At 66.0% G+C, this 55,468-nt stretch carries 49 protein-coding genes and 4 tRNA genes (1 of these 53 cut by a window edge); 33 read left to right on the top strand and 20 right to left on the bottom strand.

Features of this window, described 5'->3' with window-relative positions; all coding sequences use genetic code 11:
- The 5 genes from ACIIOY_RS22090 to exbB all read right to left on the bottom strand — a co-directional run.
- A protein-coding gene (locus tag ACIIOY_RS22090) for an RcnB family protein (RefSeq protein WP_411036828.1) crosses the window boundary here: on the bottom strand, nucleotides 1–21 show its beginning. Its footprint begins 300 nt before the window's first position; 21 of the gene's 321 nt are visible here — the first part of the coding sequence; it begins with the start codon at nucleotides 19–21; the stop codon falls past the left edge of the window.
- Between the two features lie 168 nt (nucleotides 22–189).
- Nucleotides 190–263: transfer RNA gene (locus ACIIOY_RS22085), tRNA-Cys, on the bottom strand.
- An 89-nt stretch (nucleotides 264–352) separates the two neighbouring features.
- Complete coding sequence (locus ACIIOY_RS22080; RefSeq protein ID WP_411036827.1) at nucleotides 353–2,461, bottom strand: acyltransferase family protein; 2,109 nt, start codon at nucleotides 2,459–2,461, stop codon at nucleotides 353–355.
- Nucleotides 2,462–2,644: 183 nt separating this feature from the next.
- Nucleotides 2,645–3,073, bottom strand: a complete 429-nt coding sequence (gene exbD, locus ACIIOY_RS22075) for a TonB system transport protein ExbD (protein WP_411036826.1) — start codon at nucleotides 3,071–3,073, stop codon at nucleotides 2,645–2,647.
- Nucleotides 3,074–3,077: 4 nt separating this feature from the next.
- A complete protein-coding gene (gene exbB, locus ACIIOY_RS22070) occupies nucleotides 3,078–4,148 on the bottom strand; it encodes a tonB-system energizer ExbB (protein ID WP_411036825.1) in 1,071 nt (356 codons plus the stop codon).
- A gap of 310 nt (nucleotides 4,149–4,458) precedes the next feature.
- Between exbB and ACIIOY_RS22065 the strand changes: the two genes are divergently transcribed.
- The 5 genes from ACIIOY_RS22065 (at nucleotide 4,459) to exoR (ending at nucleotide 11,902) form a co-directional block, all read left to right on the top strand.
- On the top strand, nucleotides 4,459–5,109 hold the full coding sequence (locus ACIIOY_RS22065) for a protein-L-isoaspartate O-methyltransferase family protein (protein WP_411036853.1): 651 nt from the start codon (nucleotides 4,459–4,461) through the stop codon (nucleotides 5,107–5,109).
- Between the two features lie 260 nt (nucleotides 5,110–5,369).
- On the top strand, nucleotides 5,370–6,137 hold the full coding sequence (locus ACIIOY_RS22060) for a PopZ family protein (protein WP_411036824.1): 768 nt from the start codon (nucleotides 5,370–5,372) through the stop codon (nucleotides 6,135–6,137).
- A gap of 139 nt (nucleotides 6,138–6,276) precedes the next feature.
- Entirely contained in the window at nucleotides 6,277–9,120 is a 2,844-nt protein-coding gene (locus ACIIOY_RS22055; RefSeq protein WP_411036823.1) for a valine--tRNA ligase, read from the top strand.
- A 359-nt stretch (nucleotides 9,121–9,479) separates the two neighbouring features.
- A complete protein-coding gene (locus tag ACIIOY_RS22050; protein WP_411036822.1) occupies nucleotides 9,480–10,733 on the top strand; it encodes an OmpP1/FadL family transporter in 1,254 nt (417 codons plus the stop codon).
- A gap of 365 nt (nucleotides 10,734–11,098) precedes the next feature.
- A complete protein-coding gene (gene exoR, locus ACIIOY_RS22045) occupies nucleotides 11,099–11,902 on the top strand; it encodes an exopolysaccharide production regulator ExoR (RefSeq protein WP_411036821.1) in 804 nt (267 codons plus the stop codon).
- 12 nt (nucleotides 11,903–11,914) lie between these two features.
- Here exoR and xth read toward each other — a convergent pair whose 3' ends face one another.
- Nucleotides 11,915–12,706: an exodeoxyribonuclease III gene (gene xth, locus ACIIOY_RS22040; RefSeq protein ID WP_411036852.1), complete on the bottom strand. Its 792-nt coding sequence runs from the start codon at nucleotides 12,704–12,706 to the stop codon at nucleotides 11,915–11,917.
- A gap of 33 nt (nucleotides 12,707–12,739) precedes the next feature.
- The gene (gene erpA, locus ACIIOY_RS22035) at nucleotides 12,740–13,072 is read right to left on the bottom strand and encodes an iron-sulfur cluster insertion protein ErpA (protein WP_411036820.1); all 333 of its coding nucleotides are present in this window, start codon (nucleotides 13,070–13,072) and stop codon (nucleotides 12,740–12,742) included.
- A gap of 219 nt (nucleotides 13,073–13,291) precedes the next feature.
- Here erpA and ACIIOY_RS22030 point away from each other — a divergent pair, with 219 nt between their 5' ends.
- From ACIIOY_RS22030 to ACIIOY_RS21960, 15 genes are all read left to right on the top strand, one after another.
- Nucleotides 13,292–14,512 carry a deoxyguanosinetriphosphate triphosphohydrolase gene (locus ACIIOY_RS22030; RefSeq protein ID WP_411036819.1) on the top strand — a complete coding sequence of 407 codons (1,221 nt, stop codon included), beginning with the start codon at nucleotides 13,292–13,294 and terminating at the stop codon, nucleotides 14,510–14,512.
- Nucleotides 14,513–14,580: 68 nt separating this feature from the next.
- Entirely contained in the window at nucleotides 14,581–16,341 is a 1,761-nt protein-coding gene (gene argS, locus ACIIOY_RS22025; RefSeq protein ID WP_411036818.1) for an arginine--tRNA ligase, read from the top strand.
- A gap of 63 nt (nucleotides 16,342–16,404) precedes the next feature.
- Entirely contained in the window at nucleotides 16,405–19,590 is a 3,186-nt protein-coding gene (locus tag ACIIOY_RS22020) for an SPOR domain-containing protein (protein WP_411036817.1), read from the top strand.
- Between the two features lie 130 nt (nucleotides 19,591–19,720).
- Nucleotides 19,721–20,740, top strand: a complete 1,020-nt coding sequence (gene nagZ / locus ACIIOY_RS22015) for a beta-N-acetylhexosaminidase (RefSeq protein ID WP_411036816.1) — start codon at nucleotides 19,721–19,723, stop codon at nucleotides 20,738–20,740.
- A 116-nt stretch (nucleotides 20,741–20,856) separates the two neighbouring features.
- A complete protein-coding gene (locus ACIIOY_RS22010; RefSeq protein WP_411036815.1) occupies nucleotides 20,857–21,672 on the top strand; it encodes a segregation and condensation protein A in 816 nt (271 codons plus the stop codon).
- A complete protein-coding gene (gene scpB / locus ACIIOY_RS22005; RefSeq protein ID WP_411036814.1) occupies nucleotides 21,665–22,378 on the top strand; it encodes an SMC-Scp complex subunit ScpB in 714 nt (237 codons plus the stop codon). Before ACIIOY_RS22010 ends, scpB begins: the two co-directional genes overlap by 8 nt.
- 63 nt (nucleotides 22,379–22,441) lie before the next feature.
- On the top strand, nucleotides 22,442–23,545 hold the full coding sequence (locus ACIIOY_RS22000; RefSeq protein ID WP_411036813.1) for an ABC transporter ATP-binding protein: 1,104 nt from the start codon (nucleotides 22,442–22,444) through the stop codon (nucleotides 23,543–23,545).
- Between the two features lie 42 nt (nucleotides 23,546–23,587).
- A complete protein-coding gene (locus tag ACIIOY_RS21995) occupies nucleotides 23,588–23,785 on the top strand; it encodes a twin-arginine translocase TatA/TatE family subunit (RefSeq protein ID WP_023511864.1) in 198 nt (65 codons plus the stop codon).
- 51 nt (nucleotides 23,786–23,836) lie between these two features.
- Nucleotides 23,837–24,442, top strand: a complete 606-nt coding sequence (tatB, locus tag ACIIOY_RS21990) for a Sec-independent protein translocase protein TatB (RefSeq protein WP_411036812.1) — start codon at nucleotides 23,837–23,839, stop codon at nucleotides 24,440–24,442.
- Nucleotides 24,439–25,269, top strand: a complete 831-nt coding sequence (gene tatC / locus ACIIOY_RS21985; protein ID WP_411036811.1) for a twin-arginine translocase subunit TatC — start codon at nucleotides 24,439–24,441, stop codon at nucleotides 25,267–25,269. The genes tatB and tatC overlap by 4 nt, the downstream gene beginning before the upstream one ends.
- Nucleotides 25,270–25,344: 75 nt before the next feature.
- The gene (gene serS, locus ACIIOY_RS21980; RefSeq protein ID WP_411036810.1) at nucleotides 25,345–26,628 is read left to right on the top strand and encodes a serine--tRNA ligase; all 1,284 of its coding nucleotides are present in this window, start codon (nucleotides 25,345–25,347) and stop codon (nucleotides 26,626–26,628) included.
- Nucleotides 26,629–26,641: 13 nt separating this feature from the next.
- A complete protein-coding gene (surE, locus tag ACIIOY_RS21975; RefSeq protein ID WP_411036809.1) occupies nucleotides 26,642–27,412 on the top strand; it encodes a 5'/3'-nucleotidase SurE in 771 nt (256 codons plus the stop codon).
- Nucleotides 27,409–28,065, top strand: coding sequence for a protein-L-isoaspartate(D-aspartate) O-methyltransferase (locus ACIIOY_RS21970; RefSeq protein ID WP_411036808.1), 657 nt, complete (start codon nucleotides 27,409–27,411; stop codon nucleotides 28,063–28,065). The genes surE and ACIIOY_RS21970 overlap by 4 nt, the downstream gene beginning before the upstream one ends.
- Before the next feature lie 251 nt (nucleotides 28,066–28,316).
- Nucleotides 28,317–28,943 (top strand): biotin biosynthesis protein BioC, encoded by a 627-nt coding sequence (locus ACIIOY_RS21965; protein WP_411036807.1) that lies wholly within the window; start codon nucleotides 28,317–28,319, stop codon nucleotides 28,941–28,943.
- 153 nt (nucleotides 28,944–29,096) lie between these two features.
- On the top strand, nucleotides 29,097–30,665 hold the full coding sequence (locus ACIIOY_RS21960) for a peptidoglycan DD-metalloendopeptidase family protein (protein ID WP_411036806.1): 1,569 nt from the start codon (nucleotides 29,097–29,099) through the stop codon (nucleotides 30,663–30,665).
- Between the two features lie 48 nt (nucleotides 30,666–30,713).
- Here ACIIOY_RS21960 and ACIIOY_RS21955 read toward each other — a convergent pair whose 3' ends face one another.
- The gene (locus tag ACIIOY_RS21955) at nucleotides 30,714–31,598 is read right to left on the bottom strand and encodes an ATP-binding protein (RefSeq protein ID WP_411036805.1); all 885 of its coding nucleotides are present in this window, start codon (nucleotides 31,596–31,598) and stop codon (nucleotides 30,714–30,716) included.
- Nucleotides 31,599–31,766: 168 nt separating this feature from the next.
- Between ACIIOY_RS21955 and yajC the strand changes: the two genes are divergently transcribed.
- The 5 genes from yajC (at nucleotide 31,767) to ACIIOY_RS21930 (ending at nucleotide 36,550) form a co-directional block, all read left to right on the top strand.
- Nucleotides 31,767–32,105, top strand: a complete 339-nt coding sequence (yajC, locus tag ACIIOY_RS21950; protein WP_411036804.1) for a preprotein translocase subunit YajC — start codon at nucleotides 31,767–31,769, stop codon at nucleotides 32,103–32,105.
- A 90-nt stretch (nucleotides 32,106–32,195) separates the two neighbouring features.
- Nucleotides 32,196–34,703 carry a protein translocase subunit SecD gene (secD, locus tag ACIIOY_RS21945; RefSeq protein ID WP_411036803.1) on the top strand — a complete coding sequence of 836 codons (2,508 nt, stop codon included), beginning with the start codon at nucleotides 32,196–32,198 and terminating at the stop codon, nucleotides 34,701–34,703.
- Nucleotides 34,696–35,082, top strand: coding sequence for an Mth938-like domain-containing protein (locus ACIIOY_RS21940; protein WP_411036802.1), 387 nt, complete (start codon nucleotides 34,696–34,698; stop codon nucleotides 35,080–35,082). Before secD ends, ACIIOY_RS21940 begins: the two co-directional genes overlap by 8 nt.
- 21 nt (nucleotides 35,083–35,103) lie before the next feature.
- On the top strand, nucleotides 35,104–35,958 hold the full coding sequence (locus ACIIOY_RS21935) for a phytoene/squalene synthase family protein (protein WP_411036801.1): 855 nt from the start codon (nucleotides 35,104–35,106) through the stop codon (nucleotides 35,956–35,958).
- 136 nt (nucleotides 35,959–36,094) lie between these two features.
- Entirely contained in the window at nucleotides 36,095–36,550 is a 456-nt protein-coding gene (locus ACIIOY_RS21930; protein WP_411036800.1) for a hypothetical protein, read from the top strand.
- Nucleotides 36,551–36,553: 3 nt separating this feature from the next.
- Here ACIIOY_RS21930 and trmFO read toward each other — a convergent pair whose 3' ends face one another.
- The 4 genes from trmFO to ACIIOY_RS21910 form a co-directional block, all read right to left on the bottom strand.
- Nucleotides 36,554–37,963, bottom strand: a complete 1,410-nt coding sequence (gene trmFO / locus ACIIOY_RS21925) for a methylenetetrahydrofolate--tRNA-(uracil(54)-C(5))-methyltransferase (FADH(2)-oxidizing) TrmFO (protein WP_411036799.1) — start codon at nucleotides 37,961–37,963, stop codon at nucleotides 36,554–36,556.
- Between the two features lie 154 nt (nucleotides 37,964–38,117).
- On the bottom strand, nucleotides 38,118–38,261 hold the full coding sequence (locus ACIIOY_RS21920) for a DUF1127 domain-containing protein (RefSeq protein ID WP_257315754.1): 144 nt from the start codon (nucleotides 38,259–38,261) through the stop codon (nucleotides 38,118–38,120).
- A 346-nt stretch (nucleotides 38,262–38,607) separates the two neighbouring features.
- Nucleotides 38,608–38,751, bottom strand: a complete 144-nt coding sequence (locus ACIIOY_RS21915) for a DUF1127 domain-containing protein (protein WP_411036798.1) — start codon at nucleotides 38,749–38,751, stop codon at nucleotides 38,608–38,610.
- 735 nt (nucleotides 38,752–39,486) lie between these two features.
- Nucleotides 39,487–39,651, bottom strand: a complete 165-nt coding sequence (locus ACIIOY_RS21910; RefSeq protein WP_411036797.1) for a hypothetical protein — start codon at nucleotides 39,649–39,651, stop codon at nucleotides 39,487–39,489.
- 186 nt (nucleotides 39,652–39,837) lie between these two features.
- On the opposite strand from ACIIOY_RS21910, the gene ACIIOY_RS21905 reads away from it, so the two are divergent.
- From ACIIOY_RS21905 to tig, 4 genes are all read left to right on the top strand, one after another.
- Nucleotides 39,838–40,941 (top strand): DUF2157 domain-containing protein, encoded by a 1,104-nt coding sequence (locus ACIIOY_RS21905; protein WP_411036796.1) that lies wholly within the window; start codon nucleotides 39,838–39,840, stop codon nucleotides 40,939–40,941.
- 3 nt (nucleotides 40,942–40,944) lie between these two features.
- Nucleotides 40,945–41,535: a GDYXXLXY domain-containing protein gene (locus tag ACIIOY_RS21900; RefSeq protein ID WP_411036795.1), complete on the top strand. Its 591-nt coding sequence runs from the start codon at nucleotides 40,945–40,947 to the stop codon at nucleotides 41,533–41,535.
- Between the two features lie 127 nt (nucleotides 41,536–41,662).
- A tRNA-Leu gene (locus ACIIOY_RS21895) sits at nucleotides 41,663–41,747 on the top strand.
- 179 nt (nucleotides 41,748–41,926) lie between these two features.
- A complete protein-coding gene (gene tig, locus ACIIOY_RS21890) occupies nucleotides 41,927–43,402 on the top strand; it encodes a trigger factor (protein WP_411036794.1) in 1,476 nt (491 codons plus the stop codon).
- A gap of 136 nt (nucleotides 43,403–43,538) precedes the next feature.
- Here tig and ACIIOY_RS21885 read toward each other — a convergent pair whose 3' ends face one another.
- The 6 genes from ACIIOY_RS21885 to ACIIOY_RS21860 form a co-directional block, all read right to left on the bottom strand.
- Nucleotides 43,539–43,823 (bottom strand): GIY-YIG nuclease family protein, encoded by a 285-nt coding sequence (locus tag ACIIOY_RS21885; RefSeq protein ID WP_411036851.1) that lies wholly within the window; start codon nucleotides 43,821–43,823, stop codon nucleotides 43,539–43,541.
- 214 nt (nucleotides 43,824–44,037) lie between these two features.
- Nucleotides 44,038–45,444: a Si-specific NAD(P)(+) transhydrogenase gene (gene sthA / locus ACIIOY_RS21880; protein WP_411036793.1), complete on the bottom strand. Its 1,407-nt coding sequence runs from the start codon at nucleotides 45,442–45,444 to the stop codon at nucleotides 44,038–44,040.
- Between the two features lie 138 nt (nucleotides 45,445–45,582).
- Nucleotides 45,583–46,413, bottom strand: a complete 831-nt coding sequence (gene radC, locus ACIIOY_RS21875) for a RadC family protein (RefSeq protein ID WP_411036792.1) — start codon at nucleotides 46,411–46,413, stop codon at nucleotides 45,583–45,585.
- Between the two features lie 7 nt (nucleotides 46,414–46,420).
- Nucleotides 46,421–47,248: a type I methionyl aminopeptidase gene (gene map / locus ACIIOY_RS21870; protein ID WP_411036791.1), complete on the bottom strand. Its 828-nt coding sequence runs from the start codon at nucleotides 47,246–47,248 to the stop codon at nucleotides 46,421–46,423.
- 30 nt (nucleotides 47,249–47,278) lie between these two features.
- Nucleotides 47,279–47,998, bottom strand: coding sequence for a DNA/RNA nuclease SfsA (gene sfsA, locus ACIIOY_RS21865; protein WP_411036790.1), 720 nt, complete (start codon nucleotides 47,996–47,998; stop codon nucleotides 47,279–47,281).
- Between the two features lie 6 nt (nucleotides 47,999–48,004).
- The gene (locus tag ACIIOY_RS21860) at nucleotides 48,005–49,861 is read right to left on the bottom strand and encodes a PHA/PHB synthase family protein (RefSeq protein ID WP_411036789.1); all 1,857 of its coding nucleotides are present in this window, start codon (nucleotides 49,859–49,861) and stop codon (nucleotides 48,005–48,007) included.
- A gap of 125 nt (nucleotides 49,862–49,986) precedes the next feature.
- On the opposite strand from ACIIOY_RS21860, the gene ACIIOY_RS21855 reads away from it, so the two are divergent.
- The 4 genes from ACIIOY_RS21855 (at nucleotide 49,987) to recJ (ending at nucleotide 55,148) form a co-directional block, all read left to right on the top strand.
- Nucleotides 49,987–50,325 carry an SHOCT domain-containing protein gene (locus ACIIOY_RS21855; protein ID WP_411036788.1) on the top strand — a complete coding sequence of 113 codons (339 nt, stop codon included), beginning with the start codon at nucleotides 49,987–49,989 and terminating at the stop codon, nucleotides 50,323–50,325.
- Between the two features lie 257 nt (nucleotides 50,326–50,582).
- A complete protein-coding gene (locus ACIIOY_RS21850; RefSeq protein ID WP_411036787.1) occupies nucleotides 50,583–51,800 on the top strand; it encodes an LL-diaminopimelate aminotransferase in 1,218 nt (405 codons plus the stop codon).
- Nucleotides 51,801–51,854: 54 nt separating this feature from the next.
- Entirely contained in the window at nucleotides 51,855–53,177 is a 1,323-nt protein-coding gene (locus ACIIOY_RS21845; protein WP_411036786.1) for a homoserine dehydrogenase, read from the top strand.
- A gap of 162 nt (nucleotides 53,178–53,339) precedes the next feature.
- On the top strand, nucleotides 53,340–55,148 hold the full coding sequence (gene recJ, locus ACIIOY_RS21840; protein ID WP_411036785.1) for a single-stranded-DNA-specific exonuclease RecJ: 1,809 nt from the start codon (nucleotides 53,340–53,342) through the stop codon (nucleotides 55,146–55,148).
- A 37-nt stretch (nucleotides 55,149–55,185) separates the two neighbouring features.
- Here recJ and ACIIOY_RS21835 read toward each other — a convergent pair.
- Both ACIIOY_RS21835 and ACIIOY_RS21830 read right to left on the bottom strand, forming a co-directional pair.
- A tRNA-Glu gene (locus tag ACIIOY_RS21835) sits at nucleotides 55,186–55,260 on the bottom strand.
- Between the two features lie 132 nt (nucleotides 55,261–55,392).
- Nucleotides 55,393–55,467: transfer RNA gene (locus tag ACIIOY_RS21830), tRNA-Glu, on the bottom strand.
- Between the last annotated feature and the right edge of the window lies 1 nt (nucleotide 55,468).

Below are 55,468 nucleotides of genomic sequence, written 5' to 3'. Positions count from 1 at the left end.
GGTGCGGGTGAAGAGTTTCATCGGTGGGTTCCTCGTTGTCGATGAGAGGACCCTATTGCCGGAAGGATGAATGAAAACTGAATGCGACATTACAATATTGTAATGAAAACAGCCGGTTAAATTACATGGCGCGCGGGCGGCCGCGATAGGCGTTCATCGGGCGCGGCAGACCGGAATTCAAGGAAGGGATGGAGGCCTCGCCGAGAATCGAACTCGGGTGCAAGGATTTGCAGTCCTCTGCGTAACCACTCCGCCACGAGGCCGTCCGTTTGCTATAAAGCGAGTGGTGCCGGGCGTTTAGAACGAATTTAGAAAGGGCGCAAGGGGCTTCAATCTGAATGTGATCCTTTTTTCACCGGGCGGATCCTTGCGCAAAACGCCCGGCTTCGCCGGACAGCCGGACCTGTGCGGCAAAATCGCCGAGGAAGGGATGGAGGATCTCCCCGGCAAGCAGCGATGCCCCTTCTTCGGAGAGGTGGTCGTCGTCGGAATAGTAGCGCTTGCCGCCGTGCTGGACGACGCACCGGTCCTTCACGAACGTGTCGCAAAGGGCGCGGTCCGGATAGACATGGAAGATCTTCGGGCCGGTTATCCCGTCGAGCAGGGCGCCCGAGAATGCATTGCGGCTCCGGTATCTTTCATAGGATGTCGTCACCTCGTCCGGCAGCCGGCCTTCTTCGAGATAGCGGATGAAATTGTACCGCTTGATGTCGATGCCCGTCTCCGGGATCGGATGGACGATCGAGACGGGAAGGCCGGTACCCTCCAGCTTCTGGAACAGGCGTTTTACGGCCCGCTCCTTCGCCGGCGCGAGGATGCTTCTTTCGCCGCTTTCGTCGCGCGCTTCATAGATCCGCTCCTTGTCCAGCTCGACCCCGCCTTCGCCATTGTCGAAGGTCAGGCGGTCGATCTCTCCGGGCACGGGATAGAGCCGGTAGTTCCAGCGGATGGCGACGATTATCCCGTCCGCTTCGCGCTTCAGGAAATCGAGGGTCTGGTCGAAGGCCTGGCGGCAGGTCTCGAAGCGGTCTTCCGGAAGGCCCTGCACCATGATGTCGGGAATGGGCTCGCATTGCGTGACGTTCACGCGCAGCCCGCGAATGGCGAGACGCTTGAACTCCCTGTCCAGCATGGCCAAAAGCGCCTGGGCGTGGGAATCGCCGTAGAGCGCGATCGCCTTCTTGCCGCCGGGATCGCCGAAGGCGCATCCCGGGGGAACGGCCGCGCCGCTGGCGTCGAAATATGTGCAGGCCGCGCCGGTCTCCAATTCGGGCGTGTCGAGGAAGGCGATGACCTCTTTGGGAAACCGGCCGGAAAATCCGCCGGCCTGGAGCGCGGCCAGCCCGAGCGCGGCGGTGAGGAGGCAGGACGCGAGCGCCAGGGAGAGGACGCGTCCGGCATCCAGCTTGTGGAGGCTCCTGGCGGGGATCTCGATGAATTTCCAGGTCAGGAAGCCGAGGGCGACGGAAACGGCCGCAAGCCCCAGCTCCTCGAGCGGCGAGAGGGCGTGCGCGCTGCGCAGCCTTGCGAAGGCAAGAACCGGCTGGTGCCAGAGATAGGAGCTGTAGCTGGAAAGGCCGATCAGCTGGAGCGGCCTGGAGGAGAGGAGGCGGTGGCAGAGGCCGCCGCGCCGCACGAACAGCAGGATAAGAGCGGTTCCGAGCACCGGAACGAGTGCATTGTAACCGGGGAACCGGGTGGTGCTGGTGAACAGGAAAACCGAGACGGCGATGGCGCCGAGCCCCGTCGCGGCCAGGAGTTCCGCCGTGCGGTTGCCAATCGAGTCGATGCGGGAGGAGTGGCCGAGACCCTGAAGCGCGGCGATGATGGAGCCGGCGAGGATTTCCCAGGCGCGCGAGGGAAGCAGGAAATAGGCCGCTTCCGGCGCGTAGCGGACCATCTTGCCGGAAAGGTAGAGGCCGGCGACGGCGGCCGCGACCAGGGCCGGCAGCACCAGCCGCGGCGCCAGTCTCCAGATCAGGCCGAGAACCACCGGGAAGATGATGTAATATTGCTCCTCGACCGCGAGGCTCCAGGTATGGAGGAGGGGTTTCAACTCCGCCTGGACATCGAAATAGCCGCTTTCCCGCCAGAACAGGATGTTCGAGGAGAAGGTGGCGACCGCGATGACGCTTTTCGAGAATTTCTGAAGGTCCTGCGGCGCCATCCAAAGCCATGCGGCCGCAAAGCTTGCGGCCGTCACGACGGTCAGCGCCGGCAGGATGCGCACGCACCGGCGCTTGTAGAAGTCGATGATCGAATAGGTGGAGCTTTGGTGGGCGTCGAGCAGGATCCTCGTGATGAGGTAGCCGCTGATGACGAAGAAGACGTCGACCCCGACATAGCCGCCGCTCACCCAGGGAATGCCGGCGTGAAAGAGGATCACCGGCACCACCGCCACCGCGCGAAGGCCGTCGATTTCCGTGCGGTACGCGATCTTGTGGGAAGCAGGGTCTGGCATGTCTATCCCGGAGCAACGTTCCTGCGGCCCGCCGCAACCTGTCGGAGGCGGCCGGCGGTTGCCCATGGATTTCGCAAGGGCAGCGATAGCCCGTACCACCGGCATTGCGATGTCGGCAAGATGCCGTTCCGGGAAGGGGCACGCCGGAGGGACGGCACGCCCGCAAGCGCGCCGGCCGGATGCTTATTGCGCCGGGGCGCCTTCGAGGCCGACGAGGGCGATCTTGGCGTAGCCGGCGCCGCGCAGCAGGTTCATGACGTCCATGACGTTGCCGTAGTCGACCGCCTTGTCGGCGCGCAGCAGGATGCGGGTGTCCTTGTTGCCTTCGGTCACGGCGTCGAGCTCGGGGCCGAAATTGTCGCGTGCGATCTCGCCGTTGCCGATCGAGACCGTCAGGTCCTTCTTCAGCGTCATGAAGACCGGCTTGTCCTCGCGCGGCGTCGGCTGGGCGACGGAGGAGGGCAGGTCGACATTGATGTCGACGGTGGCGAGCGGCGCGGCCACCATGAAGATGATGAGCAGCACCAGCATGACGTCGATGAACGGCGTCACGTTGATCTCGCTGTTCTCCTCCAGGTCGTCGCCGCCGCCTTCCTTGATCTTGCTGGCCATGGCGTCACCCGATCTTCACGACGGAGCCGGCGGCGCGCTCGGCACGCTGGGCGGGCTGGCGCTGGGCGCGGCGGACGTCGAGGTCGCGGCTTGCAAGCCGTTCGATCGCCGCCGACGCATCGGCGAGGTTCTGCCGGTAGCCGGTGATGGCGCGCGCCAGGAAGTTGTAGAACACGACCGCGGGGATGGCGGCGACGAGGCCGATGGCGGTCGCAAGCAGCGCTTCGGCGATACCCGGCGCGACGATGGCGAGGTTCGTGGTCTGCGCCTTCGAGATGCCGATGAACGAGTTCATGATGCCCCAGACGGTGCCGAAGAGGCCGACGAACGGGGCGGTCGAGCCGATCGTGGCGAGCAGGCCCGTGCCCTTGGCGATGCGGCGGCCAGCATGCGCCTCCATGCGGCTGAGGCGCGAGGCGATGCGTTCCTTGACGCCGCCGTCGGACACATGGTCGAGAACGCCTTCGGACATCTCCATTTCCTCACGCGCGGCGCGGGTCATGCGGGCGACCACGCCGCGGTTGCGGCCGAGCGCCTGCTCGCCGTCCTCCAGGCCGCGCGCAGCGGCGAGCTGGCGCACGGCGCGGCTGGCGGAGCGCTGGGCACCGCCGAGTTCGGCGATCTTCACGAGCAGGACCGTCCAGGTGACGACGGAGGCGAAGGCAAGGCCGAGCATGACCGCCTTGACGACGATGTCGGCGGCCATGAACATGCCCCACGGCGAAAGGTCGTGCGGCAGGCCGGCCTGGCGTTCGCCCGCGGCCTCGGCATCGTCGACCGCGTCGAGGTCGGTGGCCTCCTCCTCGCCCGGGGTCGTGCCGGTTTCGGCGCCCGTCGCCGGGTTCGCCGGGGTGTCGGCCGTGCCTTCGCTCGTCGTCGGCCGCGCGGTGGTGTCCGTCGTCGAGGCGCCGCCGGTATCGCTTCCTGCGGGCTGTCCTGCCTCCGGCTGGGTGTCCGTCTGGACCGACGGTGTTTCCTGGGTCTGCGCCGACACGGCGTGCGGGGCGGCGAGCGCCATCAGGATGATCGCGAATAGCAGTCGAGACCGTTTCAGCACGGCGTATTCCTCTTGCATGTCTCAATTCAAACGGAGCCCGTTCGCAAGAACCGGGCACGGTGGGCGCGCAGGACGCCCTGAAGCCTGAGTGCTCAATACGACATTATGCACGGAACAGGCAATAATATGTTGAGTAATTTATTCATGATAACTCGCGGAAAAATACAGGGGCCATCGCTGCATCGTCGGGGGCGCGGTTTTTGCGCGCAATCGCCTGCCGCCTATGGACACCCGGCCCGAAACCGAACTATGAGAATTGCGACGCATCCGGCTCCGGGCCGGGCTCTTGCGCCGGTCTACGCCGTTTTTACTCTAAGGGCCAGAGATGATTGACTATAATGCAGCGCGCACGAAGATGGTGGACAACCAGATCCGTACGACGGACGTGACGTCGCACGAGGTGCTCGACGCTTTCCTCACCGTGCCGCGCGAAGAGTTCGTGCCGGCGGCTCTGAAGCCGCTCGCCTATATCGACAACGACATCCAGCTCGCGCCCGGCCGCTACCTGATGGAGCCGTCGCCGCTCGCCAAGCTGGTCCAGCTCGCCGAGGTCGCCGCCGGCGACGTCGTGCTGGAGGTCGGCTGCGGCACCGGCTACGCCTCCGCGATCCTCTCGCGGCTCGGCAGCTCGGTCGTCGCGCTCGAAAGCGATGCGGAGCTCGCGGCCGCCGCGACGGAAACGCTCGCGCGCCTCGGCTATGACAATGTCGCCGTCGTGACCGGCGACCTCGAGGCCGGCTACGCGCCCGAGGCGCCCTACGACGTGATCTTCGTGCACGGCGCCGTCGAATTCGTGCCGGATGCGCTCTTCGCGCAGTTGCGCGACGGCGGCCGCCTCGTCGTCGTCGAAGGCTACGGCAACGCCTCGCAGGCCCGCCTCTATATCAAGGAAGGCGGCCGCGTCGCCGAGCGCAATGTCTTCAACACCGCCGTCAAGCCGTTGCCCGGCTTCCGCAAGGCGAAGGAATTCGTCTTCTGATCGCCGCTTGGGCGGAATGAAAATCCGGAGGCCCGCTGCGCATCGTGCGGCGGGCCTTTCCTTTTGGGCATGGTCGGGTTCTGCCACGGCCGCCCATGGTCCCCAGGCCTCGCCCTTGGCAGGGCAAACAAATCTGTGCATCACTGATAACACATGATTCGCAGCGATTTAGTTCGCCGCCGAACTCGCCTAGGGTTTTCGGGACGTCCGGCACGCCTCTTGCGGCAGGCCGCGGGACGCCGCAGAGAACGGGGACAGAAATGGCTCAGCCGAATGTAGCGCGTGAACCGTCCATGGATGAAATCCTGGCGTCGATCCGCAAGATCATCGAGAACAACGAAGCCCAGCCGGAGCTTGCCGCCGGCGCTGGCGACGAAGGCTTCGACATCTCGACGGAAAGCGACGCGAACCTGCTCGATCATCCCTCGGTGGTCGAGCGGTTCCATGCGGAAGAGCACCGCTCCGCCGCGGCCGAGCCGATCCAGCGCGCCGAACCGGCGCAGGGCGCCCAGCCCGCCATGTCGCTGGCGGATGTCGCCGCGCGCGTGCGCGCCGCTTCAGAGCGCCACGTCGCCGCGAACCGGGAACCGGTCGAGCGCGAGCCTCTGCTGGCGGAGCCGGTGCAGGTGGCCGCCCGCGAGGAAAGCCCGTTGGTGACGGCGCGCATGGCGGTGACGGCAAGCCACCTGGACGCGCCGGTCGAGAAAGTCGAGCCGGCCGCCGGAGCCGCCGGGAAGGCGGACGCCGCCGAGCCGGTTCGCGCTGCGCCGGTTCAAGCTGTCGAACAGGCGGCGCCGAGCCGCGATATCGCAGCGCTCGTATCGCCGGCCGTCGGCGAGCGGGTGGCGCAGTCCTTCGGCGCGCTGGCCGAGGCGCTCGATGCCGGCCCGCGCCGCTCCTTCGACGAGATCGCCGAGGACATGCTGCGCCCCATGCTGCAGGAATGGCTCGACGACAACCTGCCGACGCTGGTGGAGCGGCTGGTGCGCGAGGAGATCGAGCGGGTGGCGCGCGGTCCGCGCCGCTGACCGGCGCCGGCATTTTCATCGGAACGAAACGGTTTGAGCCGCGCCGGGTCTCCGGGGCGGCTTTCTTCTGATATTGTTGACTCCATCCCGGCCATCCGGTTTAGAACACCCACCGACAAACAGCAGGCCACGCACGAAAATGCTTGAAAAGAACTATGATTCCGCAGCGGTCGAGCCGCGAATTGCCAAGACGTGGGAAGACGCGAACGCTTTTCGCGCGGGCGAGGGGGCAAAGCCCGGCGCCGAGACCTTCACCATCGTCATCCCGCCGCCGAACGTGACGGGCTCGCTGCATATGGGCCACGCGCTCAACAACACGCTGCAGGACATCATGGTCCGCTTCGAGCGCATGCGCGGCAAGGACGTGCTGTGGCAGCCCGGCATGGACCATGCCGGCATCGCGACGCAGATGGTGGTCGAGCGCAAGCTTGCGGCGGAAAAGCAGCCGGGCCGGCGCGAGCTCGGCCGCGAGGCCTTCGTCGAGAAGGTCTGGGAATGGAAGGCGGAATCGGGCGGCCTGATCTTCAACCAGCTGAAGCGCCTCGGCGCCTCCTGCGACTGGTCGCGCGAACGCTTCACCATGGACGAGGGGCTTTCCGACGCCGTCCTCGAAGTCTTCGTCTCGCTCTACAAGGAAGGCCTGATCTACAAGGACAAGCGCCTCGTCAACTGGGACCCGAAGCTGCTGACCGCGATTTCCGACCTCGAGGTCGAGCAGGTCGAGGTGAACGGCAGCCTCTGGCACCTGCGCTACCCGCTGGAGCCGGGCGTCACCTACGAGCATCCCGTCGCCTTCGACGAGGACGGCAAGCCGACGGCATTCGAGACGCGCGACTATCTCGTCGTCGCGACGACCCGTCCGGAAACCATGCTCGGCGACACCGGTGTCGCGGTGAACCCGCAGGACGAGCGCTACAAGTCGATCGTCGGCAAGCATGTCATCCTGCCGATCGTCGGCCGCAGGATTCCCATCGTCGCGGACGAGTATCCGGACCCCACCGCCGGCACCGGCGCGGTCAAGATGACGCCCGCCCACGACTTCAACGACTTCGAGGTCGGCAAGCGCCACGGCCTGCGCCAGGTCAACGTGCTGACGGTCGACGGCAAGGTCACGCTCAAGGAGAACGAGGATTTCCTCGAAGGCCTCGACCATCCCGCCGCGCTGCACGGCGCCTGGGACCAGCTCGAAGGCAAGGACCGCTTCGAGGCGCGCAAGGTCATCGTCGGCATTTTCGAGGAGGCGGGCCTTCTCGACAAGGTCGAGCCGCACAAGCACACCGTGCCGCACGGCGACCGCGGCGGCGTGCCGATCGAGCCGCGCCTGACCGAGCAATGGTATGTCGATGCCAAGACGCTCGCCCAGCCGGCGATCGCCTCGGTTCGCGAAGGCCGCACCAAGTTCGTGCCGAAGAACTGGGAAAAGACCTATTACGAGTGGATGGAGAACATCCAGCCCTGGTGCGTCTCGCGCCAGCTCTGGTGGGGTCATCAGATACCGGCCTGGTACGGTCCGGACGGCCAGGTCTTCGTCGAGAAGACCGAGGAGGAGGCGCTGCACGCGGCGATCCAGCACTACATCTCCCATGAAGGCCCGTGGAAGGCCTGGGTCGAGGAGAAGCTGGAGAATTTCGCGCCGGGCGAGATCCTGACGCGCGACGAGGACGTGCTCGACACCTGGTTCTCCTCCGCGCTCTGGCCGTTCTCCACGCTCGGCTGGCCGGAAGAGACGCCGGAGCTGAAAAAATACTACCAGACCGACGTGCTCGTCACCGGCTTCGACATCATCTTCTTCTGGGTCGCCCGCATGATGATGATGGGCCTGCACTTCATGAAGGACGAGGCCGGCAACCCGGTCGAGCCGTTCCACACCGTCTATGTCCACGCCCTGGTGCGCGACAAGAACGGGCAGAAGATGTCGAAGTCGAAGGGCAACGTCATCGACCCGCTCGAACTGATTGACGAATACGGTGCCGACGCGCTGCGCTTCACGCTGGCCATCATGGCCGCGCAGGGACGCGACGTGAAGCTCGATCCGGCCCGCATCGCCGGCTACCGCAATTTCGGCACCAAGCTCTGGAACGCCACGCGCTTTGCCGAGATGAACGGGGTCGCGAGCGATCCGAAGTTCGTGCCGGAAACGGCCTCGCTGACGATCAACCGCTGGATCCTGACGGAACTCGCCCGCACGGCCCGCGACGTCACCGAGGCGATCGAAACCTACCGCTTCAACGACGCGGCGGGCACCCTCTACCGCTTCATCTGGAACCAGTTCTGCGATTGGTACCTGGAGCTCCTCAAGCCGGTCTTCAACGGCGAGGACGAGGCGGCGAAGGCGGAATCGCAGGCCTGCGCCGCCTATGTCCTGGAGGAGACCTACAAGCTCCTGCACCCGTTCATGCCCTTCATGACGGAAGAGCTTTGGGCGCACACGGCCGGCGAAGGCAAGACGCGCGATACCCTGCTCTGCCACGCCGAATGGCCGTCGCCCGCCTATGCGGACGACGCGGCCGCCGACGAGATCAACTGGCTGGTCGAGCTCGTCTCGGGCATCCGCTCGGTGCGCGCCGAGATGAACGTGCCGCCGGGCGCCACGGCCCCGCTCGTCGTCGTTGGCGCCAACGCGCTGACGCAGAAGCGGCTGACGACGCACGATCCGGCCATCCGCCGTCTCGCGCGCGTCGAGGATGTCCGCCTCGAAGGTTCCGCTCCCAAGGGGGCCGCGCAGATCGTCGTCGGCGAGGCGACGGTCTGCCTGCCGCTCGGCAGCCTGATCGATCTTGCGGCCGAGAAGGCCCGCCTCGAAAAGGCGATCGAGAAGGCCAGGGCGGAGGCCGCGCGCATCCAGGGCAAGCTGTCGAACGAGAAGTTCGTCGCCAATGCCAAGCCGGAGGTCGTCGAGGCCGAGCGCGAGCGCTTTGCCGAATTGGAACAGCAGCTTGCAAGCCTCTCGGTGGCGCTTGCCCGCGTCAGCGAAGCGGGCTGATTCTTCGGCCTGAGCCTGGCAGGGACCCCAAAACCGCGCCGGAACCCCCGGCGCGGTTTTCTATTCGCGCGCCGGTCCGCAAAATTCCGGTTGTGTCCAAAATGTGACATGACGGCCGGATAACAAAAAAATCATCTCGGAAAGGACGTATTCTTGGAGTTTTGGGGAATATTTTTCCGATCAATCGAATTGCTGAGGGGCTTCAGAAAAATCTTACGTAATTTAATGACGGGTCCGTGGAAATCACCGGCAAAAAGTGGGGTTTGCCAAGCCGGCGCTCCTCTTCGATAGTCAGTGTCGGAGAGGCGCGGGACGGAGGCAGCCGTCGGCCGCGCGAGATGCTCGCAGGGGAGGACTGTATGCGTAAGAAGAATGTCGGCGTAGGTGCAATGGCGGCGGTCGCGCTGCTGACGTCCACGTCTGCTCAAGCCGGCGGCCTGGAGCGCGCCGGCTACAACATCGACCTTTTGTTCGAGCCGTCGGGCTATGCCATCGAAACGGGCGCGACCTATGTCAACCCGCAGCGCAAGCTCAACAATGTCCGCGATACGAATCCGGCCGACGGCACGAATGCCGGCCGGCCGAGCAACGGCGTCGATGCGACGGAAGGGTATTGGGTGCCGCGCATCGGTTTCAAGGCTGGCTTTGGCGACGCGGTCGACTGCATGTTCGATTATTCGCAGCCGTGGGGCGCGCACCTTAATCAGGGCAGGAACTGGGTCGGTGCGAACGAGAATATCGAGACCAAGATCAAAAGCGACAACTACGCGGCGACCTGCTCGTATTCCTTCGATGTCGGTCCCGGCCAGTTGCGCGTTATCGGCGGCGGCTTCTACCAGGAACTTTCAGGATTTCAGGAGCGCTTGGCGGCAGAATTGCCGGCCGCCTTCGGCACCGGCGTCGGCCGCCTGGACTTGAAGGGTGACGGCTGGGGCTGGCGCGCCGGCGTAGCCTACGAAATCGAGGAATATGCCCTGCGCACGAGCCTCGTTTACAACAGCGCCGTTGATCTCGACAACATTACGGGCACCCTGAACCTGACGGGTGTCCCTTCCGCCGTGAACCCGTTGAACCCGCTGCTCGGCCGTACGACGTCCGTTTTCGGCTCGACCAGCATGCCCGACTCGCTCGAGTTCAAGTTCCAGACCGGCGTTGCCCCCGGCTGGCTGGTCTTCGGCGGCGTGAAGTGGACCGACTGGAGCCAGTTGCAGAGCCTGCCGTTCTGCCCGGAATCGACGAGGGCCGTGGCCTGCACCACGCGTGGTGCAACGGAAGCGACGTCGCTTGACCTTTTCTATCGTGACGGCTGGACGATCACCGGCGGTGTCGGCCATAAGTTCAACGAGCAGTGGAGCGGCGCCCTCAGCCTGACCTGGGACCGCGGCGTCTCCACGGGCCTTGGAACCCACTCCGATACCTGGACGGTTGGCGGTGGCGTTGCATATTCGCCGAACGAGAACATCGAGTTCCGCGTTGCCGGCGCCATCGGCGTGCTCACCAGCGGCTCGTCCGGCCCGGTCGTGCGCAACGGCCAGACTTTCGGCCGCGCTTCCTACGACTTCGACAACGACCTCATCACGGCAATCTCGACCTCGCTGAAAGTGAAGTTCTGATCGGCGGACCATAAACGACCGAAAAAAAGGGCCCGGCGTCATCGCCGGGCCCTTTTTCTTGGTTAACGTTTCCTTGCCGTTTGTTCCCTTCAAAAGGGAAGTCACAGCGGTGTCTGAAAATATGTGACGGAATCGCAACACATTTTTTTCCAGAGTTTGCTACACCCATCGGGAAGCGACGAAATGTCCATTTCCCGCCACAAACGGGGCGCAGCGATAAGGACATGTAGACGCGTGGAACCTGCGCCAAGGAAACGATGAGCCAGCCGATGTCATTGTCGCCGGAACTGCCGGAAGCCCGCACGAGCCTCGTGCGTTTCCGGTTCGGCCCGGCAAGGAAAACCCGGCGCGGAATTGTAGAAGTGATGCCCAAGTCCGAGTTGATGCCGATGAAAGTACTGGTAATGGGCCTTTGCCTTTCGCTGTCCTCGTGGATGGCGCCCCAGGCCCTCGCATTCGACCCTCAGTCCGGCGTCAGCAAGGAAAGCGGTCCTTTCGACCTCTTCAAGTTCGGTTTCTTCTCCTACAAGGAAGGACGCAAGAGCGACGCCGTCGAGGCTTATCGCTACGCGGCGGAAAAGGGCCATACCGGCTCGCGCTGGGCGCTCGCCAACATGTATGCGGATGGCGACGGCGTTCCGGAGAACGACCTCGAAGCCTTCAAAATCTACAGCGAAATCGCCCAGGCCGGCGTCGAGCCGGGGTCCGAGGACACCGGCTACTTCGCCAACGCGCTGATCGCGCTCGCCAGCTACTATCGCCGCGGCATTCCGGACAGCCCCGTCAAGATCGACCTCGCGCAGGCGCGCCAGCTCTATTTCCAGGCGGCCTCCGCCTTCGGCATTCCGGAAGCCCAGTTCCAGCTCGGCCGCATGATGCTGACGGGCGAGGGCGGCTCCGTCAGCGTGCACCAGGCCAAGAAATGGCTGAACCGGGCCCGCAACAACGGCCATGCCGGCGCCATGGGGCTGTTCGGCAACATCATCTTCCAGGAAGGCGATACGGCCCGGGGCCTCGCCTTCATGACGGCCGCCCTCGATCATTGCCCGCCGAAGGACTGTGCCTGGCTTCAGGCCAACCAGGAAGAGGCCTTCTCCGTCGCCAGCGAGGAAGACCGCCGCAGGGGTATCGCGCTCGCGCAGAACATCCGGTTCAATCCCGGCGAATAGGATCCCGGTCCTTTAAGCGGCGTAATCGAGCACCGCCACCACCGGCACGTGGTCCGATGGCTTTTCCCAGGCGCGCACGTGCTTTTCGACCGCCGTCGAGACGAGGCGGTCGGAGGCTTCGGCCGACAGCATGAGATGGTCGATGCGGATGCCGAAATTCTTTGGCCAGCACCCCCCCTGGTAATCCCAGAACGTATAGAGCGGCACCGCGTCCGTCGAGGCGCGCACGGCATCGGTGAGGCCGAGGTTCTCGAGGCGGCGGAAAGCCTGGCGGGTCGGCGGCAGATAGAGCGCGTCCCTTTCCCAGACCTTCACGTCCCAGCAGTCGTGCGGTTCGGGAATGACATTGTAGTCGCCGGCGAGGACCAGCGGCTCCTCCAGCGCCAGCCGGTCCTCGGCAAAGGCGATGAGCCGGTCCATCCAGGAGAGCTTGTAGGGATATTTCACCGGATCGTCCGGCGGGTTGCCGTTCGGCAGGTAGAGGGAGCAGACGCGGATCGCCCCGCCCTCGACGGAGAACACGCCCTCGATGAAGCGCGCGTGGTCGTCGCCGTCGCCGCCCGGCAGCCCGCGGTTCACTTCGTCGGGACGGATCTTCGAGAGCAGGGCGACGCCGTTGAAGCCCTTCTGGCCATGCGTTTCGACATGATAGCCGAGCGCTTCGATCTCGCTGCGCGGGAAACCCTCGTCGATCGTCTTGATTTCCTGCAGGCCGACGATGTCGGGATCGGAGTCCTTGAGCCAGGCGACGAGATTGTCGATGCGCGCCCGCACGCCGTTGATGTTCCAGGTGGCAATCTTGATCGGCATGCGGGTTCCGTTCCGGTTGGGTGAAGATCAGATCGAGAAGCTGGTGCCGCAGCCGCAGCTTGCGACGGCGTTGGGGTTCTTGATCTGGAAGGATTGGCCGAGCAGGTTGTCGACGAAGTCGATCTCCGAGCCGTCCATGTAGATGAGGGAAAGCTGGTCGATCAGCACCCTGGCATTGTCCTTCTCGAGCACGAGGTCGTCGTCCTGCTGGTCCTCGACGAGGTCGAACTTGTAGGAGAAACCCGAACAGCCGCCGCCTTCCACGGAGACGCGCAAGGCCTGCTTTTCGGGCGAGGAGCCGAGGATGGACGCAATGCGCCTTGCGGCGGCGTCGGAGATGGTTACGGACTTGTCGGTCATGTCTGCCTCCTGCCGGGGTCAAGATCCGGAGAGAATCGCTTGCAATGCGCGGCCGGCGAACCTGCCGCCGAAAACCCGGCCTCCTGCGAGCCGCCTGAAACAAATATCTGAAAAGACTTGTCTTTCAAGCACAGCTTGCGGCCGGACTTGCCGCTATGCACACTATAGGTATGAAGGCATTGAGGCCGCGTCAATGGGCGGCGTGAATGCAGGTGACGAATGAGCTTTGACAGACATGCGCTGGGTTTCGGCGCGGGACAGCGCGCCATCTACGCTTCCGACCCCTGGGCGACCCGCGGCCGGCTCTTCCCGGAGCCGGAGAGCCCGACGCGTTCGGACTTCCAGCGCGACCGCGACCGTATCGTGCATACGACCGCCTTCCGCCGCCTCAAGCACAAGACGCAGGTCTTCATCGCCGCCGATGGCGACCATTACCGCACGCGGCTCACCCACACGATCGAGGTGGCGCAGATCGCCCGCGCGCTCGCCCGCGCCCTGAAGCTCGACGAGGACCTCGCCGAGGGTGTCGCGCTGGTCCACGATTTCGGCCACACGCCCTTCGGTCACACCGGCGAGGACGCGCTGCACGAGATGCTGGAGCCGTTCGGCGGCTTCGACCACAATGCCCAGTCGCTGCGCATCGTCACCAAGCTGGAGCGCCGCTATGCCGAGTTCGACGGGCTGAACCTGACATGGGAGAGCCTGGAAGGCCTCGTCAAGCACAACGGCCCGCTGATCGGCCCGACCGGCGAGTGCACGCACGGAGACGACGTCCCGCGGCCGATCCTCGAATATTGCACGGTGCACGACCTGGAGCTCGGCAGCTTTGCGAGCCTGGAGGCGCAGGTGGCGGCGATCGCCGACGACATCGCCTACAACACCCATGACATCGACGACGGCCTGCGCTCGGGCTATCTCACCTTCGAGATGCTGGAAGAGGTGCCGTTCCTCGCAAAACTGATGAAGCAGGTCCACGACCGCTATCCGGGGCTGGAGGAATCGCGCTTCACGCATGAGATCATGCGCCGGCAGATCACCGCCATGGTGGAGGACGTGATCGGCTACGCGCAGCAGGCGATCCGCGAGGAGCGCCCGGAAAGCGCCGACGACGTGCGCAAGGCGCGCCGCTGCCTTGCGACCTTCTCCGAAGAAATGTCCGTCACGGACAGGCAGATCAAGAAGCTGCTGTTCTCGCGCATCTACCGGCATCCGGAGGTCATGCGGGTGAGGGCGAACGCCGCCTCCATCCTGACGGACCTCTACCACGCCTATATGGACGACCCGCAGCTCATGCAGGGGCACTATTGGGTGGACCGCATCGCGAGCATGCCGGAATCGGCGCGCGCCCGCCATGTCGGCGACTACCTGGCGGGAATGACCGACAACTATGCGATCAACACGCACCGCCGGCTGTTTGACCATACCCCGGAATTGCGATAGTCAGCCGCCGACCCGAACTTCTTCGCAGGAATGGGCCCGTGACGGGCTGCTGCGCGCGGATGGATGAGATGAACCTTTTTACAGACTTCGACAAAAGAATCAAAAACGTACTCGAAGGACTTGAGATAGTCCGTGAAAAGCGCGCCGAACTCGATTTCGCCCGCGTCAGCGTCGAGCCGCCGCGCGATGCGAGCCATGGCGACGTCGCGACCAACGCGGCGATGGTTCTTGCCAAGCCGCTCGGCCTCAACCCGCGGGCGCTCGCCGACCTCATCGTCGCCGAGCTGAGGAACGATCCGGAGGTCGCCGATGTCGGCGTCGCAGGCCCCGGCTTCATCAACGTGCGCCTCTCCGTCGCCTACTGGCAGAAGCTGCTCGCCGCCATCTTGGAGGCCGGCACGGATTACGGGCGCGGCTCGCTCGGCGCCGGCCGCAAGGTCAATGTGGAATATGTCTCCGCCAATCCGACCGGCCCGATGCATGTCGGCCATTGCCGCGGCGCCGTGGTGGGCGATGCCCTCGCCAACCTGCTCGCCTTCGCGGGCTACGAGGTGATCAAGGAATACTACATCAACGATGCCGGCTCGCAGATCGACGTGCTGGCGCGCTCGGCCTTCCTGCGCTACCGCGAGGCGCTCGGCGAGGCGATCGGCGAAATCCCGTCGGGCCTCTATCCGGGCGACTACTTGGTCCCCGTCGGCGAGGCGCTGGCGGAGGAATTCGGCACCACGCTGCGCGCCATGCCGGAGCACCAGTGGATGCCGGTCGTCAAGGAAAGGACGATCGGAGCGATGATGGCGATGATCCGCGAGGACCTTGCCGCGCTCAACGTCAAGCACGACGTGTTCTTCTCGGAACGCTCGCTGCATGCCGGCAACGGCGCGCCGATCCGCACCGCGATCAACGACCTCACCTTCAAGGGCCACGTCTACAAGGGCGTGCTGCCGCCGCCGAAGGGCCAGCTGCCGGAAGACTGGGAAGACCGGGAGCAGACGCTCTTCCGCTCGACGGAGGTCGGCGACGACATCGACCGCCCGCTGATCAAGTCGGACGGCTCCTATACCTATTTCGCGGCCGACGTCGCCTACTTCAAGGACAAGTTCGACCGCGGCTTCGACGAGATGATCTATGTGCTTGGCGCCGACCACGGCGGTTACGTCAAGCGGCTGGAGGCTGTCGCGCGCGCCATCTCCGGAGGCAAGGCGAAGCTGACGGTTCTCCTTTGCCAGCTGGTGAAGCTCTACCGCAACGGCGAGCCCGTGAAGATGTCGAAGCGCTCCGGCGACTTCGTCACGCTGCGCGATGTCGTCGACGAGGTCGGCCGGGATCCGGTGCGCTTCATGATGCTCTATCGCAAGAACAGCGAGCCGCTCGACTTCGACTTCGCCAAGGTGACGGAGCAGTCCAAGGACAATCCGGTCTTTTACGTGCAGTATGCCCATGCCCGCTGCATGTCGGTGTTCCGGCAGGCGGCCGAGGCCTTCCCGGACCTCGATGTCGCCGCGCTCGACCTTGCCGGCGCGGTTGCCGGCAACATCGCGGATCCGAGCGAGTTGCAGCTTCTGGCAAAGCTGGCAGAATATCCCCGTGTCGTCGAAGGTGCTGCACTGGCGCACGAGCCTCATCGCATCGCATTTTATCTCTATGATCTTGCCAGCGCATTCCACGGTCACTGGAATAAAGGTAAGGAACAGTCGGAATTACGGTTTGTTAACGATAAAAATAGAGAATTGAGTATCGCCAGACTTGGGCTGGTGCACGCTGTCGCATCTGTTCTTAAGTCGGGCCTGGCCATTACAGGCACGGCTGCGCCGGACGAAATGCGGTAACGTCACCATTTGCCCACAATAAGCTGGCAAACGCGTCTTTGTAGCTTGTGAGTGGGAAGCAGTATGGCAGACAAGAACTTCGCGCGAAGCGGAACCGCTGACACGGGCCTCTTGGCAGACGATGATCCGTTGAGCGAGCTTGCCCGTCTCGTCAACTTCGATCCGCGTCCGGTCCAGGAAGTCGGCAAGTCTTACCCCGATGCCGTGCAGGCGACGCCGCGGCATGAGAATCCTGTCCTTGCCCTTGAGGACGAGCTTCTTCGCGCTTTCGAGCAGTACGACGCTCCGAGCCCCGTCGCCGTCGATCCGGTCGATGCCGAAGAGCCGGCACCCCGCCACGTCGAGCCCGTTTTCGAGGAGCCCGCACCGGTCTTGGAAGACCGGGCGGCGATTATCGACGAGGTGCCGACGCGCGATACCGTGGCCGGCGAGCCGCACCACCGCGAGCCATCCTTCGAGGCTGTCGAGCCGTCCTTTGCCGAGGAGCCGTTCACGGACCGGCAGGCTGGCGAACCTGAGCCAGAGCTGGATGCCGATCCGGCCCTGCTTCTTGCCGACGAGCTGGAAACCGCCATTGCCGAGGTGCCTTCGGTCGAGGTCGAGCAGCCGGTCCATGCCGGCCATGCATTCGCCGACCGGCTGGAGCCGCGCTTCGAGGAGCCGGTGCGCCACGAGCCCGCCGCCGAGCCGCCTGTCGCCGAAACCTCCCATGACGCGGAGCCGCAACCGGCTTTCCTCGGCCTCCAGCCGCTCACGGCGGATGAGGGTTCCGTCGATGACATCGGTCTCGATCTGGAGCGCGAGCTGGAGCTTTCGATCGGCGACGGCCTCGTTGCCGATCCGGTGGATGTCCATCCGGGCGAGGAGGTCGCCGACGCCTCCTTCGTCGAGCCGCTGCCGGTAGCCGTAGAGACGGTCGAGGCCAATATCGAGCCGAACTTCGACGGCTGGATGCCTGCCGATGGCGGCGTCGAGCATGCCGAACCGTTCCGGGCGGAGCCCCTCTATGCCGGCGACGAGCCGCATTTCGTGGCGGAAATGCCGTTCGAGACGCGCGAGGACCGCGCCCTCGCCGCGGTGCAAGCCGAGATGCTGTGGCAGGCCGAGGCCGTCAAGCCCGTGCTCGAGGCGGAGCCCGCCTACCAGGTCGAGTCCGTCGAGAAGGGCCGGGACTACGATCACGACGCGCTGCTCGCCGAAGTGGAGCGTTTCCCCGTGCCGGAAAGCCGCTCGCCGCTTTATGCCGCGGCCGCCGCCGTGTCGCGCAGCACGCCCGCCAATATTTCGGCCATCTTCGGCCGCGCGACGCCTACCGTCCATCGCGAGCCCGTCATGGAGAAGGCCGCGTCGCCTTCCGTGGAGCCCGTGAAGGAAGAGGCCGCCGAGGCGGTGCAGGAGCCGGTAGTCGAGGCTCGCCATGAGGAGGCCGCAAGGCCGTCGCCGGCCGCCTCCGAGCCGGACCTCGATTTCGAGAACATGGAATTCGACCTGTCCGACATCGATCTCGATCTTTCCGATTTCTCGCTGGACGAGGAGCCGGTGGAAGAGGTGAAGGCGGAGGCCGCAAGGCCGGCCGAGGTCGAGACGCCCGTCCGGCGCGAGCCGGCGGTTGCCGTTCCGGTCTCCACCTATACCAAGCCGCAGGCGGTTGCCGCCGAGGCCAATGACGGCGCTCTGCCCTTCGATCCGGCGATGATCGCCGAAACCGACGAGGGCGTCTCGCCGGTCACCGAACTCGACGTGCCGCAGCTTCCTGCCGTCGAGAAGGAAAAGCCACCGGTCTACCAGCCCGATTACGATTTCGACATCGATGCGGAAATGGCGCAGCTCTTCAACGAGCCGGCCGCCAAGCAGCGCACCGAGGATCTGCAGGCGGGCGTGGCCGTCGGTGCGGTCGCCGCCGCGTCCGCGGCCCAGCCGGTGGCGCAGATCAACGATGTGGACGATTTCGAGCGCGCGCTGGAAGAGGATTTCCGCCGTTCGCTGAACCAGCCGGAGCGCATGGCCATCCCGGTCGATCCCGGCCAGGCGAGCGTGCTCTATTCCGGCGACGGCTACGATGAAGAGCCGGCGCGCCCGCGCCGGGGCATGCTGATCGCCGCCTCGATCGCCGGCCTCCTGCTGGTCGGGGGCGGTGGCGTCTACGCCTGGTCCACCTTCACCGGCGGCTCGGCGGCCTCGGGCGAGCCCCGCGTCATTCTCGCCGACAAGGAGCCGGTCAAGATCGTGCCCGAGGAGCGGGGCGGCAAGACCGTGCCGAACCAGGACAAGGCCGTCTACGACCGCGTCGCCGGCGACACCGCCAGCACGCCGCAGCAGGAACAGCTCGTCACCTCGACGGAGGAGCCGGTCGACGTCGTGCAGCGCACGCTGACGCCGGAAACCCTGCCGTTCGACGGTCCGGAGGACGGCGCCGGTACAGCGGATGCCGCGGATGACGAGAACCGCCTGCTGCCGGGCGTCGACGAGCCGGAAACGGCGGTTGCCGAGACCGGCAACAGGCCGCTCGTCTCGCCGCGCAAGGTCAAGACGATGATCGTCAAGCCGGACGGCACGCTCGTCGCCCGCGAGGAGACGGTGAGCGGGCCCGCGACGGAAACCGCCGGCCTCGACGCCAAGGCGACGGCGACGACGGGCCGCGCATCCGGCGAGGTCGCCGCGACCGCCAATGCGACGATCGACGGCGAGGCGTCGCTGCGCACCGAGCAGGCTGCGGCGGAAGGCCAGCCGCGTTCGGCGCTTGCCGAAGTGGCCGACGCCGAAGTCGACGACACCGCGCCGGTGCGCACCGTGAAGACGACGACGATCGGCGCCGCGGACACGGCAGCGGCCGGTGGCAACAATATGCCGGTCCCGGAAACCCGCCCGATCGACCAGCCGGTGACCGTGGTCGGTACCGTCACGGAAAACGGCAATGTCAGGGGCGGCGAAACGGCCGACGCCGGCCAGGCCGGCCAAGGCGGGCAGCAGACGGCCGAACAGACGCAGGTCGCCGCCGTCACGCCCGGCAGCTACGTCATCCAGATCGCCTCCCTGCCTTCCGAGGCGGAGGCACAGAAGAGCTACAACTCGCTCTCCGCAAAGTTCGCCAGCGTCATCGGCGGCCGCGGCGTCGACATCAAGAAGGCGGAAATCCCGAACAAGGGCACCTACTTCCGCGTCCGCATCCCGGCCGGCTCGCGTGAAGAGGCGAACGCGCTGTGCAACCGCTACAAGAGCGCGGGCGGCAGCTGCCTCGTCACCCGCTGAGACGAGCATCACGCTTTGAGGAGGCGCGGACGCGGGTCCGCGCCTCTTCGATTCCCGAAGGCCGCGCGCCACGGAATTGCTGGCAGCCGCTCCCTTCGCCTTTCCCCTCCGAACCTCTAAGATTGCGGACATGAGCGAATCGAAATCCTTCATTTCGGGCTGCAAGGGCCTGAGCCTCACCGAAGACGAAAAGGCCTTCTTCCGCAACGAGCGGCCCTGGGGCTTCATCCTCTTCGGCCGCAATATCGCAGAGCCCGCCCAGGTCGCGGACCTGACGGCCGAGTTGCGCGGCTGCGTCGGCGGCAGCGCCGACGTTCCGGTGCTCATCGACCAGGAGGGCGGCCGCGTCCAGCGCATAAAGCCGCCGCATGTCCGGCAATATCCGAACGCCGCCGCGCTCGGCGCCATCTACCGCGCCGACGAGGAGAAGGGGCTGCGCGCCGCCTGGCTGATGTCGCGGCTGCACGCCTTCGACCTGCTGCGCCTCGGCGTCAACGTCGATTGCCTTCCGGTGCTCGACGTCGCCGTGCCGGGCGTGCACGACGTCATCGGCAATCGCGCCTACGGGCAGGAGCCGGAGATCGTCTCCGTGATGGGCAAGGCGGCCGCCGAAGGCCTCAAGGCCGGCGGGCTGCTGCCGGTCATGAAGCACATGCCGGGCCACGGCCGCACCATGGTCGACTCGCACCACGACCTGCCGGTCGTTCATGCGAGCCGGCAGGAGCTGGAAGCCTGCGATTTCGAGCCTTTCCGGCGCATGAGGGACGAACTGATGGCGATGTCCGCCCATATCGTCTTCACGGCCATCGATGCCGACAATCCGGCGACGACATCGGCAAAAGTGGTGCGCGAGATCATCCGCGGCCATATCGGTTTCGACGGCCTCCTGATGTCCGACGACGTGTCCATGAATGCCCTCAGGGGCGATATTGCCGCAAGAACCAGGGGAATCATGGCGGCCGGGCTCGACATGGTGTTGCATTGCCATGGCATCATGGAGGAAATGGTTGCGGTGACCGAGAACGTTCCCGCGCTTGCCGGCGAGAGCCTGCGGCGGGCGAACGCGGTGCGCGCGGCTTTTCCGGCGCCGGACGGGGCGGACGAACAGGCGCTGCGCGAGGAATTCGACGCCATGATCGCGGTGGCCTGACCGCCGCTGCACAGGAGCAATCGCGGCAAGGCGTGCAAGGCAAAGAGACCTGGAGGAGCGATGTGCAGGTAACGGAGCCCAAGCCACAGAAGAAGGGTCGCGGCGCGGATGCGCCGATGGAAGACCTGTGGCAGGACGGCGCCGGGGAGCGGGGGCTGCACGAGGAAAGCCTCGTCGTCGACCTTGCCGGCTTCGAAGGGCCGCTCGACCTTCTGCTCCACCTCGCGCGCACCCAGAAGGTGGACCTCACCCGCATCTCCGTGCTGGCGCTCGCCGAGCAGTACCTCGCCTTCATCGACCGGGCGCGGAAGATCCGCATCGAGCTTGCCGCCGACTATCTCGTCATGGCGGCATGGCTCGCCTATCTCAAGTCCCGCCTGCTGATTCCCAAGCAGGCCAAGGACGACGGCCCTTCGGGCGAGGAGATGGCGGCGAGCCTTGCCTTCCGCCTGAAGCGCCTGGAGGCGATGCGCGATGCGGCGACCAAGCTCGTCAACCGCAACCGGCTTGGCCGCGACGTCTTCGCCCGCGGCATGCCGGAGCATATCCCGACCGAGCGGCGCTCCGCCTTCGAGGCTTCGCTCTACGATCTCCTGAGCGCATACGCCTCGCTGCGCCAGCGCCACGCGATCACGCAGGTGACGATCGAGAAGCGCAATGTCTGGTCGCTCGCCGACGCGCGCGAGATCCTGCAACTGCTCATCGGCGACGTCGGCGACGATTGGACGGCCCTCGACCATTTCATGCTGCGCTACCTCAGCGACCCGACGGAACGCACGACGGCGATCGCCAGCGCCTTTGCGGCGACGCTGGAACTCGTCCGGGAAGGGCGTCTGGAGCTTCGGCAGGACGGCGTCTTCCAGCCGATCTACCTTCGCCGCGGCCCGAAGGCCGACGAAGGCGACGAGGAGGGGAGCGCCGGGCTTGGCTGAGAACGAGGACGATGCACCGCGCGAGGCGGACGGCGGCACGATCGTCGACCCGCGCCGGCTGCACGAGGCGGCGCGGATCGCCGAGGCGCTGGTCTTCGCCTCGGCCGGCCCCGTGTCGCAGGCCTATATCGCCGAGCGCCTGCCGCACGGCGTGGACGTGCTGCATGTCATGCGCGAGCTGAAAGGCCTTTATGCCGGACGCGGCGTCAACCTGGTGCAGGTCGATGACGCCTGGGCCTTCCGCACCGCGCCGGACCTGTCCTTCGTCATTCGCACCGACGAGACCGAGGTGCGCAAATTGTCGCGCGCCGCGCTCGAAGTGCTGTCGATCATCGCCTACCACCAGCCGGTCACCCGCGCCGAGATCGAGGATATCCGCGGGGTGCAGACCTCCAAGGGCACGCTGGATGTCCTGATGGAGGCCGGCTGGGTGCGTTTCCGCGGCCGCCGTCGTTCGCCCGGCCGTCCGGTAACCTTCGGCACCACAAGGGATTTCCTCGATCACTTCGGCCTCGAGGAACTGCGCGACCTGCCGGGGCTCGACGAACTGAAGGGCGCCGGCCTGCTCTCCGGCCGAATCCCCTCCAATTTCCAGGTGCCGCTGCCGCTCGGCGAGGAGGAATTGGCCGAGGACGAGGACCCGATCACCCCGCTCGACCTCGAGGAGCTCGGACTCTTGACACCGGGCGGAAAAGAAGACGAATAGACGAAGCTTATGACAGGACCGTACCGCCGGTACGGAGCCGGCGGCAGGGAAAGACTTCGGGACATGGCTTCGGACCCGTCAGGCTCCAATGGCATCGAGACGAGACGGGCATCGGCGGTAACCTTCGCGGCACGCCTCGTCTTCGAGGATATACACCACAGCTACCATAACAAGGAGACGATCCGCGGCATCTCGCTGACGGCGGAACCGGGCGAGGTTCTGTGCCTGCTCGGCCCTTCCGGGTCCGGCAAGACGACGCTTCTGCGCATCGCCGCCGGCATCGAGGCGCAGACCGCCGGGCGCGTGCTGCTCAACGACCGTGAAATCGCGGGCCCGAGCGTCTTCCTGCCGCCGGAACGGCGCGGCGTCGGCCTGATGTTCCAGGATTTTGCGCTTTTCCCGCATATGTCCGTGCTCGACAACGTGCGCTTCGGCCTGACGGCCCTGCCGCGCGCCGAGGCCGAAACGGAGGCGCAGGCGGCGCTCGAGCGCGTCGGCCTGTCGCATTACGCCCGGAAGTTTCCGCACATGCTTTCGGGCGGCGAGCAGCAGCGCGTCGCGCTCGCCCGCGCGCTGGCGCCGCGGCCCGCGGTCCTCCTGATGGACGAGCCGTTCTCCGGCCTCGACTCGCGCCTCAAGGATTCCATCCGCGCCGATACGCTGGCGATCCTGCGGCAGTCTCGCGCCAGCGCCATCGTCGTCACGCACGATGCCGAGGAGGCGATGCGCATGGGCGACCGCATCGCGCTCCTTAAGGACGGCCGCCTCGTGCAGGTCGGCACGGCGCAGGAGCTCTACCTGAAGCCGCGGACCATCTTCGCCGCGGCCTTCTTTTCCGAGATCAACGAGTTTTCCGGCCATGTGCGCGGCGGCGTCGTGGAAACGCCGCTCGGCAACGTGGATGGCAGGCGCTTCACCGATGGCCAGAAGGTGCGCGTTGCCGTGCGCCTGTCGGGGCTGCGGGTGAGCGAGACGGGCGGCGAGACGCCCGCGCGCATATTGTCGCGGCGCTTCCTCGGCGTGGTCGAGCTTTTGGAGCTTGCGGTCCCCGGCACGGACCGGCCGATAAGGGCGCGGGTGCGGGCCGACCAATTGGCGGCCGGATTGCGCGACGTCACGCTTTCGGCTAACCAGCGCGACATACTGGTATTTGAAAAAGACGGCTGAACGTCTTAAATCGGGATATGGGTTTCAAAGGGAGTCAAGCGAATGGGTTCTTTCAGCATCTGGCATTGGCTGATCGTTCTGGTGGTGGTGCTGCTGCTGTTTGGCCGCGGCAAGATTCCGGAACTGATGGGCGATGTCGCCAAGGGCATCAAGAATTTCAAGAAGGGCATGTCCGACGAGGAAGCCGCCGCCGCCGACAAGGCGAAGACCGTCGACCACAAGGCTGACGAGGTCAAGTGACCGGCATCCCGGCCGCGGGCGGTGGTTCGCGGCCCATGAGGACGATACCCTATGCTTGATGTCGGCTGGACCGAAATACTCGTCATCGCCATCGTGTTGATCATCGTGGTCGGTCCCAAGGACCTGCCGCAGATGCTGCGCACGTTCGGCCGCATGATGGCCAAGATGCGCAGCATGGCGGGCGATTTCCGCCAGCAGTTCGACGAGGCGCTGCGCGAGGCCGATCTGGAAGACGTCAAGAAGACGATCGGCGAAGCCCAGAAGCTCAACCCGCTGAACACGGTCCGCGAGGCGGTCAATCCGCTGCGGCAGATGGGCGACGAGATCAAGGCCGACCTGCAGAAGACGACCAGCTCCGTATCGACCCCGACGCCCGCCGCCGATCCGGCCGGGAGCCTTGCGGGCGCGCCGGTCGCCGTGCCGTCCGACGCCGGCAAGCCCGCCGCTGCCGAACCCATCGCCGCCGCCCCGCTCAAGACGGGCGCGACCGGGAAGACGGCGGCGAAGAAGGCCGCCGGCGGCGCCGCGAAGACGGTGAAGCCGCGCAAGGCGCCGGCGAAGGCCGAGGCCGGGACCAAGGCCGCCGCCAAGCCGGCCGCCGGCCGGAAGGCCTCCGCCAGGTCCAGGACCGCGAAGACCAGGAAGGACGAGGCATGAGCGGCGACATCGAAGACAAGCCCCAGCCGCTCATCGAGCACCTGATCGAGCTGCGCCAGCGCCTGCTCTGGGCCGTCGGCGCGTTCTTCGTCGCCTTCCTCGTCTGCTTCTATTTCGCCAAGGAGCTGTTCAACCTGCTCGTCCTGCCCTTCAAGTGGGCGGTGAGCTGGGCGGGGCTTTCCCACCGCAATGTCGAGCTCATCTACACGGCGCCGCAGGAATTCTTCTTCACGCAGATCAAGGTCGCCATGTTCGGCGCGCTGGTCATCGCCTTTCCGGTGATCGCCCAGCAGGTCTACAAGTTCGTCGCCCCCGGCCTCTACAAGAACGAGCGCGCCGCCTTCCTGCCGTTCCTCATCGCGTCGCCGATCCTGTTCCTGATCGGCGCGGCGCTCGTCTATTTCTTCTTCACGCCCATGGTCATGTGGTTCTTCCTCGCCATGGAGCAGGGCGGCGGCGAGGGACAGGTCTCGATCCAGCTCCTGCCGAAGGTGTCGGAATATCTCGGCCTGATCATGTCGCTGATCTTCGCCTTCGGCCTCGTCTTCCAGCTTCCGGTCGTCTCCTCGCTCCTGGTGCGCGCCGGCTTCATCGATTCCCAGGCCCTCGTCGACAAGCGCAAATATGCGATCGTCATCGCTTTCGTGGTGGCCGCGGTGCTGACGCCGCCCGATCCGGTCTCCCAGATCGGCCTTGCGCTGCCCGCCATCCTTCTCTACGAGATTTCCATCTATACGGCCCGATTCATCGAACGGCAGCGGGCGAGCGCCTCGAACGCGCAGGATGCGGAAAACGAGGTCGTTGCAACGCCGGGTGAGGCCGACTGAGGCCTCATCGGCGGCGTTGCCGCAGGGCGCTGCCGGGCGCGATCGGGTCCAACCCTTAAGACGCCTGGAACGACGATGCTTGATATCAAATGGATCCGCGACAACGCCGAAGCCCTCGACGCGGCCCTCGCCAAGCGCGGCGCAAGCCCGCTGGCGCGGACGCTGATCGAACTCGACGAGAAGCGCCGCAGCGCGGTCCAGAAGGCGCAGGACATGCAGTCGCGCCGCAACGCCGCCTCCAAGGAGATCGGCGCGGCGATGGCGGGCAAGAACACCGAGCTTGCCGAGAAGCTGAAGGCGGAAGTCTCGGCCATCAAGGACCAGCTTCCCGCCGCCGAGGAGGAAGAGCGCCAGCTCACCGCCGAGCTTGCCGACGCGCTGTCGCGCATCCCGAACATTCCGCTCGACGACGTGCCGGTCGGCAGCGACGAGGCCGGCAACGTCGAAAAGCGCGTGTGGGGCCAGAAGCCCGGCTGGAACCACAAGGCGCTGGAGCACTACGAGATCGGCGAGGCGCTCGGCTGGATGGATTTCGAGGCCGCCGCCAAGATCGCCGGCGCGCGCTTCACCGTGCTCAAGGGCCAGCTCGCGCGCCTCGAACGCGCCCTCGGCCAGTTCATGATCGACGTGCACACGCAGGAGCACGGCTACACCGAAGTCCATGCGCCGCTGCTCGTTCGCGACGAGGCCATGTACGGCACCGGCCAGCTGCCGAAATTCGCCGAGGACCTGTTCCGCACCACGGACGGCCGCTGGCTCATCCCGACGGCGGAGGTCTCGCTGACCAACCTCGTGCGCGAGGAAATCCTCGACCAGGAGAAGCTGCCGCTGCGCTTCACGGCGCTGACGCCCTGCTTCCGCTCGGAGGCGGGCTCGGCCGGGCGCGACACGCGCGGCATGCTGCGCCAGCACCAGTTCATGAAGTGCGAACTGGTCTCGATCACCGACGCGGAAAGCGCGATCGAGGAGCACGAGCGCATGACGGCCTGCGCGGAGGAGATCCTCAGGCGCCTCGGCCTGCATTACCGCGTCATGACGCTGTGCACCGGCGACATGGGCTTCGGCGCCCGCAAGACCTACGACCTCGAGGTCTGGCTGCCGGGGCAGGACACGTTCCGCGAAATCTCGTCCTGCTCGGTCTGCGGCGATTTCCAGGCACGCCGCATGAACGCGCGCTACCGCGGCAAGGACGACAAGGCGACGAAGTTCGTGCACACGCTGAACGGCTCGGGCACGGCCGTCGGCCGCGCGCTGATCGCCGTCATGGAAAACTACCTCAACGCCGACGGCTCCATCACCGTGCCGGAGGTCCTGCTGCCCTACATGGGCGGCCTCAAGAAGATCGAGAAGGCCGCCTGAGGGCGGGGACGAGATGCGCATCCTCCTGACCAACGACGACGGCATCCACGCCGAGGGCCTTGCAGCCCTCGAGCGCATCGCCCGGGAACTGACGGACGATGTCTGGGTCGTCGCGCCGGAGACGGACCAGAGCGGCCTTGCGCATTCGCTGACGCTGTCCGAGCCGCTGCGCCTGCGCAAGGTCGACGACAAGCGTTTCGCCCTGCGCGGCACGCCGACCGACTGCGTGATCATGGGCGTGCGCGAGGTGCTCGACGAGAAGCCGGACCTCGTGCTTTCCGGCGTCAATGCCGGCGCCAACATGGCCGACGACGTGACCTATTCCGGCACGATCGCCGGGGCCATCGAAGGCACGCTCCAGGGTATCAAGTCCATCGCGCTCAGCCAGGCCTACAACCACGCCGGCGGCCGCGTCGTGCCGTGGGAGGTGGCGGAAAGCTTCGCGCCGAAACTCATCCGCCAGCTCGTGGACGTCGAGCTGCCGGACTGGACCTTCTTCAACATCAACTTCCCGAACTGCGCGCCCAAGGAACTCCAGGGCGTCGAGGTGACGAGCCAGGGCAAGCTCGATTTCGGCCTGACGATCGACGAGCGCACGGACGGCAGGGGCTTTCCTTACTATTGGCTGCGCTTCGGCGAGCGGAAGGGCGATTTCCGTTCCGGTACCGACATTCACGCGGTGAAGAACCACAAGATTTCGGTAACGCCGCTGAAGCTCGACCTCACGGACTATACCGTGCTGGACCGCGTGCAGCGCGTACTCAGCGGAGAGGACGAGGATTGAACACGGGGCGGGTGATCGAGAAGGAGGGGTTTGCCGCGCTGGCCTTGCGCCTGCGTGGCGAGGGCATCAACAACCTCGACCTCCTGACGGCCGTGGAGCAGACGCCGCGTACGCTCTTCGTGCCGCCGCAGTTCGCCGGTGAGGCCTATTCCAGCCGCCTGCTGCCGCTCGACTGCGGTTCCTTCGTCGAGGGCATCGACCTTGCCGTGCGGCTTCTCCACCTCCTGAACCTCAAGGCCGGCCAGCGCGTGCTTGAAGTCGGCACCGGCAGCGGCTTCACCGCCGCCGTCATGGGGCGGCTCACGGAGCGCGTGCTGACGATCGACCGCTACCGGACGCTCGCAAGCAACGCGCAGCAGTCGATCGAGAAGGCGGGCATCCGCAATGTCGTCGTGCGCCAGGCCGATGGCAGCAACGGCATGCCGGGCGAGGGCACGTTCGACCGCATCCTCGTCACCGCCGCGTTTCCGGCCCTGCCGCGCTTCTTCGCCGAACAGCTCGTTTCCGGCGGCATGCTGATCGCGCCCGTCATGGTCGGCGAAACCGAGTGCCGCATGCTCAAGCTGGTGAAGACCGGCAGCCGCTTCGACCGCGAGGACCTTTTCCCGGTGCCTTACCTGCCGATCGTCCCGCAGATGGCGCAGGCCCTTTAACCCTATCCATCGGCCGTTCTTTGAGGCTCGGCAGGCACTTGCCCGCTGAGTCTCTTGTTATTTGTGCCGAAAAGTGCGGCGCAGCCGCCCGCGCGCGCCGCGTGATTCTTCCCGCAAAGACAGGGTGTTAACCATTTGTTAACCGGCGCAAGCCTCGCGCAAGCTTGGCGGCGTAGGCCGGGAACGAAGCAGAAGGTTCCACGCAGAACGCCGCTTTCCCGGAGGATGCGGCCGTTCCGACGGAGAAGGAAATGTACGTCTCGAACAGGATCGCAAGCGGCTCGACCAGCGACAACCTCGCCTATCTCGCGACGAGGGCTGCGGGCAATGCCGCCGAGGAGAAGGCCGAGGCCGGCTCGGGCGCGCATCTTGCGGGCGGCAGCTACGACCCCTCGGCCCATGTCGGCCTGTCGGTCGATGCGCTTCTGGTTCTGAGCGTCGCCAGGGAGGAGACGGGTTACAGTCAGCCCGCGCTTACCGAGGCCGAACGCGACAATCTCGATACGCGGGAGCTCGAAAGGCGCGAATACGCCGCCTACGGCCACTTCCTCGAAGAGGGTGACCGCAAGGCCTATTATCGCGCCTATATCGAATATTTCGACAGCATGCCGCCGCAGGACCAGCGCAGCGCGCGTTATGCCGGCACGCGCGAGGCGGCCGTCGCGGCCCTTCGTGCCATCGCCTACAACGAAAGCGCCCTCGACATGTCCGCGCCCGACGCCGCCCTCGAGAATCCGGCCGCGGCCGGCGAGCGCAGCGCCCGCCGCGCAACGCCCATCTCGGCGATCTTCCAGCCGAGCCAGGGCGACCTGGAGAACGTCGCCCGCGTCAGCGGCCGCATCTCGCGCGCCGACAGCATGTATGCCGCGGGGTTCTGAGGCATCCCGATCCGGCGTGCCGCCATGGTGCGGAACGCGCCATGGTTATCAATTCACCAAAAAACTGTTGCCGATAGCGGGGCTTTAACCGGGCGGTAACTCTAACGCGCTTTAATCGGCCTACATCAAGTAGCGTACCGATTGGGTAGTCTCATGCGTAAGAGTGTTTCGCCGAGTTTTGGTAGGACCGCGACCCGCCTTATGGCGGCGGCCCTGCTGGCAAGTGTCGCGACTGGGTGCAGCTCGGACGCATCCCGTTTTGGCGGCCTCTTCTCAAGTTCCGGTCAGGACAACATCACGACGAGCTCGGTCCCGCGCCGCACGCTCTTCGGCGGCAATCTCGTTCCGCGCGGCGACATCGGAAATGGCCAGCAGTTCGCTTCCGCCAACCAGATGGGAACGCGTGACGAGGCGCTCAACCAGCCGCTCCCGGATCAGGGCACCGTTTCCTACGATCCGATCAATACCTCGACGACGAACGGTTCGGGCACGCGGTTCGCCACGACCCCGATGACCGTCCAGCGCGGCGAACTTGCCGATCCCACGGCAGGCGCAGGCCAGTCCGCCGAGCGGCAGGCCTCGCTCGGCCAGGACCTGCCGCAGCGCAAGGCGAAGGCCATCGTCGAGGGCGCGGACGATCTCACGACCGCCACCGTCAAGAGCAAGCCGGGCTGGTCGACGAAGAATGCGCCGGTCGTCATGCTGCGCCAGGGCGAAAGCGTGAAGACGCTCGCCAACCGCTACGGCGTGCCGGAAAGGGAAATCCTTGCCGCCAACGGCCTGAAGCGCGCATCGGACGCCGAGCCGGGCCAGAGGATCGTCATCCCGACCTTCAGCACCACCTCCAGCGCCGCGAAGGCGTCGACCGACAGCACGCTCAAGGTCGACAACAAGCTGCCGACGCCGGAGCGCAAGGGCGAGCAGAACGTCGCCATCCTGCCCGGCACCTCCACGCGCGACAAGCTGAAGCCGGAAGGCGGGCAGACGAATTCCGGCGTCGCCGATGCCGGCGAAGGCAAGGGCCGCTACGAAGTGCAGCCGGGCGACTCGCTTGCCAAGATCGCGCGCAGCAACGGCGTTTCCGTCGATGCCCTCAAGAAGGCGAACGGCCTGGAGACCGCCTCGATCCGCATCGGCCAGAAGCTGGTCATTCCGGCCGGCGGCGGTGCCGCGGCGGAAACGGCGACCGACAAGACCCTGACCGCCTCGGTTCCGGTCAACAAGGAAAAGAAGATCGAGACGAGCGAGAAGAAGCCGGAAAGCTACAAGGCGCCGGTGAAGACCGTTTCGGTGACGGAAGCGACGGAAAAGTCGGACGTGACCGACGAGGCGCCCGAATCGACCGGCATCGGCAAGTATCGCTGGCCGGTGCGCGGTGCGGTCATCGCCGGCTACGGCGCGAATGTCGACGGCAACCGCAACGACGGCATCGACATCTCGGTTCCCGAAGGCACGCCCATCAAGGCCGCCGAGAACGGCGTCGTCATCTATGCCGGTAGCAGCCTGAAGGAGCTCGGCAACGCGGTTCTCGTTCGCCATGACGACGGCACCGTCACGGTCTACGGCCATGCCGGCAATCTCAATGTCCAGCGCGGCCAGAAAATCCAGCGCGGCCAGACTGTCGCCACCTCCGGCATGAGCGGCAACGCCACCCGGCCGAAGGTCCACTTCGAGGTGCGCAAGAACGCCACCCCGGTCAATCCGATGACCTATCTGGAATAGGGCGCTCAAGCTATTTCGGACAGGAAGGCCCGGCTCGCCGGGCCTTCCTCATTTGTCGAGCGGCTTGCCGAGGCGGCCGGCGAGGTCCTGCACATATTGCCAGGCGACGCGGCCCGAGCGGGAGCCGCGGGTGGTGGCCCATTCGAGGGCCTCGGCATGGAGCTGCTCCTGCGGCAGGTCGAGGCCGAAATGGCCGGCATAGCCGTCGATCATCTCGAGGTACTCCGCCTGGCTGCAGCGGTAGAAGCCGAGCCAGAGGCCGAAGCGGTCGGAGAGCGAAACCTTCTCCTCCACGGCTTCGGAGGGGTTGATGGCCGTCGACTGCTCGTTCTCGATCATGTTGCGCGGCAGGAGGTGCCGGCGGTTGGAGGTGGCGTAGAGCAGCACGTTGTCCGGCCGGCCCTCCACGCCCCCGTCGAGCGCCGCCTTCAGCGACTTGTAGGATGTGTCGTCGTGGTCGAACGAAAGGTCGTCGCAGAAGAGGATGACGGGGAAGGGCACGTCCTTCAGCAGCTCCAGGAGCGTCGGCAGCGTCGCGATGTCCTCGCGGTGCACCTCGACGAGCTTCAATCCGCTTCCCGTTTCCCTGGCGGCGAGCGCGTGCACGGATTTGACCAGCGACGACTTGCCCATGCCGCGCGCGCCCCAGAGCAGCACGTTGTTCGCCGGCAGGCCGCGGGAAAAGCGCACCGTGTTGTCGACGAGGATGTCGCGCACATGGTTGACGCCGCGGATGAGGCCGATGTCGATGCGGTTCGGGCGCTTCACGGGCTGGACGTGGAGGCGTGCCGGCGCCCAGACGAAGACGTCGGCCGCGTTCCAGTCGTTGACGGCGGGGGCGGGGCCGGCGAGGCGTTCGAGCGCGGCGTTGATGCGGCCGATTTCGGCCAGCAGAAGCTTGACGTGATCTTCCTGCAATGTCTCTCTCCTCATGCGTTCCTGCCGGGTAGCATGCGGCGGCAGGTCGCGAAAAGGGGGAAAGCGCTTGAAAACCGAGAGCTTCTCAGTCTCGTGTGTTGCATTCAATGCCTGCTTGCCTATATTCCGGCAACCGAAATGGCCCCTCCGGCCGCGCAAATTCAAGATTTCAAGGAGTAGCTGATGTTCATTACCGAGGCCTTCGCCCAGACGGCGGCACCCGGCGGGGGAGCGGGCGGAGCAGACATCCTCATGTCGATCCTGCCGTTCCTGCTGATCTTCGTGGTGATGTACTTCCTCATCATCCGCCCGCAGCGCGCTGCCATGAAGCGTCGCGAGGAGCTTCTGAAGAACATCCGCCGCGGCGACCAGGTCGTCACCGGCGGCGGCATCGTCGGCAAGGTCACCAAGGTCGTCGACGACGGCGAGCTCGAAGTCGAAATCGCCGAAGGCGTCAAGGTGCGCGTCGCGCGCAGCGGTGTCAGCGAGGTCCGCGTCAAGGGCGAACCCGTCAAGGAATAAGCTTGGCCTGCCGCTCGGCCGGGGATAACCTCGGCCCGGCGGCCCGACTGGTTTTCAGCCGGCGCCGGCGCCGGATTAGTCGAGACCGCGATGCAGCAATCCGCCCGCTGGAAGACATTCTCCCTCTGGCTCGTCCTCGCGGCGAGCCTTCTTGTCATCCTGCCGAGCCTCCTGCCGGTTCGCATGGCCGCCGGCCTTCCGAGCTGGATCACGGCGCCTCGCCTCGTGCCGGGCCTCGACCTCACCGGCGGTTCGCGTCTCGTGCTCGACGTCTCCCGCGCGGACATCACCGCCGAACGGCTGCGCGCCGGCGTGGAAACGATCGGCAATGCGCTGCGCGCGGCCCGTGTTCCCTACAGCGATCTCAACGGCGTGGAAGACACGATCGACGTCACCGTGACGGCGCCCGACCGCATCGAAGCGGCCCGCGCGACGCTGACGGGGCTCGGCCTCGGCACGCTGAGCGAGGCGGAGAACGGTCGGTTCCGCATCGTCCTGCCGGCTGCGGCCATCGACGAGGCCATCGGCGCGGCCTCGCTTGGCGCGGTCGATGCGGTGCGCCGCCGTGTCGAGAGCCTCGGCATCCCGTCCCTCCTTGTCGAGCGCGGCGAGCGCGACCGCATCGTCGTCTCCATGCCGGGCCTGACCGACCCCCAGCGCGTCAAGGACATGCTCGCGCAGGTCGGCCGGCTTTCCGCCCGGCTCGTCGACGACAGCATGCCGGTCAACACGGCGATCGAGGAAGGGGCGCCGGCAGGCTCCGAAGTGCTCTATTCCGTCGGCGAGCCGCCGGTCGGCTACCTGGTCAGGCAGGAGGACCTCTTCACCGCGCTGGACGTCGCCTCGGCGCAGCCGGCCGCCAACGGCGAGCCCTTCATCGAATTCGTCCTGAGGGCCGAAGCCGCCGAGCGGCTGGCGCGGTTCAGCCAGGAGAACAGCGGCCGCACGATCGCCGTCCTGCTCGACGGCCAGGTCATCTCGACATCGCGGATCCAGGGCGCCATCACCGACGGCGTCGGCCGGCTCTCCGGCGATTTCGACGCGCAAGGGGCCGCGAACATCGCGCGCATCGTCGCCAGCGGCCCGCTGCCGGCGCCGCTCACCATCATCGAGGAACGCTCGATCGAGCCGGTGCTCGGCACGACCTCGGTCGGGACCGTCGGCCTCGCGCTCGCCGCCGCCGTCGCCGCGGTGGTCGCCTTCATGACCTTCTTCTACGGCATTCTCGGCGTCATCGCCTCGCTGGCGCTGTTCTTCAACGTGCTTCTGACCTTCGCGATCCTCGCGCTGGTCGGTTTGCCGATCTCGCTGTCCATGATCGCCGGCGTGGTGCTCACGGTGGGCCTGGCGGTGGATGCCAGCGTGCTGATTTTCGAGCGCATCCGCGAGGAGACCAAGAACGGCCGCTCGCTGCGCGACGCCGTGGACATCGGCTTCGGCCGGGCCCGGGCGACGGTGCTCGACGCGTCGGCGACGATGCTGATCGCCGTCGCCATGCTTTTCCTGCTTTCCGCCGCGCCCGTGCGTGCCTTCGCGCTCGCCGTCGGCATCGGGCTCCTGGCGACGCTCTTCACCACCTTCACGCTCACGCAGCGCCTCGTGCGGGCCTGGCTCGGCCGCAGCCACGCCACGCACCTGCCGAAGGGCGTGCGCACCGGCCTGTTCGACCGGCTCAACCTGCGCTTCATGGCGGTGCGCAACATGGTCTTCCTGGCGACGGCGGCGCTCTCGCTCGTCATCGCCGGCCTCTTGATGCTCGGCGAACTGCGGCTCGGCATCGATTTCACCGGGGGTGCGGCGCTGGAGGTCCAGGCCAAATCCGGCAACGCCGATCTCTTCGATATTTCCGCGCGCCTTGCCGACGCGGGCATCGACGTCCTGAACGTCGACACCCACGGCGACGCCCGCAGGGCGCTCGTGCGGCTGACCTCGCAAGGCGAGGGGGAAAATGCCGAGCAGACATCCGTGCTCGTCGCGCGGGGCGAGCTGGAGGATGCCTACGACTTCCGTCGCGTCGAGGTTGTCGGCCCGTCGATTTCCGGCGAACTGATCGATACGGCGACGCTCGGCTTCGTCGCCGGCCTTCTCGCGCTGGTCGCCTATATCTGGATCCGCTTCGAGTGGCATTTCGCCGTCGGCGCGGTGATCGCGCTCGCGCACGACGTCTTCTTCACGCTCGGCTTCCTGGCGGTCTCCGACATAGAGTTCAACGTCAGCGCGGTCGCCGCGCTGCTCACGGTCGCGGGCTATTCGCTGAACGACACGATGGTCGTCTACGACCGAATCCGCGAGAACCTCCGGCATTTCAAGCATATGCCGCTGCCGATCCTCATCGACGATGCGATCAACCGCACCCTGTCGCGTACCGTGCTGACCTCGGCGACGACGCTCATCGCCCTTGCCGCGCTCGCGCTCTTCGGTGGCGAGGCGATCCGCACCTTCGCGCTGACTCTTCTCTTCGGGGTGGCGATCGGCACGATTTCCTCTATCTACATTGCCGGACCGATCCTCATCCTGTTCCGCCTCCGGCCGGAACGCTACCGCCCGGGCAAGGGCGGCAAGGGGACGGTCACGGAGGCGACGGGAGCCAATGGCTAAGGGCATCGAAATCCGGGAGGCGCATTTCCCCGGGCGTGCGCCGATCGACGCATACGGCAATGGCGGCTTCCGCTTCGCCGACATGTCGCACCGCGGCTCCATCCTCTGCCTGCCGTCCGGCATCCACGGCTGGGACAAGACGGAAGGCACGCCGCTGGCGCTCGCCGATCTCCAGCGCGTCCTGGACGAGGCGGGCGAGATCGAGGTGCTGCTCGTCGGCACCGGCAAGGAAATCCGCCCGCTTTCGCCGGAGATCAAGGCGGCGCTGAAGGAGCGGAAGATCAGCTCCGACCCGATGAGTACGGGCGCGGCCGTGCGCACGTTCAACGTCATGCTGGCCGAGAGCCGGGCGGTTGCCGCCGCGCTCATCGCCGTCTGACCGGAAGGCGGTTCTCCGGACGTGACCGACAAGAGGCAAGACAACTACGCGCACTGCCTGGCGGTGCTCCGCGACACCGATCGCGACCGCTACCTCGCCTGCCTGCTGGCCCCGGCGGAAAAGCGCGGCGCGCTTGCCGCGCTCTATGCCTTCAACGCCGAGATCGCGCGTGTGCGCGACGTGGCGCGCGAGGCGCTTGCCGGCGAGATCCGCCTGCAATGGTGGCGCGATCTCCTGGAAGGCGAGGCCGATGGCGATGCCGTGGCCAATCCGCTTGCCGCCGGCCTGATGGCCTGCATCGCCGAGCACCGGCTTCCCGTCGCCGTGCTGACCGACATGATCGAGGCGCGGATCTTCGACGTCTACAACGACCCGATGGAAAGCCGTTCGGCGCTGGAAGGCTATGCCGGCGAAACCGCCTCGGCCCTGATCCAGCTCGCAAGCCTCGTCCTCGACCCTGAGAGCGCGCAGAAATCGGCGGATGCGGCCGGCCATGCCGGCGTCGCGCAGACCGTGGCCGGAAGCCTGCTGATGCTGCCGATCCACCGCAGGCGCGGGCAGGTCTATCTGCCGGCAGACCTCCTTGCCGCCACGGGGCTCACGCCGGAGGCGCTGCTCGACGGCAGCGACAAGGCGGCGGCCACCCGTGCGATAGAGGCCTTCGCCGGCCTCGGGCGGGAGCATTTTGCCAAGGCGCGCGCCGCGAACGGCGTCTCGCAGGCAAACCGCCCGGCCTTCCTGCCCGCCGCTCTCGTTCCGCACATCCTTGAGGCTGCGGAAAGGGCCGGCGCGGCCGCGCTCGAGCGGCCGGTCCAGCCCGCCCAGTGGCGCCGGCAATGGTGGATGTGGCGGGCCATGCGCCGAGGCCCATTCTGAAAAGCGGCCGTTTGCGGAGGCCGCGTCAGTCAGCAACCGTTATGCACGTTTCCCGCCTGTGCTTGACGAGACGCAAAACTGGCGCAAGCCTTGTCCGCTACAGCGACGGGACGTCTTTCGTGGAGGAGTGGAGTCGATGCTCTGGACCATCACCATCGCCTGCCTGCTGCTGGCCGGCCTTGTCTTCCGTCAGAATTTCCGCCGCCGGAACGAGGAGCCGGAAATGGCCGGTGGGGACGCCGGTCTTGCGATCCTGGAATTCGGCCGGGCCTTTCCGGGCGAGGCGATCCGCGAAGTGATCGCCACGGCGAACGGCCGCACGGTCTTCCTGCGCCTGCACGACGGCAAGGCCGGCTGCATGCACGCCCACGGCCATCACTTTGCCTGCCACCTGATCGAGCCCGGCACCGTGCGCGTCGCCGGCGCCGGCCCGAAGCGCCTTTCCGTGCAGTTCGCCAATGCCGCCTTCGAGGGCGGCACCTTCGAGTTCCGCGACGAGCGGCAGGCCGCGGAAGTTTCGCTCTGGCTGCTCGGCAGCTTCATGCCGGGCATTGCCGGCCAGCCCTCTCAGGTCGTCGGCCAGCCGAGCTGAATCTCAGCGCCCCAGCCAGCGGGCGCAATCCTTGAGGGCACGGGCGGCGGTCGCCTGCTTCTTGGCGAGCGCCTTGTCCTTGCCGCGAAAGCGCTTCATGCCTTCCGGCTTCGTCAGCGTGCCCGGCTCCAGCGGCGGGAACAGGCCGAAATTGATGTTCATCGGCTGGAAGGAGCGCTTGCCCGGCTCGTCGTCGGAGACGATGTGCCCGCCCGTGATGTGGTTCAGCAACGCGCCGAAGGCCGTCGTCTCCGGCGGCAGCGACGGCGTCTCCCCGCGGCGCTCGGCGGCCGCGAAACGGCCGGCAAGCAGGCCGATGCTGGCGCTTTCCACATAGCCCTCGCAGCCGGTGATCTGGCCGGCGAACCTGAGGCCCGGCCGGCCCTTCAGCGTCAGCGAACGGTCGAGCAATATCGGCGAGTTTATGTAGGTGTTGCGGTGGAGGCCGCCGAGGCGGGCGAATTCCGCGTTTTCCAGGCCCGGGATGAGACGGAAGATTTCCGCCTGTGCGCCGTATTTCAGCTTCGTCTGGAAGCCGACCATGTTGTAGAGCGTGCCGAGCGCGTTGTCCTGGCGAAGCTGCACGACCGCATAGGGCTTGACCGCGGGGTTGTGCGCGTTCGTGAGGCCCATCGGCTTCATCGGGCCGTGGCGCAGCGTCTCGCGGCCGCGTTCCGCCATCACCTCGATCGGCAGGCAGCCGTCGAAATAGGGCGTGCCTTCCCATTCCTTGAAGCCGGTCGTATCGCCGGCGATCAGCGCATCGACGAAGGCGTTGTACTGCCCTTCGTCCATCGGGCAGTTGATGTAGTCCTTGCCCGTTCCGCCGGGGCCGACCTTGTCGTAGCGCGACTGGTACCAGCAGATGTCCATGTCGATGCTGTGCGTGTGGACGATCGGCGCGATGGCATCGAAGAAGGCGAGCGAATCGGCGCCCGTGCGCGCCCGGATGGCTTCGGCAAGCGAGGGCGCCGTCAGCGGTCCGGTGGCGATGATCGCCTGGTCCCAGTCCTCCGGCGGCAGGCCCGTCACCTCCTCGCGAAGGATGGTGATCAGCGGGTGGTTTTCCAGCGCGGCGGTGACGGCGGCGGAAAAGCCCTCGCGGTCGACGGCGAGCGCGCCGCCGGCGGGCACCTGGTTCGCATCGGCCGCGCGCATGATCAGCGATCCCGCAAGCCGCATCTCCGCGTGCAGCACGCCGACGGCATTGCTGGTGGCGTCGTCAGAGCGGAAGGAGTTGGAGCAGACGAGCTCGGCAAGGCCGTCCGTCTTGTGGGCATCCGTGCCGCGCACGCCGCGCATTTCATGCAGGATGACGGGCACGCCGCTCGTCGCGATCTGCCAGGCGGCTTCGGAGCCGGCAAGGCCGCCGCCGATGACGTGGATGGGGGGTGGAAAGGAAGTCATGGTCATGGGCGGTTCGTTACCATGAGCATCGGAGCATTCCAAGGAAAAGCGCGCTCCGCCTTCCCCGACCCCGGAATCAAAAACGGCACCGGATGGTGCCGTTTGAGGCGTTCCTCGCGCGTCGCCGTTTCCGGCCGCAGCGGTGGAAACCGGCTATGTCTTAGCGGAAGGAACGGGCAGCGATGTCGCGGATGTCGTAGCGGGTCAGGCCGATGTCCGAGAGCGTGTGGTTCGACAGGTTGCCGAGTTCGTTCAGGGTGCGGCGGTAGGAAATCCAGTTCTTTGCGATGCGGATCGGGTTCATTTTCTGCTCCTCGAAGTGTTGTCCGGGAGGTCTGTCTCACCGGCTTGTGATGCTTATATACGTGACGCCCTTGTTAACGTGCAGTGCAAAGAAAATGCAGCTGCTATGCATTTGTGCAATAAGACGGCTACGGAAGAGGCAGATGGGCGATCTGCACGCAGAAGAGGCGGAAAGTGCCGCCATTCCAGGCAGATAGTAAGTTCGGGGAAAGGGGGCGGCGTGAAGGCCTTTTGTCGCAGATGAGGAATTGCGACATTGTGCGCCGCAAAAGGACGCGCAAACGGAAACGCCCTCCGGCGGGCAGCCGAAGGGCGTTCGAAAAACGGATCCGGATGGATCGGTTCGCTTACCGGGCGGCCTTGCGGGCGATGTACGGGATATCGCTGCGGCCGATGCCGAGGTCGCGAAGTTCACGGTCCGTCATGCGGCCGAGTTCGTTGACGGTCTGACGGTACTTGCGCCAGTTGTTGAAAGAGCGTGCCAGGTTCATGTCTCTACCCCTTTCTTGGGCTTCCTGCCGGGCGGCCGCTCGTCCTTGGCGCCGCCCCGATCTGATGCTTCGGAATATACGCTGCGGCGCAGAAAAGAACAGCGCTGGAATAGCACGGCACCTATGCATTTCATGCATGTCAAGCGGAAATTTCGGCAAAATTCTGGCTAAAATCCGGGCTTTCGGCCACAATGGTAAAGACCGTTATGCAATTCTGGCTGAATGCGGCGCAAAAAAACAACGCCCGCCGGGGGAGGAGGTCCGGCAGGCGTTGCTGGTCTTGATTGGCAGCTTGGGAGGAGGAGGTGCCGCCAATCCTGTCGGGGACGAAGGGAGGAGGAGAACGTCGCCCGACCGATGGGTTTCATATAGCCTGCCAGGCCTGGCGGGGGTAGCGCCCGATCGGAATGGCACCCATGCGTCTTCTGCATGCGTTGCGCGCCGAATGCACTGAAATGCACAAAAATCAGGCTGCGGGGAGTGTTGTCAGAATCGGGAGAGGCGTGTCATGCGCACGGCAGAAATAATAACGCCCGCTGGGGGAGGAGATCCAGCGGGCGTCATAATAATGATTGGCAACTGGGAGGAGGAGAGCTGCCAATCGTATCGGAGGGACGCTGGGAGGAGGAGTGCGTCGCTCCGAATTCCTGTCGATCTCCGTTGCCGGAGTTTCGGGTCTTAAGCATCATGCCGGGCGTTCGACCAGTCCGCCCCCGGATCCTCTGTCGCCTTACGCTACGCGGCGCCTCGATCTCCGGCCTGGATCATCTCTGATCCGATGTCTGAACTATAGCTGCGCTTCCGGATTTTGTGCAGTGCAATATGAGCATGGATGATATGCACCTGCTGCATGCCCGAAATCACGAAGCCGATCAGCTTCTTCATGGTCAGATTTGCCATGGATTTCTTTATTTCCCGTTAATCTTGGTGGTCGTTCGCGTCGTTTCAAGGCGGGTGCGCGCGAATAATTGCTCATTTTTCGGTTTTTTGCTCCGATTGCGAATTTCGCGCGCGCCTGTATCGTCCCTGTTGACAAGGCCGGAATTGGCTGAGTCGAGACGCATTTTTCGAACGGAGCGTGAACGGATGTACAGGGGCAGGCTGGAGCGCGATCTCAAGCTCTGGACGTCGCAGGGCCTGATCGACGCACGGACGGCGGGGCGGCTGCTCGAGGAATACGACGCCCGCGAAAGCTCCTTCAGCCTCGGCCGCGTGCTGATCGTCATCGCGGCGCTTCTCGTCTCCGCTGCCGTCCTGCTGCTCGTCGCCGCAAACTGGGACGTCATCCCGCGCCTCGCCCGGCTCCTCGGCATCGTCGGGCTGATCTGGGGCGCCTACCTTGCCGGCGGCGTCCTCATGATGCGCGGGGCCGGACGGCTCGCCGCCGCCTTCCTCGTGCTCGGCACATTGGCCTTCGGCGGGGCGATCGCCCTGGTCGGGCAGATGTACCATCTGTCCGGCGATGCGTTTCAGGCCATGCTCGTCTGGTTCGCCGGCGCCGTCGCGGCGGCAGCGCTTTTCCGTTCCGGCGCGGTTGCGGCGATTGCCGGTTTCCTCGCCTTCGCCGTTGCGGGAACGGACTGGACGCAATCCTACAATGCCGACGAGACGGTGCTGCTCTGGCTGATGCCGCTGATGGCCGCTATCGTCGTCCTGCTCGTGCGCTACACCGGCGCGGACCGGGTCCGGCACCTTGCCTATCTGCTGCTGGTCGCCTGGCTCGCCTTCATCTACGGCGAGCACGAGACGCCGGCGACCGCCATTGCGATCGCCGCGTTCGGAGCGGTCGCCTATCTTGCGGCCGCCGTGCCGCAATCGCCGCTGCATGCGCTTGCCCGCGGTGCGGGCGCCGCGCCGGCCTTCTATTCCTATCTCGTGCTGCTGCTCGGCCTCCTCGTGCTGCATGCCGAATTCGACGGGGCGGCGGACCGGCTGCTCCTGGGCATCGTCACGCTCGGCGCCGCCATCGCCGGCATCGCGCTGTCCGGCAAGCAGAACGGCGCGGTGCGTTATCTGGGATATGCCGCCTTCGCCGCCGAGACCCTCTATCTTGCGTCGGAAACGATCGGCTCGATCATCGGCACCTCCGGCTTCTTCCTCGTTTCCGGCCTCGTCGTGGCGCTGATCGCCTGGGCGGTGATCGCGCTGGAGCGGCGCTTTTCCAGGGCCGGACGGAAGGCGGAGGCTTGAACCATGGCTGCAACCCGTCTCTTCCGCCTCCCGCCGCTCGTCGCCGCCATCGTCGCCGCCGCATTGCAGACGGCCGTCATCGGCTACATGGTCGAAAGCCGCGCCTCGATCCTGCGCAGCGGCGCCGACATCAGGCTGAAGACGCTGCCGGTCGATCCGCGCGACCTCCTGCGCGGCGACTACGTGACCCTGTCCTACCCGATCTCGACGATCCCGAGGTCGATCATCACCGGGGACGTGCCGCAGGGCGGAACGCGTTCGCGCCTCGCGGTGCGCCTGAAGCCGGGACCGGACGGCCTCTGGACCGCGGCGGAGGCGAGCTTCAGCACCCTTGCGCCGCAGGAAGGCAGCGTCCTTGTGCGCACGCTGCCGCTCGATTTCTACACGTCGGTCGCAGGCGGCATTCCCGAAACGCTCTTCGTCCGGTACGGGATCGAGCGCTACTACGTGCCGGAAGGCGAGGGCAGGGTGCTGGAGGACGCCCGCAACCAGGAGGAACTGGTGGTGGAGGCGCGCGTCTCGCCGGACGGCACGCCGCAGATCGCCCGGCTGATCCTGCGCGGCGAGCCGGTCTACGACGAGCCGCTCTATTGAGCGTGGGCGGCCGGTTCGCCCGCATTTTTCCTTTGATCCGCCGGAAACGGGTGATATAGAGACGCCGCGCTCGGAAGGCGCCATGGGAGCGGCATGTGCCCGCCCGTGGCAAAGCGGTTTCTGAGACGCGGGTATGGTGAAATTGGTAGACACGCCAGATTTAGGTTCTGGTGCCGCAAGGCGTGGGAGTTCAAGTCTCTCTACCCGCACCAGAGCCACCAGACGCGGGAGCAGGAGGTTTCCGCGGTGAGTGGGCATTGCAGAGCGCCATTTTGCTTGCCAAAAGGCCACCGAATTCAGTAAAGCCACTGCCGGCAAATGGACCGGCGGGGTGCTCGCCATAACCGGAAGGCCGGTTTGAGCACCGCCAACTCGAAATGAAGGTTTGAACATGCAGGTTATCGAAACGCTCGCTGAAGGGCTGAAGCGCGAAATCAAGGTCGTCATCCCGGCCAAGGACATGGAAGCTCAGATGAACGAGCGTCTTGAGGACGTGAAGGGCCGTGTCCGCATCAACGGCTTCCGTCCGGGCAAGGTGCCGTTCGCGCATCTGAAGAAGATGTACGGCAAGTCCGTCATGGCCGAGCTCGTCAACGAGATCGTCCGCGACCGTCCGTCCGCGATTCTCTCCGAGCGCGGCGAAAAGTCCGCCACGCAGCCGGAAGTCGCGATGACCGAGGACCAGGCTGAAGCGGAAAAGATCCTCGCCGGCCAGGCCGATTTCGAGTTCACGCTGTCCTACGAGGTCATCCCGACGATCGAGCTGAAGGACAATTCCGGCATCGCCGTCACCCGCGAAGTCGTCGAGGTCGACGACAAGGAAGTCGACGAGCAGATCCTCAAGATCGCCGAAAGCGCCCGTTCCTACGAGACGAAGAAGGGCAAGGCCGCCGACGGCGACCGCGTCACCATCGACTATCTCGGCAAGGTCGATGGCGAGCCCTTCGACGGCGGCAAGGACGAGGACGCCGAGCTCGTTCTCGGCTCCAACCGCTTCATCCCGGGCTTCGAGGAGCAGCTCGTCGGCCTGAAGGCCGGCGACGAGAAGGTCATCACCGTCACCTTCCCGGCCGACTATCCGGCTGCGAACCTCGCCGGCAAGGAAGCCACCTTCGACATCAAGGTCAAAGACGTCGCCGCTCCCGCGGACGTCGAGATCAATGACGACCTCGCCCAGAAGCTCGGCCTGGAATCGGCCGACAAGCTGCGCGAGATCGTCCGCGGCCAGATCGAAAGCCAGTACGGCTCGCTCACCCGCCAGAAGGTCAAGCGCCAGATCCTCGACCAGCTCGACGAGATGTACAAGTTCGACACGCCCGAGCGCCTGGTCGACGCCGAGTTCGAGAACATCTGGCGCCAGATCAACACGGACCTCGCCCAGTCCGGCAAGACCTTCGCCGACGAGGACACGACCGAAGAGGCCGCGCGCGAGGAATACCGCAAGCTCGCCGAACGCCGCGTCCGCCTCGGCCTCGTTCTCTCGGAAATCGGCGAAAAGGCCGGCGTTCAGGTAACGGACGAGGAGATGCAGCAGTCGCTCTACCAGCAGCTCCGCCAGTTCCCGGGCCAGGAGAAGCAGATCCTCGAATACTTCCAGAAGACCCCGGGCGCCGCCGCATCGCTGCGCGCGCCGATCTTCGAAGAGAAGGTCGTCGATTACCTGCTCGGCGAGATCAAGGTGACGGACAAGACCGTTTCCAAGGACGAACTGATGGCCGACGACGAAGAGGGCTCCGAAAAGGAAACCAAGAAGGCCGCGCCGAAGAAGAAGGCCGCCGCCAAGGCCGAGGCCGCCGAAGGCGAGGAGGCTGCTCCGAAGAAGAAGGCCCCGGCCAAGAAGAAGGCCACCGAGGCCGACGCCGAATAATCGGTTCGATATCCTATCTGTCCGCATATGAAGAGGCCGCCTTCGGGCGGCCTCGGCTTGTTGGCGAACCTTGCCCCAAGCACGCCGCCGTCCTCGGGCTTGACCCGAGGGTCCACCTGCCCGGCACGTCGCAGCCTCACCAAAACTCCGGATACAAGTCCCGCCACTGCGGGTTCATCGCCTCGATCAATTCGACCTTCCACTGCCGATACCATCGCTTCAGCGACTTTTCCCGCTGAATGGCCGTGCCGATGCTGTCGTGCTCCTCGTACCAGACCAGGCGTGTGCAGTTATAGTGCGCGGTAAAGCCCGGCGCCCGCTTTTCCCGATGCTCGTGGACACGACGCTCCAGATCGGACGTGACGCCGATGTAGAGCGTGCCGTTTTTCTGATTGGTGAGGATGTAGACATATCCCGCCATACGGGAAATGTGCGCGGTTGTGGATCCTCGGGTCAAGCCCGAGGATGACGGAGGGGAGGCGATGCGGGGGGAGCCCATTGAACGGTGCGACATGAGGAGCCGTTTCAGTGGACTGCCATCTTTCTCTTCTTTCGTCATCCTCGGGCTTGACCCGAGGATCCACAACCGCGGCACGCCCCCGCTCGTGACGAACGGCGTGCGAGGCCCGTGCGGCTCAGCCCTTCTGCGACAGGTCGCCCATGCGGTTCCAGGCGTCGAGGCCGGCGATCTTGTAGGCTTCGGCGAGCGTCGGGTAGTTGAAGGTGTTCTCCACGAAATATTCGACGGTGCCCTTCAGGTTGAGGACGGCCTGGCCGATATGGACCAGCTCGGTCGCGCCTTCCCCCACGATGTGCACGCCGAGCAGGCGGCGGGTCTTCAGCGAGAAGATCATCTTCAGGAGGCCGGAATCAAGGCCCATGATGTGGCCGCGCGAGGTTTCGCGGAAGCGCGCCATGCCGCATTCGTAGGGAATGCCGCGCTCCTTGACCTCTTCCTCGGTGAGGCCGCAGGTGGAGATCTCCGGCACGGCATAGATGCCGTAGGGGAAATATTTCGGCGGTTCCTTGGCAATCGCCCCGACCGCGACGCGGGCGGCGATGCGGCCCTGTTCCATCGAGGTGGAGGCGAGGCTCGGGAAGCCGACGACGTCGCCGGCGGCATAGATGTGCGGCACGTCGGTCTGGAACGTCTCCGGGTTGACGCTGAGGCGGCCGCGCGAATCGGCGGTGAGGCCGGCGGCGGCGAGGTTCAGGCTGTCCGTCGCGCCGACGCGGCCGGCGGCGTAGAGCACCATGTCGCAGATGACATGCCGGCCGTTGTCCAGCAGGATCTCGCACTTGCCGTTTTCCAGCTTCTCCACCTTGTCGGCCTTCTGGCCGAGGATCAGCTTCATGTTGCGGTCGCGCAGCTGGTAGATGAAGTCCTCGACGATCTCCCGGTCGATGAAGTCGAGGATGGTCGGCTTCGGGTCGATGACCGTGACCTGCGTGTCGAGCGCGCTGAAGATGGTGGCATATTCGATGCCGATGACGCCCGCGCCGATGACAGCCATGGAACGCGGCAGCTCCTTGATGTCGAGCAACTCGTCGCTGTCGAGCACGCTGACGCCGTCGAAGGGGATGCTCTCCGGGCGGTAGGGCTTGGTGCCGACGGCGAGCATGATGCTCTTGCCGTTGACATGGATGGTCTCGCCGTCGTCCTTCACGACCTCGAGCGTTTCGGGCGTCAGGAACTTCGCCTTGCCGCGCATGTGCTGCACGCGGTTGCGGGCGAACTGGTGCTCCAGCACCTCCACCTCGTGGTCGAGCGTGATCAGCAGGCGGCGGCGCAGGTCGTCGGCGCTGATCTCCTGCTTGACGCGGTAGGCCCGGCCGTAGAAGCCGCGCTCGCGCCAGCCGGAAAGGTTGAGCGCCGTCTCGCGCAGCGTCTTGGAAGGGATGGTGCCGGTATGCACCGACACGCCGCCGACGCGCTTGCCCTGTTCGATGACGAGGACCTTGCGCCCGAGCTTGGCTGCCTGGATGGCGCCGCGGCGGCCTGCGGGGCCGCTGCCCACGACGACGAGATCGAATTCCTGCATGTGAGAATGTCCAGTCTTCTGCGGGAAGAATCATATTGCGTCGCAGCAATTGTCTTCGCCGGGCGATTTTCCGTCAACCGAATGTGGCATCGAACCGTTTCAATCGGATGAAGGAGCGCCCATCCGATTTCGGGATTCCTACATGAGTCTCAGCCCCTTGAGGCTGGCATGCCCGTCCTTGCCGATGATGATGTGGTCATGCACCGTGATACCAAGCGGGCGGGCGGTTTCCACGATCGTCTTCGTCATGTCGATGTCCGCCCGCGACGGCGTCGGGTCGCCGGAGGGATGGTTGTGAACGAGGATGATCGCCGTCGCCGAGAGCTCCAGCGCGCGGCGCACCACCTCGCGCGGATAGACCGGCGTGTGGTCGACCGTGCCCTGACCCTGCACCTCGTCGGCGATGAGCGCGTTGCGCTTGTCGAGAAAGAGGATGCGGAACTGCTCGCGCGGCTCGTGCGCCATGGCGGCATGGCAATACTGGATGACCGAGGACCAGGAGGCGAGGACGGTCTTGTTGCGGATCTCGCTCTTCAGCGTTCGCCGGGCGACGGCGGAGATGAGCTTCAGGTCGAGCGCGACCGATTCGCCGATGCCCTTGACCTCCTGCAGGAGGGCGGGCGTGGCGCCGAAAACGCCGGCGAGCGTGCCGAAGCGGTCGAGCAGGGCCTTGGCCACCGGCTTGGTATCGCGGCGGGGGATCAGGCGGAAGAGCAGCAGCTCGAGGATCTCGTAGTCGGCAAGGGCGTTATCACCGTTGTCGCGGAAGCGCGTGCGCAGCCGCTCGCGGTGGCCGTGGTAATGCTTCTCGTCCCCCGCCGGCGCAGCGGGCTTGACGGGCGCGGCGCGGGCCGGGTGCTCGAAGAAGTGGCCGCGCTCGTCGGCATCGTCGAAGAGATCGGTGGATGCCGGTTCGTCCGCCGTTCCGGCGGAAGAGGCCGTGTCCGTTGGTCCGCGCGATCCCGTCATCGGCGGCCTATGCGGGAAGGCCGGGACGGTCGAGGCCGCCGGGCGAAAGGGTGAAGATCTCGCAGCCGTCCGCCGTCACGCCGACCGTGTGCTCGTACTGCGCGGAGAGGGAGCGGTCGCGCGTCACCGCCGTCCAGCCGTCGGACAGCACCTTCACGTGCGGTCGGCCGAGGTTGATCATCGGCTCGATGGTGAAGATCATGCCCTCCTTCATCTCCGGGCCTTCGTTGGCGCGGCCGTAATGCAGGATGTTCGGCGCGTCGTGGAAAAGGCGGCCGACGCCGTGGCCGCAGAAATCGCGCACGACCGAGCAGCGCTCGGCCTCCGCATAGGCCTGGATCGCCTCGCCGATCGCGCCGGTGCGCGCGCCGGGCCTGACCGCGGCGATGCCGCGCATCAGGCATTCGTGCGTCACCTCCAGGAGGCGCTCGGCGGCGCGCTTGATCTCGCCGACCGGGTACATGCGGCTCGAATCGCCGTGCCAGCCGTCGAGGATGTAGGTGACGTCGATGTTGACGATGTCGCCCTCGCGCAGCGGCTTCTCGTTCGGGATGCCGTGGCAGACGACGTGGTTGATCGAGGTGCAGCTCGACTTGGTGTAGCCGCGGTAGTTGAGCGTCGCGGGCAGGGCGCCGTGGTCCATGCCGAATTCGAAGACGAAGCGGTCGATGACGTCGGTGGCAACGCCGGGCTTGACCAGCGGATAGAGCTCGTCGAGGCAGCGGGCCGTCAGCTGGCACGCCTTGCGCATGCCGGCGAAGGCCTCGGCGTCGTAGAGGCGGATCACGCCCGTGTTCTTCAGCGGCGCGGCGGTCGCGTCGATATAGGTCACCATGGTCGAACTTTCACTGGTCTTTCCGAACGTTCATAGAGCAGCGGAGCCCGGTTCGTCCATGGCGATCGACGCGACGGGCCGGATTTGCCTGGATGTAACGGCGCATTTGACCGCGTAGGCCTCGACGCCGCGGGAAAGCGCCCGCCGGAAGCCGGCCGCGTAGGCCGGGTCGAGATCGGCGCAGATGCGGAACGTCTCGCAATCCTCGCGCTGCACGAGATAGAGCATGACGGCGCGGAAGCCGGCCTCCGCCATGTCGCCGAGTTCTTCCAGGTGCTTCGCGCCGCGCGCCGTCACCGTGTCGGGAAACTCGGCAAGGCCGGGCACGCGGCGGAAATGCACGTTCTTGACCTCGACATAGGCCGGCGGACGGCCTTCTGCGGACAGCAATATGTCGATGCGCGAGTTGCGGCCGTATTTCCTCTCGCGCTCGAGGACCGGATAGGTGCCGAGGTCGGCGACGAGGCCGGCGCGGATCGCCTCCTCCGCCAGCCGGTTCGGCAGGCCGGTATTGATGCCGACGACGGTGTCGTCCGCCTCGACCAGCTCCAGCCGGTGGCGGTGCTTGCGCATGGGCCCGTCGTGCTCCGACATCCAGATGCGCGAGCCGGGCGCCGTAAGTCCCCGCATGGACCCGGTATTGGGGCAGGAGCCGGTGATCGCCGAACCGTCGTCGAGGACGGCGTCGAAGAGGAAGCGCTTGTAGCGCTGCACGAGCGTGCCGGAAACGAGCGGCGGGTCGAAGATCATGGGGCGTCAGGCACGCACGCGCACGTAGGAGCCGGGGGCCTCCTCGATGGAGTTCATCGTGCCGCCGGTCTTGCGGGCGGGCACCATGCGGCTGTCCTGCGCCTTGATCCAGTCGTGCCAGTGCGGCCACCAGGAGCCGGGCGTCTCCTTCGCCTTCTTCACCCAGTCCTCGAATTCGCCCCTCACCGGGCCGCCGGTCCAGTACTGGTATTTCATCTTGTCCGGCGGGTTGACGACGCCGGCGATATGGCCGGAGCCCGCCATCACGTACGTCACCTTGCCGCCGAAGAACTTCGAGCCGACGAAGACGGATTTCGCCGGTGCGATATGGTCCTCCCGGGTGGCGAGGTTGTAGACCGGGATCTTCACGTCCTTCAGCGAGAGCTTCTTGCCGGCGAGCACCATCTCGCCCTTGGTGAGGTTGTTGTTGAGATAACAATTCCTCAGGTAAAACGAATGGTTGGCGGCAGGCATTCGCGTGGAATCTGAATTCCAGTAGAGGAGGTCGAAGGGCATCGGCTCCTGGCCCTTCAGGTAGTTGTTGACGAAATAGGGCCAGATCAGCTCCGAGGCGCGCAGCATGTTGAAGGCGGTCGCCATCTTGGAGCCGTCGAGATAGCCGGTCGCCTTCATGCCGCGCTCGATGAGGTCGATCTGCTCCTCGTCGGCGAAGACCTTCAGGTCGCCGGCATGGGTGAAGTCGACCTGGGTGGTGAAGAGCGTCGCCGTGCGGATGCGCCTGTCGCCCTCCTGCGCGTGCAGGGCGAGGGTGGCGGCGAGCAGCGTGCCGCCGACGCAATAGCCGATGGCGTTGACCTCTTCCTCGCCGGTCGCCTGCCTGATCGTGTCGAGCGCAAAGCCGATGCCCTCGCGGGCATAGGCCTCCCAGTCCTTGTCCGCATGGCGCTCGTCCGGGTTGACCCAGGAGATGACGAAGACCGTGTGACCCTGGTCGACCGCCCATTTGATGAAGGATTTCTGGGGGTTGAGGTCGAGGATGTAGAACTTGTTGATCCACGGCGGGCAGATGAGGAGAGGGCGCTTCAGGACCTTCTGCGTCGTCGCGTCGTACTGGATCACCTGGCAGACGTCGCTTTGCGCCAGCACCTTGCCGGGCGTCAGCGCCATGTTCTCGCCGATGGCGAACTTGCTGGTGTCGGTCTGGCGCAGCTTGAGGTCGCCGCGCCCGGCCGCGATATCCTCGGCCAGCATCTTCATGCCGCGCACGAGGTTCGCGCCGTTCGAGGCGACCGTCTCGCGGTAGAGCTGCGGGTTGGTGGTGATGAAGTTGGAGGGCGAGACGGCGCTCGCGATCTGCCTGACGTAGAAGGCGGCCTTGTGGCGGGTGTGCTCGTCGAGGCCCTCGGCGTCCGCGACGAGCTTTTCCGCCCAGTCGGACGTGACGAAATAGGCCTGCCGCAGGAAATCGAAGAACGGGTTCTTCACCCAGTCCTCGTCGGAAAAGCGCTTGTCCTTGCTGTGCGGGTCCGGCGCCTCCTCGACCTCCTGTCCGCCGAGCCGGCTCAGCGTGCGCGACCAGATGTTGAAATAGCTGCCGAGCAGCATGGTCTGCGCCTCCAGCGTGCGGCGCGGGTCCGCGAGCCAGTATTCCGAGACCTTGGAGAGGGTCTTGACCATGTCGACCATCGGCTCGGCGACGGTGTCGACCTTCTCGCCGCTCTCGCGCGGGGCGAGCCAGGCGGAGGCGGCCTTGCCGAGCTGCTCGACTGTGCGGGCGAGGTTGACCGTCAGCGCCTCGGGGTCCTTGACGATGTAGGGCTCGACCGCGGCGGGGTCGAAGGGCTGAAAACCGGGCTTGTCTGCGGCCGCATCGCGCTCTTTCGCTTTGCTGTCCTCGGCCATCGCTCCCTCCCGATTTTATTGTTACTTTTGCATTTTTACATTCTCTGTGAAACAGATTACAAGGGCCACGAAGCCTTTCGCCGCACGATCGCGAATTGATCGTTTCGACAGGAGCATACAGCCACATGGCGTTCGAAATCAGGCGCTTGAGCGCCGTCCTTCTCATGGCCGCCGCGCCGGTGGTCCTCGCTTCCTGCGCCGCGTCCTCGACCCCCTCGACGGTGAATGCCGGCGCGAACCGGGCGGAAGTCTATCCGGACATCACCGCGATCGTCAGCGCGGAGACGCAGCAGATGAGCGACGAGGAGGCGGCATCCTACAGCGCGAGCCTGACGGCGCTCGCCAGGCGCCGCAGCTCCGGCACGATCTCTGAAGCGGAATACCGCCGCCAGCTTGCCGAGCTGCAGGCATTGCGCGACAGCCACGGCAAGGCGACGCTCTCGCAGATCCAGGGCGCGAATTAGCGCTTGCCTTTCTCGCCGTTTGGCAGCAAAGCGATAGATGGCCGAATGGCTGCCGGCGCGGGCGGACCGCCTTCATTTCGCGCGTTCTCGTCACGGCGCAGCTCCTTCAATCGGAATCGATTTTAGGACAAGATTATGCGGCAGTTAGAATGCCACGGCGTCCATAGGATGCTGTAGTGTCGGTCACTTGATTCGCGCGGGGTTTTGCGTCGTCCGGCAGGGCCGCCGGAGGGGCTCCGCGCCCAACGGGGTAAAAGATGGAAGAGTTTCACAAGGTCCGGCGTCTGCCGCCGTATGTTTTCGAACAGGTCAACCGTTTGAAAGCAAGCGCGCGAGCGGGCGGCGCCGACATCATCGACCTTGGCATGGGCAACCCCGACCTGCCGACCCCCAAGGCGATCGTCGACAAGCTCTGCGAGGTGGTCCAGGACCCGCGCACGCACCGCTATTCCTCGTCCAAAGGCATTCCGGGCCTTCGCCGCGCCCAGGCCGCCTATTACGCCCGCCGCTTCGGCGTCAAGCTGAACCCGGAGACCCAGGTCGTCGCGACGCTCGGCTCCAAGGAGGGCTTCGCCAACATGGCGCAGGCGATCACCGCGCCCGGCGACGTCATCCTCTGCCCGAACCCGACCTATCCGATCCATGCCTTCGGCTTCCTGATGGCAGGCGGCGTGATCCGCTCCATGTCGGTCGAGCCGGACGAGAGCTTCTTCCCGCCGCTGGAGCGGGCCGTGCGCCACTCGATCCCCAAGCCCCTGGCGCTGATCCTCAACTATCCGTCCAATCCGACGGCGCACGTCGCCACGCTCGACTTCTACAAGGACGTCGTCGCGTTTGCGAAGAAGCACGACATCATCGTGCTGTCCGACCTTGCCTATTCGGAGATCTACTTCGACGACGTGCCCCCGCCCTCCGTGCTGGAAGTGCCCGGCGCCATGGACATCACGGTCGAATTCACCTCCATGTCGAAGACCTTCTCCATGCCCGGCTGGCGCATGGGCTTCGCCGTCGGCAACGAGCGCCTGATCGCCGCGCTGACGCGCGTGAAATCCTACCTCGACTACGGCGCCTTCACGCCGATCCAGGTGGCCGCGACCCATGCGCTGAACGGCGACGGCTCGGACATCGCGGAGGTGCGCAACGTCTACAAGCGCCGCCGCGACGTGATGGTCGAGAGCTTCGGCAAAGCGGGCTTCGAGGTGCCGCCGCCGGCCGCCACCATGTTCGCCTGGGCGAAGATCCCGGAAAAGTTCCGCCATCTCGGCTCGCTGGAATTCTCCAAGCTGCTGGTCGAGAAGGCGGATGTCGCCGTCGCGCCGGGTGTCGGCTTCGGCGAGATGGGAGACGACTACGTGCGCCTCGCGCTGGTCGAGAACGAGCACCGCATCCGCCAGGCGGCGCGCAACATCAAGAAGTTCCTCTCCACGGCGGACGAGACGATGCACAACGTTATCTCCCTGAACGCCCATCGCTGATATCCGCCCTCCGCGGTCGGCGGAGGGCCTGCTTCCAAACGTTAGGACATGACCATGGCTGATGCCCTGAAGATCGGCATTGCGGGCTTGGGGACCGTTGGTGCCTCGCTCGCGAAGATTCTCGTCGAACGCAGGGACATGCTGACGACGACGTGCGGCCGGCCGATCGAGATCGCCGCCGTCACGGCGCGCACGAAGGGCCGCGACCGCGGCGTCGATCTTTCCGCCGCCGAATGGTTCGACGATCCGGCGGCGCTCGCCCGCGAGGCGGGGATCGACGTCTTCGTGGAACTGATGGGCGGGGCGGGCGACCCGGCCCACGCATCGGTCAAGGCGGCGCTCTCGCGCGGCATCCATGTCGTCACCGCCAACAAGGCGCTGCTTGCCGCGCACGGCGTCGAGCTTGCCGGCATCGCCGAAAAGAACGGCTGCATCCTGAACTACGAGGCGGCCGTCGCCGGCGGCATCCCGGTCATCAAGGCGCTGCGGGAGTCGTTGACGGGCAACACGATCTCCCGCGTCTACGGCATCATGAACGGCACCTGCAACTACATCCTGACCAAGATGGAGAAGGAGGGGCTGTCCTTCGAGGATTGCCTGAAGGAGGCGCAACGCCTCGGCTATGCGGAAGCCGATCCCGCCTTCGACATCGAGGGCAACGACACGGCGCACAAGCTTTCGATCCTGACGACGCTCGCCTTCGGCACGACGATTGCGGCCGACGACATCTATCTGGAAGGCATCACCAACATCTCGATCGACGACATCCGCGCCGCCGCCGACCTCGGCTACCGCATCAAGCTGCTCGGCGTCGCCCAGAAGACCGATACGGGCGTCGAGCAGCGCGTGCATCCGACCATGGTGCCGCTCGACAGCGTGATCGCGCAGGTGGACGGCGTGACGAATGCGGTGGCGATCGAATCGGACATCCTCGGCGAACTCCTGATGGTCGGCCCCGGCGCGGGCGGAAACGCCACGGCCTCGGCCGTGCTCGGCGACATCGCCGACATCGCGAAAAGCCGCCCCGGGGCGCAGACCGTGCCCGCGCTCGGCCGCCCGGCCGCCGCGCTCGCGCCCTACAAGCGCGCGCAGATCAGGAAGCACCACGGCGGCTACTTCATCCGCCTGTCCGTCGAGGACCGCACCGGCGTCTTCGCCAGCATCGCCCGGCACATGGCGGAGAACGGCATCTCGCTCGAATCGATCGTGCAGCGCGCGCAGGCGAGCGCCGAATCGACCGACCCGAAGACGATCATCCTCGTCACCCACGCGACGATGGAGGATTCCGTCCGCAAGGCCGTCGCCGCCATCAAGGGCGAGGGCTACCTCGTCGGCGAGCCGCAGGTGATCCGCATCGAGCGGCCGAAGACGGTTTGATTTTCCCGTCTTCGGCAAGGCGTGCTATCAGGTCGTCGATAAACCTCGCCATACCCACTGCCGTCATCCTCCGGGAAGGCGGGTGGATGCTCGGCTCAAGCCCGAGCACGACGACGGAGAGGTTGTCGCGACTTTGTTTGCAGTCTGGTTGCCGGAGCCGCCATGAGCATCTTGGAAAATGCCGATCCCGTCAGCCGCGCCTTCCTCGGCGTCGAGCGTTCGGCGACCGGCCAGCGCTGGGTGGCGCGGCTCGACCAGGCGGGGGAGAACCGCGCGCTGGCGATGAGCCAGACCCATGGCCTTCCCGACCTCATCTGCCGCGTGCTCGCCGGCCGCGGCGTGCCCTACGAGAATGCGCTGGAATTCCTCGATCCGACGCTGCGCCGCCTGATGCCGGAGCCCTACGGGCTGATGGACTGCGAGGCGGCGGCCGAGCGGCTGGCGCGCGCCGTCGAGCGGGGTGAGCGCGTCGCGATCTTCGGCGACTACGACGTCGACGGCGCGGCCTCCTCGGCGCTGCTCTTCCGTTTCCTCGCGCATTTCGGCGTGCCGGCGGAAATCTACATTCCCGACCGCATCTTCGAGGGCTACGGGCCGAACCCGAACGCCATCGCCCAGCTGATCGAGCGCGGCGCCGAGCTGATCATCACGGTCGACTGCGGCTCGACCAGCCACGAATCGCTCGCCGTCGCGCGCGAGCGCGGCATCGACGTCGTCGTCATCGACCATCACCAGGTCGGCGAGGACCTGCCGCCGACGCATGCGCTGGTCAACCCGAACCGCGAGGACGACCTCTCGGGGCAGGGGCATCTTTCCGCCGCGGGCGTCGTCTTCCTCGTGCTCGTCGCCCTGCAGCGGCTTCTGCGCGCGCGGGGCGATGCGCGGGCGGCGGACTTCGATCTCCTTTCCATGCTCGATCTCGTCGCGCTCTCCACGGTCTGCGACGTCGTTCCGCTGAAGGGCCTCAACCGTGCCTATGTGGTGAAGGGTCTCGTCGCCGCGCGCCACCTCGGCAATGCCGGCCTGACGGCGCTGCTGAAGCAGGCGGGCATCGGCGGGCCGGTGACGCCCTATCATCTCGGCTTCCTCGTCGGCCCGCGCATCAATGCCGGCGGGCGCATCGGCGATGCGGCGCTCGGCAGCCGGCTTCTGACCATCGACGAGCCGGGCGAGGCCGAGCGCATCGCAAGGCAGCTCGACGAGCTGAACCGCGAGCGCCAGGCCATGGAGACCGCGATGCTGGCCGAGGCGGAGGCCGAGGCGCAGGCGGAATACGGCGACGGCGAGAACGCCTCGGTGATCCTGACGGCCCGCGAGGGCTGGCATCCCGGCGTCGTCGGCCTGCTGGCCTCGCGCCTCAAGGACCGTTTCCGCCGCCCGGCCTTCGCCATCGCCTTCGATCCGTCGGGCAAGGGCACCGGTTCCGGCCGCTCGATCAGCGGCTTCGACCTCGGGCGCATGGTGCGCGCCGCCGTGGAGGAGGGCATCCTCGTCAAGGGCGGCGGCCACGCCATGGCGGCGGGCCTGACGGTGGAGCGGGCCAATCTCGGCCGGTTGCGCAGCTTCTTCGAGGAGCGGGCGGAACGCGCCGTGCGCGAGCTGGTGGCCGTGGAAACCCTGAAGATCGACGGGGCGCTCAGCGCGAGCGGCGCGACGCTGGCGCTCGCCGACCAGCTGGAACAGGCCGGCCCCTACGGCTCCGGCCATCCGCAGCCGGTCTTCGCGCTGCCCGCCCATCGCATCCGCGACGTGCGGCCCGTCGGCGTCAATCACCTGCGCATCGGCCTGGAAGGCCCGGACGGCGGCCGGCTCGACGCCATGGCGTTCCGCGCGGCGGAAGCCGATCTCGGCCTTTTCCTGATGAAGGAGCGCGGGCAGGCGGTGCATCTCGCCGGCACGCTTTCCGCCGACAGCTGGCAGGGCAGCCGGCGCATCCAGTTCCGCGTCATCGACGCCGCAAAGGCGTTCTGAGCGGGCGCGATTTCGGCGGATATGCGAAGGGGGAAGGTGGCACGCCCTAGGGGAGTCGAACCCCTCTTTCCAGAATGAAAATCTGGCGTCCTAACCGATAGACGAAGGGCGCGTGCGGTGGGCGTCTTCTAATCAGGACCGGCTGGATGCGCAAGACCGAAAATCGCCTTCGGCGCAACTTTTTCAACAGCCGGAACGGCGGTCTCAAGCGGAGGAAAACACGGGAATTCGGAGAAGGGGAGAGTGGCACGCCCTAGGGGAGTCGAACCCCTCTTTCCAGAATGAAAATCTGGCGTCCTAACCGATAGACGAAGGGCGCG

Origin of the sequence: Shinella agrisoli, from assembly GCF_046557955.1 — a bacterium.
Classification (GTDB): domain Bacteria; phylum Pseudomonadota; class Alphaproteobacteria; order Rhizobiales; family Rhizobiaceae; genus Shinella.
The sequence above is the reverse complement of the archived record's forward strand: the minus strand, read 5'-3'. Positions and strand labels throughout refer to the sequence as shown.

What these genes read in the sequence shown, in the direction of transcription:
- ACIIOY_RS22080 (WP_411036827.1), bottom strand. Translation starts at nt 2,461, where the DNA reads ATGCCAGACCCTGCTTCCCACAAGATCGCGTACCGCACGGAAATCGAC.
- exbD (WP_411036826.1), bottom strand. Translation starts at nt 3,073, where the DNA reads ATGGCCAGCAAGATCAAGGAAGGCGGCGGCGACGACCTGGAGGAGAAC.
- exbB (WP_411036825.1), bottom strand. Translation starts at nt 4,148, where the DNA reads ATGCAAGAGGAATACGCCGTGCTGAAACGGTCTCGACTGCTATTCGCG.
- ACIIOY_RS22060 (WP_411036824.1), top strand. Translation starts at nt 5,370, where the DNA reads ATGGCTCAGCCGAATGTAGCGCGTGAACCGTCCATGGATGAAATCCTG.
- ACIIOY_RS22055 (WP_411036823.1), top strand. Translation starts at nt 6,277, where the DNA reads ATGCTTGAAAAGAACTATGATTCCGCAGCGGTCGAGCCGCGAATTGCC.
- ACIIOY_RS22050 (WP_411036822.1), top strand. Translation starts at nt 9,480, where the DNA reads ATGCGTAAGAAGAATGTCGGCGTAGGTGCAATGGCGGCGGTCGCGCTG.
- exoR (WP_411036821.1), top strand. Translation starts at nt 11,099, where the DNA reads ATGCCCAAGTCCGAGTTGATGCCGATGAAAGTACTGGTAATGGGCCTT.
- erpA (WP_411036820.1), bottom strand. Translation starts at nt 13,072, where the DNA reads ATGACCGACAAGTCCGTAACCATCTCCGACGCCGCCGCAAGGCGCATT.
- ACIIOY_RS22030 (WP_411036819.1), top strand. Translation starts at nt 13,292, where the DNA reads ATGAGCTTTGACAGACATGCGCTGGGTTTCGGCGCGGGACAGCGCGCC.
- argS (WP_411036818.1), top strand. Translation starts at nt 14,581, where the DNA reads ATGAACCTTTTTACAGACTTCGACAAAAGAATCAAAAACGTACTCGAA.
- ACIIOY_RS22020 (WP_411036817.1), top strand. Translation starts at nt 16,405, where the DNA reads ATGGCAGACAAGAACTTCGCGCGAAGCGGAACCGCTGACACGGGCCTC.
- nagZ (WP_411036816.1), top strand. Translation starts at nt 19,721, where the DNA reads ATGAGCGAATCGAAATCCTTCATTTCGGGCTGCAAGGGCCTGAGCCTC.
- ACIIOY_RS22010 (WP_411036815.1), top strand. Translation starts at nt 20,857, where the DNA reads ATGGAAGACCTGTGGCAGGACGGCGCCGGGGAGCGGGGGCTGCACGAG.
- ACIIOY_RS22000 (WP_411036813.1), top strand. Translation starts at nt 22,442, where the DNA reads ATGGCTTCGGACCCGTCAGGCTCCAATGGCATCGAGACGAGACGGGCA.
- ACIIOY_RS21995 (WP_023511864.1), top strand. Translation starts at nt 23,588, where the DNA reads ATGGGTTCTTTCAGCATCTGGCATTGGCTGATCGTTCTGGTGGTGGTG.
- tatB (WP_411036812.1), top strand. Translation starts at nt 23,837, where the DNA reads ATGCTTGATGTCGGCTGGACCGAAATACTCGTCATCGCCATCGTGTTG.
- tatC (WP_411036811.1), top strand. Translation starts at nt 24,439, where the DNA reads ATGAGCGGCGACATCGAAGACAAGCCCCAGCCGCTCATCGAGCACCTG.
- serS (WP_411036810.1), top strand. Translation starts at nt 25,345, where the DNA reads ATGCTTGATATCAAATGGATCCGCGACAACGCCGAAGCCCTCGACGCG.
- surE (WP_411036809.1), top strand. Translation starts at nt 26,642, where the DNA reads ATGCGCATCCTCCTGACCAACGACGACGGCATCCACGCCGAGGGCCTT.
- ACIIOY_RS21965 (WP_411036807.1), top strand. Translation starts at nt 28,317, where the DNA reads ATGTACGTCTCGAACAGGATCGCAAGCGGCTCGACCAGCGACAACCTC.
- ACIIOY_RS21960 (WP_411036806.1), top strand. Translation starts at nt 29,097, where the DNA reads ATGCGTAAGAGTGTTTCGCCGAGTTTTGGTAGGACCGCGACCCGCCTT.
- ACIIOY_RS21955 (WP_411036805.1), bottom strand. Translation starts at nt 31,598, where the DNA reads ATGAGGAGAGAGACATTGCAGGAAGATCACGTCAAGCTTCTGCTGGCC.
- yajC (WP_411036804.1), top strand. Translation starts at nt 31,767, where the DNA reads ATGTTCATTACCGAGGCCTTCGCCCAGACGGCGGCACCCGGCGGGGGA.
- secD (WP_411036803.1), top strand. Translation starts at nt 32,196, where the DNA reads ATGCAGCAATCCGCCCGCTGGAAGACATTCTCCCTCTGGCTCGTCCTC.
- ACIIOY_RS21940 (WP_411036802.1), top strand. Translation starts at nt 34,696, where the DNA reads ATGGCTAAGGGCATCGAAATCCGGGAGGCGCATTTCCCCGGGCGTGCG.
- ACIIOY_RS21930 (WP_411036800.1), top strand. Translation starts at nt 36,095, where the DNA reads ATGCTCTGGACCATCACCATCGCCTGCCTGCTGCTGGCCGGCCTTGTC.
- trmFO (WP_411036799.1), bottom strand. Translation starts at nt 37,963, where the DNA reads ATGACCATGACTTCCTTTCCACCCCCCATCCACGTCATCGGCGGCGGC.
- ACIIOY_RS21920 (WP_257315754.1), bottom strand. Translation starts at nt 38,261, where the DNA reads ATGAACCCGATCCGCATCGCAAAGAACTGGATTTCCTACCGCCGCACC.
- ACIIOY_RS21915 (WP_411036798.1), bottom strand. Translation starts at nt 38,751, where the DNA reads ATGAACCTGGCACGCTCTTTCAACAACTGGCGCAAGTACCGTCAGACC.
- ACIIOY_RS21910 (WP_411036797.1), bottom strand. Translation starts at nt 39,651, where the DNA reads ATGGCAAATCTGACCATGAAGAAGCTGATCGGCTTCGTGATTTCGGGC.
- ACIIOY_RS21905 (WP_411036796.1), top strand. Translation starts at nt 39,838, where the DNA reads ATGTACAGGGGCAGGCTGGAGCGCGATCTCAAGCTCTGGACGTCGCAG.
- ACIIOY_RS21900 (WP_411036795.1), top strand. Translation starts at nt 40,945, where the DNA reads ATGGCTGCAACCCGTCTCTTCCGCCTCCCGCCGCTCGTCGCCGCCATC.
- tig (WP_411036794.1), top strand. Translation starts at nt 41,927, where the DNA reads ATGCAGGTTATCGAAACGCTCGCTGAAGGGCTGAAGCGCGAAATCAAG.
- ACIIOY_RS21885 (WP_411036851.1), bottom strand. Translation starts at nt 43,823, where the DNA reads ATGGCGGGATATGTCTACATCCTCACCAATCAGAAAAACGGCACGCTC.
- sthA (WP_411036793.1), bottom strand. Translation starts at nt 45,444, where the DNA reads ATGCAGGAATTCGATCTCGTCGTCGTGGGCAGCGGCCCCGCAGGCCGC.
- radC (WP_411036792.1), bottom strand. Translation starts at nt 46,413, where the DNA reads ATGACGGGATCGCGCGGACCAACGGACACGGCCTCTTCCGCCGGAACG.
- map (WP_411036791.1), bottom strand. Translation starts at nt 47,248, where the DNA reads ATGGTGACCTATATCGACGCGACCGCCGCGCCGCTGAAGAACACGGGC.
- sfsA (WP_411036790.1), bottom strand. Translation starts at nt 47,998, where the DNA reads ATGATCTTCGACCCGCCGCTCGTTTCCGGCACGCTCGTGCAGCGCTAC.
- ACIIOY_RS21860 (WP_411036789.1), bottom strand. Translation starts at nt 49,861, where the DNA reads ATGGCCGAGGACAGCAAAGCGAAAGAGCGCGATGCGGCCGCAGACAAG.
- ACIIOY_RS21855 (WP_411036788.1), top strand. Translation starts at nt 49,987, where the DNA reads ATGGCGTTCGAAATCAGGCGCTTGAGCGCCGTCCTTCTCATGGCCGCC.
- ACIIOY_RS21850 (WP_411036787.1), top strand. Translation starts at nt 50,583, where the DNA reads ATGGAAGAGTTTCACAAGGTCCGGCGTCTGCCGCCGTATGTTTTCGAA.
- ACIIOY_RS21845 (WP_411036786.1), top strand. Translation starts at nt 51,855, where the DNA reads ATGGCTGATGCCCTGAAGATCGGCATTGCGGGCTTGGGGACCGTTGGT.
- recJ (WP_411036785.1), top strand. Translation starts at nt 53,340, where the DNA reads ATGAGCATCTTGGAAAATGCCGATCCCGTCAGCCGCGCCTTCCTCGGC.